Origin of the sequence: Caballeronia sp. LP006 (assembly GCF_031450995.1) — a bacterium.
GTDB lineage: Bacteria > Pseudomonadota > Gammaproteobacteria > Burkholderiales > Burkholderiaceae > Caballeronia.
On sequence record NZ_JARTVW010000005.1, the window covers coordinates 340,691 to 397,927 of the forward strand.

A 57,237-nucleotide genomic window follows, 5' to 3' on the forward strand; every position below is an offset into this window, starting at 1 on the left:
TGGCGAGCGAGCCGATTGCCACCCCAAAACCACCGACGCTCACGCCGAACGCAAGCGCGCGCCAGTCCTTCGAAAACTCGGCGAGCACGATGGCCGCCGGCACGTTACTGATGGCCTGCGACAGCACCGCGCCCGCAGCATAAGCACGCATCGGCGTGCCGATACCCAACTGCGCGATGAAGCCGTGGATGGCCGGCAACGCGGCCGCGCTGCGCAGCACAATGAACATCAGCATGAAGATGAGCAGAAGCAGCCAGTCGATCTTCAAGACGACTTCGCGGCGCCAAAGAAGGAACGCGACGGCAAGGACAGCGAGGCCGGGCCCGGCATGATGCGCGTCGGCCAGTGCGACGAAGCCAGCGAACGCAAGCACGCTCACACCGCATAACACACGGTCGACGCCGTGCTCTTCGGCATCGCCGGAAAGGTCGAGCGGCGCGTTGCGAAACATCGCGCAAGTCACGGCGCCGAGCATGAGCATGAGGACCGCGCAAAGCGGCAGCAACGCCCAGACGAACGCGCCGAAGGAGACGCCGCTCGTCTGCCAGAGGAAGAGGTTTTGTGGATTGCCGAGCGGCGTGAGGATCGATCCCGCGTTCACCGACAACGCGATCACGATGACGAGACGCTTGATGGGCAAGGGCGCGAGCCGATGCAGCGATAGCGCGAGCGGCACGACCGCGAACAACGCGACATCGTTGGTCAGCACCGTGGACAGCGCCGCCGCCAGCGCGACGAGCAGCAGCGCCAGGCCGCGTTCGCCGTGGATGTGATGCACCAGCCGATGCGCGGCCCACATCAGGAATCCTGACAATTCGATCGCTTTGGTCAGGATGAGCAGGCCGGCGAGCGTGAGCACGGTCTGCCAATCCACAAGACCTGGCAGCGAAGCCCACGAGCGCGGATGAACCACTTGCAACACGCCGAGCGCGAGCACGAGAATGGCGAGGACCGGCTCTTTACTGACGGTCCTCCAGACGCGCGTCAGGAGGTCGGACCGCGATTGCTTGACGTTGTATTCCGACAAGACTCACGCAGCCGAATTAGGCGCTTCAATGCTGCCGCGTAGTTTGCTCAGAATGCCTTCGAGCGCGTCGAGGTTGCCGAAATCGATCATCACCTTGCCGCGTCCTCGTCCGCCCAGCTTGATCTTCACGCTCGCCGCGAGCAGATCCGACAACTCTTCTTCGAGCCTGCGCGTGTCACGGCCGCCATCGTTCGCGGGACGCGCCTTGACTGCCGGCGCTTCCTTCGTCGTCGCGGCGACGAGGCGCTCCGTTTCACGCACCGACAAGCGGCGGTTCACCACGTGATTAGCCAATTGAATCTGCGTGGCGGCATCGACGGCGAGCAGCGCGCGTGCGTGGCCCATGTCGAGATCGCCTGCGAGCAGCATCGTCTGAACGGGCGTGGCGAGGTTCAAGAGACGCAGCAGATTCGATACCGCGCTACGCGATCGCCCGACCGCTTCGGCCGCCTGCTCGTGCGTGAACGTGAATTCGTCGAGCAGGCGCTGGATACCCTGCGCCTCTTCCAGCGGATTCAAATCCTCCCGCTGGATGTTTTCGATCAGCGCCATCGCGGCGGCGGCCTGATCGGGCACGTTCTTCACCAGCACCGGCACTTCGTCGAGCCCAGCCAGACGCGCCGCGCGAAAACGTCGCTCGCCCGCGATGATCTCGTACTGATCCGGGCCGACGGAGCGCACGAGAATCGGCTGCATGAGGCCTTGCGCGCGAATACTCGCGGCGAGCTCTTGCAACGCGCCCTCGTCCATTCGGGTACGCGGCTGATACTTGCCCGCCTGCAGCTTGTCGAGCGACAGGACTGACGGCGTGCCTTCGCCGCGTACGGCTTCGGTAATGTCGACGCTGCCGCCGAGCAATGCATCCAGGCCTCGGCCCAAACCCTTCTTCTTCATCACAGCGCTCATTTCGATTCCTCCGTTGGCGTCGTCCGCCAGATCGAATGGGTTTGCGTTACAGCGCGCGTACGCGCTCGATCATTTCCGTGCCGAACTGGATATACGCCTGCGCGCCACGCGACGACTTGTCGAACACCACGCCTGGCAGGCCGTAACTTGGCGCCTCGGCAAGGCGCACGTTGCGTGGAATGACGACATCGAAAACCTTGTCGCCAAAGTGTTCCTTCAACTGTTCGGACACTTGCTGCTGCAAGGTGATGCGCGGATCGAACATCACACGCAACAGTCCGATCACTTTCAGATCGCGGTTGAGGTTCGCGTGGATCTGCTTGATGGTGCTCACCAGATCCGACAAGCCTTCCAACGCGAAGTATTCACACTGCATTGGAATGACGACGCCATGCGCGGCGCACAACGCGTTCAATGTCAACAGCGACAATGCAGGCGGACAATCGATCAAGATGAAGTCATAGTCATCGACTATGCCAGCGATAGCCACGCGAAGAATGTGTTCGCGGTCGTCCATATCCACAAGCTCGACTTCCGCGCCAGCGAGTTCACGATTCGCAGGCAGAACGTGATATCCCACGCTCTCCGGTCGCACTACCGCCTCACGTAGCGTCACGCCATCGACTAGAACTTCGTAGATTGTCTTCTCGCATGCGCCTTTGTTGACGCCACTGCCCATCGTCGCGTTTCCCTGCGGGTCCAGATCGATCAGTAGAACGCGTTGATCAAGGCCCGCGAGACTTGCCGCGAGATTGACCGCCGTGGTGGTCTTTCCAACGCCGCCCTTCTGATTTGCGACGCAGAAGATTTTTGCCATCGTTTTATGTCCTCGTTTCTTCGCTGTCAGAAGATCAGCTGCCATTTACGGCCGTGACGAAAGCGCCCGCGACGTGTTACTGCGCGCCGACGGCTACATGGATCAAGTGGCGCTCGGCATCGAGCATCGGAACATTCAGACGCTCGATGCGCTCCACCGTCGCGCCATCTGGCAGACGCGCGATCTCGTCGTCCGGTTGCAAGCCCTTCATCGCGAGAATCCGGCCATCCTCCGCAACCAGATGACGCGCAAGTGTAACGAAATCCGCGAGGTCTGCGAACGCGCGCGAGACAATTACGTCGAATTTTCCCGGGACTTCGCAACCCGGCCGCAGATTCTCAACGCGTCCCGTCACGACGGAAAGATTCGCCAACCCCAACTGAACCTTCGCTTGCGACTGAAAGGCGGTCTTCTTGTGAACGATATCGTTCAGCGTTACTTTCACTTCGGGGAAGACGATTGCCAGCACGATGCCCGGCAGGCCGCCGCCCGAACCGACATCCAAAATTGATTTTGGTTGGCGCGCCACGAGCATCGGAACGATGGCAAGCGAATCGAGAATATGCTGAATGAGCATTTGCTTCGGGTCGCGGATCGCCGTCAGGTTGTAGACGGCGTTCCATTTGCCCAGCAGCGCAACGTAATCGAGTAGCTGCTGTTTCTGCGATGACGTCAGCGCAAGCTCGAGTTCAGCCGTACCTCGGTCGAGCAAGTTAGCCAGCGATTCGTTTTGGTCCTTCATTGAACCACCGGGTTGCTGCTGGCCTGATCCTGATCGCTGCCTGTGCCGCGTCCGCGCCGGCCGAGGCCGCGCTTGAGATGCACCATGAGCAGTGAGATGGCAGCCGGCGTGATGCCCTGAATACGCGAAGCCTGCCCGATCGTTTCTGGACGATGCTGCGTTAACTTTTGTCGCGCCTCAAAGGAAAGGCCGCGTACTTCGCGGTAGTCGATCGTGTCTGGTAAACGCGTGTTCTCTTGCGCTCCGTTGCGCACGATCTCGTCCGCTTGCCGGTCGATATAGCCTTGGTACTTCACGCCAATCTCGATCTGTTCTTTGATCTGCGCGAGCAGAACTGGATCATCGGCTAACGATTCGGCTGAACCGCATTCCCCGTTGCGCAGAGCGCAGACGCCATCGTACGAGACACCAGGGCGTCGTAGCAGGTCGGCCAAACTGTATTCGTGATCGATCGGCTTGCCGAGTAACGCGGTCGCCTCTTCAGCGGGAAGCGTCTTAGGGTTCACCCACGTGGAGCGCAACCGCTCTGTTTCACGTGAAACAGCGTCACGCTTGCGGCTGAAAGCATCCCAACGGCCGTCGTCTACGACTCCAAGCTCCCGCCCTGTTTCGGTCAGGCGCATATCCGCGTTATCTTCACGTAGAGACAGACGATATTCCGCACGGCTCGTGAACATTCGATACGGCTCAGAAACTCCGCGCGTCACCAAATCGTCGACCAATACACCCAAGTACGCTTGATCACGACGCGGTGTCCAGGCATCCCTACCCTGCACTTGAAGCCCTGCATTTATGCCGGCTAGTAGTCCTTGAGCGGCAGCTTCCTCATAACCCGTCGTGCCGTTGATCTGTCCGGCGAAGAAAAGCCCACCGATGGATTTCGTTTCCAGCGAAGCCTTCAGCGCACGCGGATCGAAGTAGTCGTATTCGATTGCATAGCCAGGACGCAAGATATGGGCGTGTTCGAGACCACGCATGGAACGCAAAAGATTTAATTGGACGTCGAAAGGCAGGCTCGTCGAAATTCCATTGGGATAGAACTCGTTCGTAGTCAGCCCTTCCGGCTCCAGAAAGATTTGATGTGCGTCCTTCGATGCAAACCGATGGATTTTGTCTTCAATCGACGGGCAGTAGCGCGGCCCAACGCCTTCAATTACCCCTGTGTACATCGGCGACCGATCCAAGCCCGATCGAATAATGTCGTGCGTTTGGGCGTTCGTGTGCGTCACCCAGCACGGCACCTGACGTGGATGCTGCTCGACGCGGCCAAGAAAAGAGAAAACCGGAACCGGATCCAGATCGCCCGGCTGCTCTTCAAGTTTTGAAAAATCGATCGTGCGGCCGTCGATGCGCGGTGGCGTTCCCGTCTTAAGTCGGCCCTGCGGCAAATTCAACTCTTTGAGACGTGCGGATAAAGATATCGCAGCAGGATCGCCCGCGCGGCCGCCCACGAAGTTGTTCAACCCCACGTGGATCTTTCCGTCGAGGAACGTCCCCGCTGTCAGAACCACGGCACGCGCCCGAAACCGTAAGCCAACTTGCGTAACGGCACCAACCACGTGGTCGCCTTCCACCATCAAATCATCGACGGCTTGCTGGAACAGCCAGAGATTCGGCTGATTTTCCAGCCGATGGCGTATTGCCTGCTTGTAAAGAATGCGGTCGGCTTGAGCGCGCGTGGCTCGCACTGCAGGACCCTTGGACGAATTGAGAATGCGAAACTGAATACCGGACTCGTCGGTGGCGGCAGCCATCACGCCGCCCAACGCATCGACTTCTTTGACGAGATGTCCTTTTCCGATGCCGCCGATCGACGGATTGCAGCTCATCTGGCCAAGCGTCTCGATGTTATGCGTCAGGAGCAGCGTCCGACAGCCCATTCGCGCCGATGCAAGCGCCGCTTCGGTGCCCGCGTGACCACCGCCAACGACGATCACATCAAATTCTGAGGGAAAAAGCATGAAGATCTCGCATCGAGCGATGCGAACCTGAAGAGAGAGTATCGACGAATTATATCGGGTTCTCGTCCGCCGATTTTCCAACGACCCGGAAAAGGCGAAAAAAATGGCGTGTTTCACGTGAAACACGCCTTCGAGATTTGACGCAACCCGTTAAACGGCCTTCTTTACCAACCCGAGGTAAGTCTCAATGACCTGGGGATTGTGTTGCAAATCTTGCGCGGGGCCTTTCAGGGCGAATTCGCCTGTCTCAAGAACGTAGCCGAAGTCAGATATCTGTAGTGCCGCGCGTGCGTTTTGCTCGATCAAAAGTATTGCGACGCCCGTCTCGCGAAGCGCGCTAACGATATGAAAAATTTCCTTCACGATCAAAGGTGCCAGACCCAGACTAGGCTCATCGAGCATCAACAATTTTGGCTTGGCCATCAACGCTCGACCCACAGCAAGCATTTGCCGCTCACCGCCGGATAGCGTTCCTGCCGCCTGCCTGCGGCGTTCCTTCAACCGGGGAAAAAGGCGAAAGACTGGTTCCAGCTGATCCAAAAAACTTCGCTCCCCCGCTCGCTTGCGCCGATACGCGCCTAGCACAAGATTGTCCTCAACCGACATCGAAGCAAACAGTTCCCGGCGCTCAGGGACAAGGCACATTCCACGTGAAACACGACGCTCGATAGGCAGCGCAGCGACATCCTCGTCCAGATACCGAATCACACCGTTAGACGATCCTGTCTGCGGCAAAGCTCCCATGATTGCATTCAACAGAGTGGATTTGCCCGCACCATTTGGACCGATCACCGACACGATTTGTCCAGCACCAACCGTGAGCGTCGCACTGTGCAGCGCCTCGACTTTCCCGTATCGGACGGATAAACCATCGACTTGAAGAATCGGTACACTTTTTTGCATTACTCCACTCCACCAAGATACGCTTCGAGCACAGTAGGATCTTTCTGAACTTCTGAAGGCAAGCCTTCCGCAATCTTCGTCCCGAACTCCATCACGACAAGGCGGTCGGTGAGATTCATCACGAAGTCCATATCGTGCTCGACCAGCAGGATGCTCATTCCCTCTGCGCGAAGCCTACGCAGCAGGTCGGCAAGCTGAAGCTTCTCCTGATACCGCAAACCAGCTGCTGGCTCATCGAGAAGCAAAAGCGTTGGATCGCAACACAGCGCGCGCGCAATTTCCATGATGCGTTGTTGCCCCAACGCCAAACTTCCGGCCTCACTGAATACATGCTTTTCCAGGCCGACGCGTTCGATCTGTCGCGCCGCCTCGGCCATCAGCCGACTTTCCTCCGCACCGTTCAAACGCGCGACGCTCCGCCAAACTCCGGTGTTTCCCCGCAGATGCGCGCCGATCGCGACATTTTCCAAGACGCTCATACCCGGAAGCATCTTCACGTGCTGGAAGGTTCGCCCGATGCCGCGCTTTACGATCTCCCGCGATGTCAGCTTCTCGATACGCTCGCCCCGAAAGCTGATCGCGCCGCTCGTAGCCTGAAGCACGCCGGTTACGAGATTGAAAGTGGTGGATTTTCCAGCGCCGTTCGGCCCGATCAGCCCGATGATCTCCCCTGCCTTTATATCGAAACTCACATCGTTTACTGCAACAAGCCCGCCGAACTGTTTGCGCGCGTTATCGACGACAAGAAGCGATTCGCCCGCCGCCGGCTTGCTGCGCTGCGGCAACGCTTCGCCGCGCTCTGGCACGCGCGCTCGCGGAGCGCTTGGAAACAAACGCGCCACAAACGGCCACACTCCCTGACGCGCGTATTGAAGCAGCAGCACCATCAACACGCCGAAGACAATAACCTCGAAGTTTCCGTTCGCACCGATCAACTTGGGTAGCAGCGTCTGTAGATAATCTTGCAGAACGGTGAGGATAGTCGCGCCCAGAATCGCACCCCAGACATGCGCCACTCCGCCAACCACAGCCATGAACAGAAACTCGATGCCATGATTAAGCCCGAACGGCGTCGGGTTCACCGCACGCTGCAAATGCGCGTAGAGAAAGCCGGAAATGGATGCAAGCACCGCCGCATAGACAAAAATAACGACGCGCATCCAGCCGGTATTGACGCCCATCGCCTCCGCCATCGTGCCGCCGCCGCGCAACGCGCGGATAGCGCGGCCCGGACGACTATTAAGCAGATTCTGAACAGATACGACGGCGAGCAGCACGACGACCCAAATCAGGTAGTAGATGCTGCGCCCAGACTCCAAGTGCCATCCAAAAAGGTTCAACACAGGAATTCCATTGATCCCGTCGTACTTGCCGAGCAACTCCATGTTTCCAAACAGATAAAACAACGACAGTCCCCACGCGATTGTGCCGAGCGGCAGAAAGTGCCCGGAAAGCCGCATCGTGATGAGGCCCAGAAACAGCGCGATGATCGCCGTCAACACCACGCCCGCGATCAACGCAAGCCACGGTGACACACCGTATTGGGTCGTCAGAAACGCCGTTGCATACGCGCCTACGCCGACGAACGCGGCCTGCCCGAAGCTCGTCATCCCGCCTATGCCCGTCAGCAAGACGAGCCCTATCGCGACAATCGAATACAAGCCGATGTAGTTGAGCAGCGTTATCCAGTACTCGGGCACGGCCACCGGTTTCGGCAACACGGGCAACGCAAAGACCACGACGAGGAACAGCCAGAAGAAGCGGTATCGATGAAGGAATGCCATTGCGTTACTCCTCGTCTTCATCGGAATGCGGGCTTGCCAGGCTTCGCCATAGCAGCACTGGAATAATCAGCGTGAAGACGATCACCTCTTTGTACGCGCTCGCCCAGAACGACGAATACGACTCCAGCAAGCCGACGAGCAGCGACCCCGCCGCCGCCAGCGGATAACTCACCAGACCGCCCACGATTGCCCCGACGAAGCCCTTCAAGCCGATCAGAAATCCCGAGTCGTAATAGATGGTCGTGATGGGTGCAACGAGTACGCCGCACAGCGCGCCGAGCCCCGCCGCCAGTGTGAACGCGAGCCGCCCCGCCTGCGTCGTGCCGATGCCGACCAGGCGCGCGCCCAAACGGTTCACAGACGTCGCCCGCAACGCCTTGCCGGAAATGGTCCGGTCGAAGTAGAAGTAGAGCGCCGCGATCAGCACGACCGCCGTGCCCACCACCCACACACTCTGCCCGGAGATCGACACGCTGCCGAGATTGAAGGTAGCGTCGGAGAACGCTGTCGTGCGCGATCCTTCCGCGCCGAACATGACGAGCCCGAGCCCGACCATCGCGAAGTGCACGGCCACCGCGACGATCAGCAGCAACAGCGTGCTTGCCTCCGCGATCGGCTCGTAGGCGAGTCGATACACGAACGGTCCCATCGGCACGACGATCAACAGCGTCAGCGCGATCTGCACGAACATCGGCAAGGGCTGCGCGAAGATTGCCTGCGTCAGTGCCCATACGGCGACGGGAAACAGCACATACTTTCCCGCGAGCGTTGCAAGCAGCCGTCCAATCTGCCGATACCGCGTCGGATGCCGCACGATCCCCGCAAGTTCGGCAACGAAGCAACCCGCGCCCATGACGATGAGCAAGTAACACGTCGCCGGCAGCTTTTGCGTCTGCAGCGCGGCAAGCGTGAGCGCGCCATAAGCGACGAACTCCCCTTGCGGGATGAAAATGACGCGAGTCACGGAAAACACGAGCACCAGGGCGAGCGCGAGCAATGCGTAAATCGCGCCCGTGGTGATCCCGTCTTGCGCGAGGATCGCCGCAATCGATAAGTCCATACTTCCTCTTCAGAGCTTCCGCAAAAAGGTCGGGCTGCCGGATCGGCCCGTGAACATGGGAAAAAGCGGCGCGCCGCATACATCGGCGCACCGCTTTGCTATCTTGAAAATCGGAGAAAAGAACGCGCCTTTAGCAGAGCGCGCGCTCAAGTCCGATCAGTCGTTGAGCAGCTTCCACTTGCCATCGGAGATTTGCACCATCACACGCGCGCGATCGTCGAAGCCGTTGTGATCGTTCGATGTCGTGTTCATGATGCCGTGCGCGACGGGCAAGTCCTTCAGATTCTCCAACGCGGCGCGCAGCGCTTCACGGAACTCGGGCGTACCTGGCTGCGCTTTCTTCAGCGCTTCGGGGATCGCACGCTGAAGCATCTGACCGGCGTCCCACGCGTGACCGCCGAAGGTGGAAAGCGTACCCGCCCCGTTGGCCTTCTCATAGGCGTTCTTGTACGCCGCCGAGGACTTCTTCACCGGATTGTTTTCCGGCAGTTGCTCGGTCACGAGAACCGGCCCGGCAGGCAGGATCTCTCCTTCGCAATCCTTGCCGCATACGCGCAGGAAGTCGTTGTTCGCCACCCCGTGCGTCTGATAAACCTTGCCCTTGTATCCGCGCTCCTTCAACGCCTTCGCCGGCAGCGCCGACGGCGTTCCCGCGCCTGCGATCAGCACGGCATCCGGATTGGCGCCCACCGTCTTGAGCACCTGACCGGTGACGGACGTGTCCGTGCGGTTATAGCGTTCGTTCGCGACGATCTTGAGCTTGTGCGCGCTCGCCGCTGCGTTGAAGACGTTGTACCAGCCGTCGCCGTAGGCATCCGCGAAGCCGATGAAGCCCACTGTCTTCACGCCGTGCTTCTCCATGTAACTGGCGATGGCGTCGGCCATGAGCGCGTCGTTCTGCGGCGTCTTGAAGACCCACGCTTTCTTGCCATCCATCGGTGCAATGATGGAAGCCGATGCCGCCATCGAGATCATCGGTGTCTTCGAAGCCGAAGCGGCATCGATCATCGCGAGCGAATTGGGCGTGACCGTTGAACCGACGACTGCATCGACATGATCCTCGTCTATCAGCTTGCGCGTGTTCTGCACGGCGCGGCTCGTGTCGGAGCCGTCATCCAGCACGATGTACTCGACGGACTTGCCGCCAATTTCCTTTGGCAACAACGCGATGGTATTTTTCTCGGGAATCCCGAGCGATGCCGCCGGTCCCGTGGCCGAGAGCGTCACGCCAATCTTCACTTGCGCGAAGGCCGCGCCTGAGCTTACGAGCGCGCCCCCCGCGATGGCGAGCGCGACGCTTGCCCTGATCCATGTGTGCTTCGTTTTCATTGCTTGTCTCCAAACGCGACCGGCTGTACGCGCCGCTGCGAGTTGTTATCGATGAAGCTTGCTTACTGCCGTCTGAACAGCCGCCCCAATCTATGTACCGCGAAACCACGTGCCTAGGCTGGTTTTCCCTGACCGTCGGCAGGCGCTGCATGGGGTTTTCGCGCCCTCTTCTCTTCCATTACGGCATGCAGAAAAAAAGGCGCGACCATGACAGACGCGCCTTCTTCGTTTGCGTGATTCCACATGCTCAGTTGCCCGAGAGCTTCCACTTGCCGCCGACGATCTCCACCATCACGCGAGCACGCTGATCAAGACCAGAGTGATCGTTCGCGCTCATGTTGAAGATGCCGTGCGATGCAGGCAAGTCCCTGGTGCCTTCGATAGCCGCGCGCAATGCCTCGCGAAACGCGGGCGTTCCTGGCTGACCCTTCTTCAAGGCAATGGGAATAGCGCGCTGGAGAATGAGGCCCGCGTCCCACGCATGACCGCCGAACGTCGAGACCGAACCCGGGCCGTACGCGCCTTCATAAGCCTTCTTGTAAGTGAGCGCGGCTTGCTTCACCGGATTGCTGTCCGGCAGTTGCTCGGCGACCAGCAACGGTCCGGCGGGCAGGAACGTGCCTTCGCAATCCTTGCCGCATACACGCAGGAAGTCGTTGTTGGCAACGCCGTGCGTCTGATAGATCTTGCCCTTGTAGCCGCGCTCCTTGAGCGTCTTCTGCGGCAGCGCGGCGGGTGTTCCAGCACCGGCGATGAGCACCGCATCCGCGTTCTGCGACATCATCTTGAGCACTTGCCCCGTGACCGATGCGTCGTTGCGCGCGAAGCGCTCGTTGGCCACGACGCGAATCTTCGCGAGCTCCGCCGCCTTCGTGAACTCCTTGAACCAGCTCTCGCCGTAGGCGTCCGCAAAGCCGATGAAGGCAACCGTCTTCACGCCATGATTCGACATGTGCTGCGCGATAGCGGTCGCCATGAGGATGTCGTTCTGCGGCGTCTTGAAGACCCACGCCTTCTTCGCATCCATGGGTTCGACGATGCTGGCCGCGGCCGCCATCGAGATCATGGGCGTGGTGGTCTCGGCGGCGATGTCGATCATCGCGAGGGAATTGGGAACGACCGTGGAACCGACGAGCGCATCGACGTGGTCTTCGCTCGTGAGCTTGCGCGCGTTCTTCACGGCTTGCGTGGAATCCGTGGCGTCATCCAGCACGATGTACTGCACCTTCTGCCCCGCCACTTCTTTTGGCAACAACGCGATGGTGTTCTTTTCCGGAATGCCGAGCGAAGCCGCCGGGCCCGTTGCCGAAACCGTCACGCCTATCTTTACGTCCGCGAAAACCTGAGTGCTGATTACCACCGATAAACCCGCGACAGCCATTGCAACCGTCTTAACGCGTAAAGCCCACTTCATTGATTTGCGCCCCGTCTTGATCGTGAAACGTCCAGTTTGAAGCCCGCGTCTTTTCACCGACCGATGGGTCGGGAAATGCAGTTTAGCGGAGGCGCGTCATGCACAGCAAGCGTTTTGCAGGGCTTATGACGGCTGTCGAACGTAAGCTGCGACCGGGTTTGAATGCGAGTTTTTTGAATCCGCCGATACGGTATGCGGATTATATTTCGGCGACGCGAAATATCGACGTAAAACAAAACAGCCAATAAAAAAGCGCTGTTGGAATCATCCAACAGCGCTTTCGGTCGGGCACTTGGTGCCTCATGTCTCCTCGTTCTCCACCTCAAAAATCTGGGTGCAACAGAACTAAGCAGAATGTTATCGACTGTATCGTTTCGCAACAACCTAGCATTTACCCTAGTGGTGCATAAAAGCACCTTAAGAGGGCGATTTCGAGGTCGTTAACCGTGCATTGCGCGCGTGTCGTTGCTTGAACAGCATTTGTTCGGATATCCAACTAAATGGTTAACCCTGTAGCGGTCTGACACGCGCCACGATTTCACCCACAATGCCACGTCGAAATGCCAGCACGCATGCGATAAAAATCAGGCCCGTCACGATAGTCACGGATTCACCCAGCGAATTGAACCAGTCCACGCCGGTGAGTCGCGCAAGTCCGCCGCCGATATCGCCGAGCCGGTCTTCCAGCGCAACGATGATCGCCGCGCCGAGCAACGGACCGAACATGGTGCTCATGCCGCCGACGAGCGTCATCAGCACAACCAGGCCGGACATGGTCCAGTAGGCATCGCCGAGAGTTTCGAAGCCGAGCACGAGCGTCTTCAGCGCACCGGCAAGCCCTGCGAGACCCGCCGACAACACGAACGCAAGCAGCTTGTAGCGCGCGGTATCGTAGCCGAGCGATACCGCGCGCGGCTCGTTCTCCTTGATCGCGATCAGCACTTGCCCGAACGGCGAATGCACGATACGCACGATCAACGCGAACGCCAGCAACATGACGACGAGCACGACGTAATAGAGCGTGATGTCACTGCCGAGGTTCAACGCGCCGAAGAGCTTGCCGCGCGGCACGCCTTGCAAGCCGTCTTCGCCATGCGTGAACGGCGCCTGCAGGAACACGAAGTAGACCATCTGCGCGAGCGCGAGCGTGACCATCGCGAAGTAGATGCCTTGGCGGCGAATCGCCAGAAGACCGACGATCAATCCAAGCACGGTTGCCACCGCCGTTCCCGCGATCACGCCGAGTTCTGGCGTCAACCCCAATGTCTGGATGGCATAGCCCGCGGTGTAGCCCGCGCTTGCCAGAAACATCGCGTGCCCGAAAGACAGCAAGCCCGTATAGCCGATCAACAGATTGAACGCCGCCGCGAACAACGCGAAGCACAGCACTTTCATCATGAAGACCGGATACACGCCCGCGAAGGGCGCGACGATCAAAGCGATCAGCAACAAGCCGTAAAGCGCTTTTCTCTGCATCATTTTTCCTTGCCGAAGAGTCCGGCGGGCCGCACCATCAGCACGAGCGCCATGATGACGAAGACAACCGTCGCGGACGCTTCCGGATAAAACACGCGTGTCAGGCCTTCGATGATGCCGAGCAAAAGACCCGTGAGAATCGAGCCCATGATCGAACCCATGCCGCCAATCACCACGACCGCGAACACGGTGATGATCATCGACTGGCCCATCAGCGGCGACACTTGAATCACCGGCGCGGCCAGCACTCCCGCAAAGGCCGCAAGCGCGACGCCGAAGCCATAGGTGAGCGTGATCATGAGCGGCACGTTGATGCCGAATGCCTCGACGAGCTTCGGATTCTCCGTGCCCGCGCGCAGATAAGCGCCGATGCGCGTCTTCTCGATCACGAACCATGTCGCGAAACACACCGCGAGCGATGCCACGACGACCCACGCGCGATAGTTCGGCAGGAACATGAAGCCGAGATTGGTCGCGCCCGTCAGAAGCGAGGGCACGTCGTAAGGCTGACCCGACGAACCATAGATGGAACGGAACACGCCTTCGATCACGAGCGTGAGGCCGAACGTAAGCAACAAGCCGTAGAGGTGATCGAGCTTGTACAGCCAACGCAGCATCGAGCGTTCGATAACCATGCCGAAGAGGCCGACGATAAGCGGCGCGAGCACGAGCATCGCCCAATACGGCACGTTGAGATACGAGGCGCCCATCCACGCGAGCATGGCGCCAAGCATGAACAACGCGCCGTGCGCGAAGTTGATGACGTTGAGCAAGCCGAAGATCACGGCGAGCCCGAGACTCAGGATCGCGTAGAACGAGCCGTTCACCAGTCCGAGGAGCAACTGGCTCATCATCGCGGCGAGCGGAATGCCGAAAATTTCCATTGAACCTGCCGTCAGGAATGGGTCGATTAAGTCATCGCGACAAGCGGCCGATGACAGCCGCTTGCCGCATCAACCGTGTGCGCTTACTTCCACGCCGCGCAGCGCGACTCCGCCTTCGTGCCGAATGCCTGATCGCCGGGAATCGTCGCCGTGATCTTGTAGTAGTCCCACGGCTCCTTCGACTCCGACGGCTTCTTCACTTCCATGAGATACATGTCGTGGATCATCGCGCCGTCCTGGCGGATGGTGCCCTTCGCGTAGAAGTCGTCGATCTTCGTCTGCTTCAACTGCGCCATGATCTTGTCGCTGTCGGTCGTGCCCGTGGCCTGCACGGCCTTCAGATACGTCGTGACAGCCGAATAGTCCGCGGCCTGCAGGCTCGTCGGCATCTTCTTCATCTTGTCGAAGTAGCGCTTGGCCCACGCGCGCGTCTTGTCGTCCTTGTTCCAGTACCAGCTATCCGTCGCCACGAGGCCTTGCGTGGTTTCGAGTCCCAGGCTGTGGATGTCCGTCAGGAAGATCAGCAACGCGGCGAGTTTCATCGACTTGTTGATGCCGAATTCCTTCGCTGCCTTGATCGAGTTGATGGTGTCGCCGCCCGCGTTCGCAAGACCGAGCACCTGCGCCTTCGATCCTTGCGCCTGCAACAGAAACGACGAGAAGTCCGACGCCGACAGCGGATGGCGTACATCGCCGAGCACTTGGCCGCCGTTGGCCTTCACCACGTCGGCCGTGTTCTTTTCTAGCGCCTTGCCGAACGCGTAGTCGGCGGTAAGGAAGTACCACGACTTGCCGCCCTGCTTCGTCACGGCGGAACCGGTGCCCTTGGCGAGCGCCATGGTGTCGTACGCATAGTGCACGGTGTACGGCGTGCACTGCTCGTTCGTGAGGTTGTCCGCGCCCGCGCCGATGTTGATGTACGGAACCTTCTTCTCGCCCGCCACCTGATTGGTGGAAAGCGCGGTAGCCGAGTTCGTGCCGCCGATGATCACGTTCACGCCATCGCGGTCGATCCACTCACGCGCGCGCGATGCCGCGATATCCGCCTTGTTCTGGTGATCCGCATACACGAGTTCGATTTGCTTGCCGTTCACCTTGCCGCCGAAGTCCGCAATCGCCATGCGAATGGCTTCGAGACCGCCCTGGCCGTCGATATCGGCGTAGAGTCCCGACAGGTCGGTAATGAAGCCGATCTTCACCGTGTTGCCGTCGGCCGCGTGAGCAGCGTTCATGGACGCCACACTCGCCGCCGCAGCCGCAAAGCAAAAAGTGGAAAGGCGCGCGAGGGTCTTCATTTTCATTGCAGTCTCCGTGAGTTTTTGGTTGTTGCGTGCTGCCTGAGCCGTGCCGCTTTACGTGCCGCTTCAACGTGCCGCGTTTGTCGATTTAAGAACGATTACACCCCGAGCAATTCGTGCAGCACCGGCATCTTCGCTTCGAGTTCCCCCGCGCCGAAATGCTCGACGATGTTTCCATGCTCCATCACATAGAAGCGGTCCGCGAGCGGCGCCGCGAAACGAAAATTCTGTTCGACCATGACGATGGTGTAGCCACGCGCCTTCAGCATGAGGATCATGCGCGCGAGTGTCTGCACGATGACGGGCGCAAGCCCTTCCGATATCTCATCGAGCAGCAGCAAATTGGCGCCGGTGCGCAGAATGCGCGCCACCGCGAGCATTTGCTGTTCGCCGCCCGAGAGCCGCGTGCCCTGACTCGCGCGCCGCTCCTTCAGATTCGGGAACATGGAATAGATCTCGTCCAGCGGCATCGCCTCTTTCGGATTGCCGGTCACCGGTGGCAGGAGAAGATTTTCTTCGCAGGACAAGCTCGAAAAAATGCCGCGCTCCTCCGGACAATAGCCGACCCCATGATGCGCGATCTTGTGTGTGGCAAGCCCAATGGTCTCGCGTCCGCCCACGCGGATAGAGCCCGTGCGCCGCCCGGTCAATCCCATGATGGCGCGCATCGTGGTCGTGCGCCCCGCGCCGTTACGGCCGAGCAGCGTGACCACTTCGCCGCGATTCACCTTCAGATCGACGCCATGCAGAATGTGCGATTCGCCGTACCACGCCTGCAAGCCTGCTATTTCCAGCGCGGGCACATGACCCGCTGCGCCGTTCGCCTCTTGCGAGCGGCGCGCTTCCACGATCGTGCTCATGCGTGCGCTCCGGTGAGCGCTGCATCGGCGCTGCCCATGTAGGCTTCCATCACGAGCGGATTCTTCGATACTTCCGCATAGCTGCCTTCCGCGAGCACTTCGCCGCGCTGAAGCACCGTGATGGTGTCGGAGATGCCCGCGATCACGTTCATGTTGTGCTCGACCATCAGAATGGTGCGTCCCGCCGAGACCTTCTTGATGAGCGCCGTCACGCGATCCACGTCCTCGTGCCCCATACCTTGCGTCGGTTCGTCGAGCAGCATGAGTTCGGGTTCCATCGAAAGCGTCGTGGCAATTTCCAGCGCGCGCTTGCGGCCGTATGAAAGCTCGACGGTTTTCGTATCGGCGAAATCGGTCAGGCCCACTTGCGTGAGCAAATCCATCGCGCGGTCGTTGAGGGCATCGAGCGAACGCTCGCTGCGCCAGAACTGGAACGACGTGCCGAGCTGCCGCTGCAGGCCGACGCGCACGTTCTGCAGCACGCTCAAGTGCGGAAACACAGCGGAAATCTGGAACGAACGAATGATGCCGCGCCGCGCGATATGCGCCGGGCGTTCGCGCGTGATGTCGGTGCCGTTGAAGACGATCTGGCCCGCGGTGGGTTCGAGGAACTTGGTGAGGAGGTTGAAACAGGTCGTCTTGCCCGCGCCGTTGGGACCGATCAGCGCGTGGATCGAACCGCGGCGCACGCGCAGGTTCACGCCATTCACGGCCGTGAAGCCTTTGAATTCCTTCGTGAGCCCTCGCGTTTCCAGAATGGTGTCGCCGAGAATCATGTCCCCTTCCATGCGAAGTGAAACGCTAAGCGGATGACTTCGCCTGCGCCTTATTTTTTATCCGCGCATACCGGACGCGGGTTTCGCGCCGATACCGCTTAGCCTCGTGCGCCGCTGTTGCGGTTGCACAAAAGTGTGCGCGCGATAAGCCGAGCATCACCTGATTCGAGGCCATTGTCGCCGCAATGATGCAGCGCAATCATTGGGATTTGCACTTACTTACGCCGTTGAAAGCTCGGGCTGTCGGACATGCGAAGGCCTCGCATGACGCCGTCTCGTGCGAGGCCGCAAAACGCGCTGTTCATCGTGCGGTCATGCAAGCGCGGTTGCGATGACCTCTTGCGCTTCCATGCCGCGCCGGTCTTCGCGAATCATGTCGCTTGCGCGTTCGGCGATCATCAGCGTGGGCGAATTCGTGTTGCCGGAGGTGATGACCGGCATCACCGATGCATCGACCACGCGCAATCCGCGCACGCCGATCACGCGCAGACGGCTATCGACCACGGCGGCGGGATCGTTGTCCGTACCCATGCGGCATGTGCCGACCGGATGAAAAATCGTCGTGCCGATATTGCCTGCCGCTTCGATCAGTTCTTCCTGCGTCTGGAACTGGATGCCGGGCAGAATCTCTTCGGGCGCATGTCGCGCCAGCGCGGGCGCGCTGACGATACGTCGCGTGAGCTTCAACGCGTTGACGGCAACTTCGCGGTCGTGTTCCGTGGAAAGATAATTCGGCGCGATGAGCGGTGCCGCGTGCGCATCCGGCGAGCCGATATGCACGCTGCCGCGCGACGTAGGCCGCAGATTGCATACGGACGCCGTGAACGCATTGAACGCGTGCAAGGGCTCGCCGAAGCGTTCGAGCGACAACGGCTGAACGTGATATTCGACATCGGAGCGCTTGATGGATGCGTCGTCGGGATTGGATTTGGCGAACGCGCCGAGTTGCGACGGCGCCATCGACATCGGGCCGCTGCGCAAGAGCGCGTATTGCATGCCGATGAAAAGCTTGCCCCACCATTTGGCCGACAACGTATTGAGCGTGCGCACGCCGTTCACTCTGTATGCCATGCGCAATTGCAGATGGTCCTGCAGATTCTCGCCGACGCCGCGCAGATCGCGCACGACATCGATGCCGAGCCGCTGCAGCCGCGCGCCATTGCCGATGCCCGAGAGCTCGAGAATCTGCGGCGAGTTGACCGCGCCCGCGCTGAGAATCACCTCGCAACGCGCCCGCGCGATGTAATCGACGTCGCCGCCGCGATATTCCACGCCCGAGCACCGCATGCCCTCGAACACGAGCCGTTGCGTGTGCGCGCCGGTGATGGTCGTGAGGTTCGGGCGCTTCATCGCTTCACGCAGGAAGGCTTTGGCCGCGTTCCAGCGAATGCCGCCGCGCTGGTTCACATCGAAATAACCGACGCCTGTGTTGTCGCCGCGATTGAAGTCATCGGTTGCGGGAATGCCGCTTTGCTGCGCGGCTTGCGAGAAGGTTTCGAGAATCTTCCACTTGAGACGCTGTTTTTCCACGCGCCATTCGCCGCCCGCGCCATGCCACTGATTCGCGCCGCCGTGATGATCCTCGCTGCGCTTGAAGATGGGCAGCACGGAGTCCCACGACCAGTTCGGGTCGCCGCTGATATGCGCCCAGTCGTCGTAGTCTTCGCGCTGGCCGCGCATGTAGATCATGCCGTTGATGGATGAACATCCGCCGAGCACGCGACCGCGCGGATAAGACAGCGCGCGCCCGTTCAGACCTGCTTCGGCTTGCGTCTTGTACAGCCAGTCCGTGCGCGGATTGCCAATGCAGTACAAGTAGCCGACGGGAATGTGTATCCAGTGATAGTCGTCCTTGCCGCCCGCTTCGAGCAGCAGCACGTTCACGTTGGGGTCTTCGCTGAGGCGATTGGCGAGCACGCATCCGGCCGTGCCCGCGCCGACGATGATGTAGTCGAATTCACCTTCCAGCTTGCGGGCGTCCTGTTTCATCGCTGTCTCCTGATGGCCGGCAATGCCGTCTGTCGCGGCATGGTCTGGCGAGAGTAACGCCGCAAGCCGCAGCAAATCCAATGAGATATGTTCATCGGCGATATAAGTCGCGCTAATATCAGCGCATGGACTACACACTTTTGCGCGCTTTCATCACCGTCGCTCGCGAAGGCAATCTCACGCGCGCGGCGGCGCAATTGCATGTCACTCAGCCAGCGGTCAGTCTGCAGATCAAGAATCTTCAGGAGATGCTCGGCGTCGTGCTGTTTTCGCGGACATCGCACGGACTTTTGCTGACGCGCGACGGCGAAGCGCTGCTGCCGCACGCGGAACGCGCGCTCGTCGCCGCCGCCGATGTCCAACGCGCCGCCGCCGCATTGCGCGACGAAGTGAGCGGCACGTTGCGCATCGGGACGATTCTCGACCCCGAATTTCTGCGCCTTGGCGGCTTTCTGCGGCAACTCGTGGAAGCGTATCCGCGCATTGAAACGGCGTTGCGGCATGGCATGTCGGGTTGGGTGCTCGAACGCGTGAAGTCGCGCGAGCTGGATGTCGGCTACTACATCGGCGACCCTGCGGCGGACGGCACGCGCGATGGCGAGCGCTTTCATGTCGTGCGGCTGACGCCCTTCGACTATCGCGTGCTCGCGCCCGCCGGCTGGCATAACCGCGTGAACAAGGGAAAGCGCAACTGGGCGACGCTCGCGCGGTTGCCGTGGATCTGGACGCCGCCGGAATCCGCGCACAACCGGCTGCTATCGCAGATTTTCCGCGATGCCAACGCGTCGCCGACCATCGTCGCCGAAGTGGATCAGGAGCCGTCGATGCTCGATCTCGTCAAATCGGGCGTGGGCCTTTCGCTCGCCCGCGATTCGATCGCGCTTCGGGAGGCGCACGCGCATGCGCTGACAATCGTCGAGGGCGTCACGGTATCGACACAACTGTCGTTCGTGACGCTCGCCGAACGCCGCGAGGAACCGGCGATTGCGGCGGCGCTGCGGCTCATCGACGCCCAATGGTCGATGTAAGGCGAAGTTCAAGCGGCCTTCATCGAAACTTTGCTAGGCTTGAGCGCAGATGCTTCATTCAAGGCAAACCGCTCAACCGGAGTCCTCCATGGCACGCAACATCGAAATCAAGGCACGCGCTCATCAGTTCGACCAATTGCGTGAGCGCGCCGCCGCGCTCGCCACCGACAGGCCGCTGGTGTTTCGCCAGCAGGACTTCTTCTACGACGTGCCCACCGGCCGTCTCAAGTTGCGCCAGTTCGACGACGGCACGCCATCGGAGCTGATCTTCTATCAGCGCGACGACCGCGACGGCCCGAAAGTCTCGTATTACTCGCGCAGTCCCGTGACGAATCCCGAAGCCATGCATACGCTGCTCGCGCAGGCGCTGACCACGCGCGGCATCGTCACGAAGGAAAGGCATGTCTATCTTGTCGGGCGCACGCGCATCCATCTGGATCGCGTGGATGGGCTTGGGGACTTCATCGAACTCGAAGTGCTGCTGGGTCAGGAAGACGACGAAGCCGGCGGCGAGGAAGAAGCGCACGCCATGTTCGCGCGTCTTGGCGTGGAACAGACGGATCTGGTGCCGGTTGCTTATGTCGACTTGCTGAATCCGACGCTTCAGGCGGAATCGGTCGACAAGTGACCTAGCGGAAGCGGACCGTTGCGCTTGAATGTCGTGAGCACGATGTTCGAGCGCACGCTATCGACGCCGGGAACGCGCATCAGCTTCTTCATCACGAAGGTGGACAGCGCGTTCAGATCGGGCGCGACGATCCGCAGAAGGTAATCCGCATCGCCGACGGTCGCGTGGCATTCGAGCACTTCGGGCAGCGTCTCGATCTGCTGCTGAAACTCCTCGATGATCGAATCGCCGTGATGCTTGAGCTTCAGGCTCGTGAACGCGGTCACACCGAGGCCGAGCTTTTCTGGCCGCAACACCACCCGATATCCTTCGATCACGCTGGTCGCTTCGAGCCGCTGCAGTCGACGGCCGATCTGCGACGGCGACAGCGGCACCTGCTCGCCCAATTGCTGATGCGTGGCGCGGCCGAAGCGTTGCAGCACATCGAGCAAAGCGAGATCGAAATGATCGAGTTCCAGCATGATTGGGCGCGCGCGAAAGCGAAAACGAAGATGCGACTTTAGCGCATGAAAGTGCCATCGCTCACATACCCGACGCGCCGAAGGGCCGTTTCGCGCGGAGCTTAACGCCTGCTTACGGCAACCGACAAGGTAACAGCCGTATTACCAACCGTGACATGATCGAAAGGATCGAAAAGCGCCTTTTGCCAGCTTCACGTCATGGATGGAAGCCGATGCGAAGCTTGGAGAAAGAAATCGTGCTGAAATCTTTCGGTCGTGAAGGCTGATTTATAAGCGCGTGTAATGTAGCCGCGTGACGCGCGCCCGTGGACCCGGCCGATCGACCGGCACTTCTGACTGACGCTGTACAATCAGCAGCGCAACTAGCCTGGGCAACGTTCAGGCAGAAAGTCATCCGGTGTACGGCCGCTCGCGGCTCGAGGTTACGTTCGCGCGACGCCGCATGAGAATCAACGGATTTGATCCGGCTCGAACCCGCGCCGCCGCGTCGTGCATGTCACCGGCTTGGGCGCCGGCTCGGGTTAAACCCATCGTACTTGAGCGAGTTCATGCGAATCCTTCTGATTGAAGACGACCGCCCCATTGCGCGCGGCATCCAGAGCAGCCTCGAACAGTCGGGCTTCACGGTCGATATGGTCCACGACGGCATCTTCGCCGAGCAAGCGCTCGCGCAGAACCGCCACGAACTGGTCATTCTCGATCTGGGCCTGCCGGGCATCGACGGCATGACGCTTCTGGCGCGCTTTCGCCAGAGCAACCGGCATACGCCGGTCATCATCCTCACCGCGCGCGACGAACTGCATGACCGCGTGCAGGGGCTGAACAGCGGCGCCGACGACTACATGCTCAAGCCCTTCGAGCCGCAGGAACTGGAAGCGCGCATTCGCGCCGTGATGCGCCGTAGCGGCCCGCACGGCGACGTGCCGCGCCCCGAAGTCACCTTGGGCGGCTTGCGTCTGTCGGGCGTGGATCGCCGCATCTTCAACGACGAGCGTCCGCTCGAACTGTCGCCGCGCGAATTCGCCGTGCTGGAAATGCTGCTGCTGCGTCATGGCCGCGTCGTCAGCAAGGCGCAATTGCAGGATCACCTGACACATTTCGGCGGCGATCTCGGCGATACGGCCATCGAAGTCTATGTGCATCGCGTGCGCAAAAAGCTCGAAAACACGCGCGTGGAAATCGTGACGGTGCGCGGCTTCGGCTATTTGCTTCAGGAGATCCGTCAGGCGACGTGACGTCCCGGCGGTAGAACGGTTTGCGACTTCCCACCCGGCGCGCGGGCGATCAGCGTTTCGCCCGCGAAGATTGGCTCGATCTGGCGCGATCTAAGGCCACCGAAGTTCCCGCGTCACCGAGCCTGCGGCGCACGCTGTTGCGCCGCCTGGCCGCGCCGCTGTCCCTGCTCGCGCTGATGAGCGGCCTGATGGCGTACTGGCTCGCGTGGCAGTACACGCAGCACGTGGTGGACCGTTCTCTCGCGGATCTCGCCACCGCCATCTCCAAGCAGATTCAGCTCGCGGGCGTCGATGCCCCCGTCACCGTTCCGCCGCTCGCCCAGGCGATGTTCTCCGATCCGGTGGAGCAGCTCGTCTATCGCATCAGCACGGGCGACCAGGAAATTGCCGGCGAGCCCGATCTGCCGCTGACCGGCACCGCCGTGCGGCGCATCCACTATGCATACGTTTTCGAAACGCACTATCAGGGCGTGAGCGTGCGCGCCGCGCAAGTGCGCGTGCCGCAGCCGACGGGCAATCCTATCGTCGTCGAAGTGGCGCAGCGCGTGGGCTCGCGCTACAGAATCGCGGTGGAGTTTCTCTTCGCGATCATGATGCCGCTGCTGCTTTTGCTGCTCGCAGGCTGGGTGATCGTATGGCGCGTGGTGAATCAGCAATTGAACCCGCTCACCGATCTCGCCGACACGCTCAACCAGCAGACCCACATCTCGCTCGAACCCGTCGACGAAACCTTCGTGCCAAGCGAAATCCGTCCGCTCACGAGCGCCATGAACGGCTTGCTCGTGCGTCTTCAGGCCGCGCTCGATGCACAACGCAAATTCATCGCCGATGCCGCGCACCAATTGCGCACGCCGCTTACCGCCGTCAAGCTGCACGCGGAGCAAGCGCTTAGTTCGCGCGATCCGGCGAAGGCCATCGAAGCGGTGAAGGAACTGCGCGCATCGGCGGATCGCGCGGTGCGTTTGTCGAATCAACTGCTTTCGCTCGCGCGCGCCGAACCGGGCGAGCAAGCCGCGCGTTTCACCGACTTCGATCTCGCCACGCTCGCGTTCGAAACCGGCGCGGAATGGGTGCCGCGCGCGTTGTCGGCGGGCGTGGATTTGGGCTTTCAGCGTCTCGACGACCCCGACAACGAACATCCGATGATGGCGCGCGGCAATATCGTGCTGGCGCGCGAGGTGATCGCGAATCTCATCGACAACGCGCTCAAGTATGTGCCGCCGTCGCGTCATGAAGGATCGCGCATCACGCTGACCATCGGCGACTGGCACGATGCGCAAGGCAAGCGTTTCGGCGAGGTGGTCATCGAGGACAACGGTCCCGGTGTGCCGCCGGATCAGCAACCCGATCTCTTCAAGCGCTTCTTCCGTGGCGACGGTCAGATGGTGGAAGGCGGCGCGGGACTCGGGCTCGCCATCGTTCACGACATCATCTCGCTGCACGGCGGCACGGTGCATTACGAAGACGCTCCGGAAGGCGGCGCGCGCTTCATCGTGCGTGTGCCGCTCAAGGACGGCGCGGCGCCAGCCGCCGCAAAATAAAAAGCCACGGCATGATTCCATGCAGTGGCTTCTTTACCATGGCGTTGCAAGCGCCTATTTCTTCAGCGCGAGCATGGTTCCGCGACACTTCTTCGCGCCGCAACGGCACTCGTATTCTTTCTTGAGCTTCTTGGTGATGCGGCCTTCGATCACGAGGCCGTAGTCGTAATTGAGCTCTTCTTCCGGCTCGATATCGCGCAGGGCGTGGATGAACACGCGCCCTTCCACTTCCTCGGCTTCGCAATTCGGCTTGCACGAATGATTGATGTACTTCGCGCTGTTGCCGTCGATCTTGCCGTCGATCACGCTGCCGTCGTCGAGCGCGAAGTAGAACGTGTGATTCGGCTCATCCGGATTGTGCGGATGCCGGCGCAGCGCTTCCTTCCACGAGATACGCTCGCCCTTGTATTCCATCACCTGCTCACCCGCCGCGATGTGCTTCACGGCGAATACGCCCTTGCCATGTACTCCCGAGCGGCGGACGGTGATCCTGCGTGAACTCATCGAACGAATCCTTAATAAACGAGGTGTGGGGTTGGCTTCATGTCCACTTCGTCTTGGATCGTCTCGACGAAAGCGGATAAAAAAAACGCGGTGGCCGCTGAGGCGCCGCGTTGGCATGGTTGAACGTGCTGTTCAACTCAATCGTTATCGTACACTCCCGGGCCGCTGTCGAACAACTGGCCCGTGAGTATCCGTGGGTATTGACTGATGATGTTGGTTAGCGCTGGCCGAACGCCACGTCGCCGAACAGGTTCTTCAGTTCGCGCGGCTGCGAGCGCCAGTATTGCGGCGGCGCCGTGACGGTCGCGCCGAGCTCGGCGGCGGCGTGCCACGCCCAGCGTGGATCGTACAGCGCGGCCCGCGCGATGGCGACGAAGTCCGCCTTGCCGCTACCAACGATCGCCTCGGCTTGCTGCGGCTCCGTGATGAGACCGACCGCGATGGTCGTCACGCCCGTGGCTTCCTTGACCGCCTGTGCGTACGGCACCTGATAGCCCGGCCCGAGCGTGATCTTCTGCAGCGGCGATACGCCGCCCGAAGAGACATCGATCCAGTCGACATCGCGCTTCTTCAGTTCCGCCGCGAACGCGATCGTGTCCTCGATGGTCCAGCCGCCCTCGACCCAATCCGTCGCGGACACGCGCACGCCGACGGGCTTGTCGGCGGGAAACGCGGCGCGCGCGGCCTCGAAAATCTCGAGCGGATAACGCATGCGATTTTCGAGCGAACCGCCGTATTCGTCGGTGCGCTGATTGGCGAGCGGCGACAGGAACTGATGCAGCAGATAACCATGCGCCGCATGCACTTCGATGCCGTCGATACCAAGCCGCGCCGCCCGTTTCGCCGATGCGACGAACGCTTCCTTCACGCGAATGAGGCCGGCCGCATCGAGCGCGAGCGGCGGCGTCTCGCCTTCCTTGTGCGGAATGGCCGAAGGTGCATGCGTCATCCAGCCGCCGTCGGCAACCGGGATCAGCTGGCCGCCATCCCACGGCTTGTTGCTCGACGCCTTGCGGCCCGCGTGCGCGAGCTGCATGGTCACGGCGATATCCGAATACTGGCGGATGGCCGCGAGGACCGGACGCAGCGCGGCTTCGGTCGCGTCGTCCCAGAGACCGAGATCGCCAGGCGTGATGCGGCCGTCGGGCTCGACCGCGGTCGCCTCGATGACGAGCATGCCCGCGCCCGAGAGCGCGAGTTGGCCCAGATGGATCATGTGCCACGCGGTGGCCTCGCCGCGTTCGGCGGAGTACTGGCACATCGGCGAAATGACGATGCGATTGGGAAGCTGAAGGCTGCGTAAGGTCTTGGGAGTGAAAAGCGCGCTCATGTCGAAGGCTCGGTGAGAAAAGATGCGATCGAGAATAGCATCGGGATTTCTTCCGTGCAGGATGCATGCGGTGCCACCCGCCGCAATCCGCGCCTTGACCTTCAGCCCTGACGTTCGGTGCAGGGAAACTTGTCGAGCCATTCGTGGAACATGGCGCGCGCCGCGCGTTCGAGGGCGGGACCGTGGCGCGCCGTCTCTTCACGCAGCGTGACGGCCGTGGCGCCGCTCCTGGCGATATCCGCGGGATAGGTGACGAGCCAGCTCTCGAACCGGTCTGGCAGCACTTCGGGATGGCACTGCAGCGCAAGCACATGCTCGCCCCACGAGAACGCCTGATGCGCGCAAGCTTCCGTCGATGCAAGCAAGCTCGCGCCTTGCGGCAGATCGAAGGTGTCGCCGTGCCAGTGAAATACGGGAATGGGTTTGCCGTCAGCTTCGAGATGACGCAGCGGCGACGCGCGCCCGGCGTCGGTCAGCGCAAGCGGCGACCAGCCGAGCTCCAGCTTTCCCGACGAATACACGCGCGCGCCGAGAGCACGCGCGATCAGCTGCGAGCCAAGACAGATGCCGATGGTCGGCAAGCCCGCCGCAATGCGCTTTTCGAGCATCGACAAAAGCGGAGCCAGATGGGGATACTGCGCATCGTCGTAGGCGCCGATCGGCCCGCCGAGCACGACCATGAGCGATGCGTCGAGCGGATCGGGCGCGTCTATGCGTCCGCGCCCCACGTCGAGATAACGCACGAGATGGCCGCGGTCGCCGACGACCAGTTCGAGGCTGCCCAGATCTTCGAAATAGACGTGGCGAATCGCCAGGACTTCATGTTTCATCGGCGGGTTTCCGTGGCTCGGACTGCGGAGTAGAGACGAGCCGCGCCTCGCCAGGAGGCGCGACGCGCACAGTCTAACCGACTCGACGCGGCCTCACAGCGTACCTTTGCACCGATCGACCCGGGTTGTCCCGGGCCGTTGCCGTTCAGGCGATTTGCGCGAAGACCTTCCAGCTCTTCTTCTGCGTGGCGACGTCGGCTTCTTCGTATACCGAACAGTCGAGACGCAGATTGGTATCCGCCATGTCGATCTGAAGCAGTGCGCAATGATGCAGCACCTTCTTCGGATTCTTGCTCGGCTGGAAATGCGCGCACGACAGACACATCCGATGCGCCGGAATCTGCTGTTGTGTTTCGAGCTGGCGGATGGTCTTGAGCAAGCTGCGGTAAAGCGCCGCTTGCTCTTCTTCACGCAATGTGCCGACCGCCTTCGCGAGGAAGTCCGGCCATTGCAGCGCGCGCTTGGCGGCCGTGCGGCCGCGTGCGGTTAGACGCACCGCCAGTGCGCGACCGTCGTCGAGTGCACGGCGCTTTTCGACGAGCCCCTTGCCTTCGAGCGTGCTCACGGCGTCGCTGGTGGTCGCGGCGGTCAGCGCGGTTTCCCGTGCAATCTCGCCGAGGCGCATGGGCCCCTTGCGCTGCATCAGCAGTACGAGAATTTCACCCTGGGTTGGCGTAAGCCCCGCGCCTTCCGCCCATTCCCAGGCCTGGCTGCGCATCGCTGTGCTCAGCCTCAGCAGGCCGTGGGTCACCCGCCCCGTCGCCTGCTCTCCGTATAAACCTTCACTCATGATCTTTCGCTTGTTGTTCCGCTTATGGGTTTTGACGGCATGTTCGCTAACCAACGAACACCACGTCCCCTAAGCCGCCCCAGGAACCTGCTGCCTGTGCACTGCTGTCAGTATTCCAAAGACCGCCTTCAGGTCGTGGTCCCCGCCGTCTCAAAATTCAGGCGTACCAAGCCAATTCGCTTTGCCTGACTGGGGGACATGCAACCCTCTTCGTTATGCGCCATCTTGTCACCAGCCACTTCGCCACCCTGCTCGACAATCTTGCTTTGCGTCCAAAGTGACCGGTTGCGGCGCTATGTTTTTGCCGACTATAACGCGCCGTCGGCAACGTCGCCATTCTAAGCGACCTAGAACAAACGTACACCTTAATTATTCACGCAAAACTGTGGATAACCCGTGGAAAAACGTAGCGTTTGGTTGTGAGCGAACTCTCGATAAGCCAAGGCATCTTTCGACCACCCTTTGTCTTATCCTTGGCCGCGCGCATCCATTCAACTTTGATTCACCGCCTTATCGTTTTTCCAATTCGTTGACCTTGCAGCGCTTTTTAACGTTTTCCATAGCGTCGCGCAGTCCTCGTTACCTTCTATTACGTAGGTATACGGACTTCTCACGGGAAACCTTAGAGATGCCGTAACGATTCACGTAACGTTCAGGCAACGAGCTTATTCCTAAGTTCCGCATGCACGCGTTTCATACACAACATAGCGAGACCGAAGTTTCAAAGCACGAAGGCCGTTTCGACTTTCATCGAAACGGCCTTTCGTCTTGATTCTCACTTCAACGCGTGTGTAAGGGCAGCGTCATGCGCGCCATTGCAGGCATTGCTGACGTACGGCTTCGTGTAGCGACTTCTCTTTGTCGAACACACCGCGCAACCAAGTGGCGTCATTCATGCCGCCGCGTGCAATGTCCGCGATTTGCGCGAGCGCCGCTTGCGAACCCAATGCTTCGGCATGCGGTGCAAGTACATCCAGCGTTGCGAGAATATCTTCGCCGATGGTGTGCCGCTCACCCGACTGCGGATGCACGCAAGTGCCTTCCAGACCGAAGCGGCAAGCTTCGAAACGATTGAATGTGTAGACGAGGTAATCGTCTTCTTGCGGCGTAAGCGGTTTATCGAGCAGCAAATACCGCGACAACGTTTGTATATAGCAAGCAATCGCCGCAGCGCGATCGACAGAAAGTGGCGTATCCATCACGCGAACCTCGATGGTGCCGAAACCCGGCTTCGGCCGAATATCCCAGTAGAAGTCCTTCATGCTGTTCACGACGCCCGTGTGCACCATCTTCGAAAAGTATTCCTCGAAGCTGTCCCACGTGAGGACAAACGGCGCGCGTCCGGAAAGCGGGAACGCGAATACCGAATTAAGCCGTGCCGAATGGAAGCCGGTATCGACACCCTGGATATACGGCGACGATGCCGAAAGCGCTATGAAGTGCGGAATATAGCGCGACATCGAATGCAACAGGAACAGCGCGCTATTCGGGTCCGGACAGCCGATATGCACGTGCTGGCCGAACACCGTGAATTGCTTGGCCAGGTAGCCATAGAGTTCGGAGATGTACTGGAAGCGCGGCGCGTCGTAGATTTGCCGGTCGCTCCATTGCTGAAAAGCATGCGTGCCGCCGCCGGCAAGGCCGACATTGAGTTGATCCGCCGCCGCGACCAGCGTATCGCGAATCTTGCGCAGATCGGTGACGGCCTGTTCATGCGTCGTGCAGATGCCAGTCGAAAGCTCGATCATGCTTTCGGTGATTTCCGGCGTGATGTTGCCCGGAATCTCTTCGTCCTTGATGAGACGCATGAGGTCCGACGCGGCGCGGGTCAGATCGTAGTCGTGCGTATTGACGACCTGGATCTCAAGCTCCACGCCGAAGGTGAACGGCTCGGAGTCGATAAATGGTTCGAGTGCCATGACGCCTCTAAAAAATTCAATGCCCGTGCGGTGCGGTGCGGCGCCTATTCGCGCCGCTCGCCCACCGCCGACAGGCTACGGTACACCAGGAACGGCGACACGATTTGCAGCACGACGATCGAGCACATGACGATCGCACGAAGCGTCGGGTCGTAGCTCGGATAAAGCACGTACATGTCGTCGACGAGCAGGTAGGCAAGCGCGGACATCGGCGTGAGCGCGACGCCCAACGCCGCGCCCTGCTTCCAGTCGAGGCCGCTCGGCTTTGCAAAAATCATCACGCCGGCCAGCTTGCCGATGAAGCGCGCGACGATCAGCGCGAGCGCCGCTACACCGCCAAGCGCGATATCGCGCCATTCGAATGACGTCAGTGTCAGCGCAAAAAGAATGACGGTCAGCAGCCATCCAGCGGAACCGAAATGCGTAGGCCAGAGTTGCGGCTTTTCATCAGCGTTCTTAACGATGATGCCTGCTGCAAGCAGCGCAAGAATGATCGACAGTTTGAAGATATGCGCGATCGCGATAGCCAGCAGCACGAGACCGAACAACGCGACGAAGGAGTGCTCGTCGTTCGCATTCAGACGCCGATACAGCAGGTTGCATGCACGCGCGAGCAGGAAGGCCAGCACGAGCGAACCGATCAGCAGATAAAGCGGCTGCAGAATGGTTGCAAACGCATTGCCGTAAATTTCCTGATGCAACACGCCGGCCGCGAGTTTTTCGACAATTACCGCGTACATGCTGTTCAACGCGGTCAACGTGAGAAGACGCTGCGTGACCTGTCCTTCGGCGCGCAATTCGGTCTTCAATTGGATGACCATTGCGGGCGACGTCGCCATGGCGATGGCCGCGATGACGATCGAAGGCATTGTCGGCACGTTGCATAACATCAACGCAATCAGCACGAAGCCGAAGGTAAGCGTGGCTTCGGCGATGCTCGACAGAATCAGATACGGATTGCGGCGGATCCAGCGCAAATCGAGCCGGCCGCCGAGTTCGAAGAGCAATAGCCCGAGCGCGACATCCAGCAGAGGCCGTGAGATGGCGCCTGCGCTTACGTCGATCACACCGAGTCCCGCGTTACCGGCGATCAGCCCGATGACCGCATAGCCCGTGATACGCGGCAGACGCCATGCGCGCCAGAGCAATTCTCCGGCGAGGCCGGCGGTGACGAGCGCAAGACCTGCCCAAAGAATGGCATTGGGTTCGAGCGGCCAGGCGGGCAAAAACGAAAAGGCCGAATTCATCGTGTTTGCTTCTCCTTCGTTGCAGCAGAGGATGCACGTTCTGTTGCGTGACTTTGCGCGCGCGGCGCATCCGAGCGGCTCGCCTGTTCAGGCGAATGAGTTCATTCAAATGAAACGAAAGCGAACGAACACGGCGTCACGGAACCAGCCGTGCACGAATTAGACGACGCATCCGGCTCCATCGCGCGGCTTACGACTCGCGCGCATTGAGATGGTGACGGATGCGGGCAAGACAAGCGGCGCTTGCCCGGAGGCGGGCCGACGGCCAGACGACAGCGCGGCCCTGGTTGATCAGATTCGTGGCGCGCGCTCATCGTTCCGTTGAAGCGGTCGCCGTCTGAACGGCGCGACGCGGGAAGAAGCGCGATTGTGCCATACCTCGATGACCGTGACAGGGAAGTCCAGGCTCATGATTTTTATAAAGTAAAAGCGACAGCCGCGCACGCGCGAAGGCGGCAAGGCTGACCGGCCGGCGGTTTGCGGATTCGTTTTCCCTCTTCCGATAGCCTCTGTGTCAGGTGTTTACAGGTTTACTGTATATACATGTAGTAGTAGTTAACAAGCACCTGCCTCACCTGTGGATAAGACCAATTTCTCCTTTCCAAACAAGCAATTGTGAAAAGCAGAACGCAGCGGTAAACATGTTCAGGCATGGCGGTCAACTTTGAACAACTTTCGGGACGCTCGGGCACTTGCGCGGGTTGTCCCGTTTACGTGCACAACGAGTCCACAACTCGTTCTTCGGTAAACCCGGGTCTTATCCACAACCCGGCTTGGATAACTACGTTGCGTCGAATTGACCGTGACGCAGCGCTCGCAATAAAAAGCGCGCGGGATCGATCGACTCGGCGAGTTCGCGTTCGATGACCCAAGGTTCGCCTTCGATCTGCGAGACGATGAGTTCCGCGGCGAGCGTCGCCCAGACGAGCCCGCGCGAACCGAAGGCAAACGCGCCATACAAACCCGGCATGCGCGGCAGGTCGAGCGGCCACGCGCCTTTGAGGCGGGCGGCGTCGGCGCGCGCGGCGGCTTCATCGGCGAACTGGCCGATCATCGGCATGCGGTCGCTCGTCACGCAACGGAACGCGACGCGGCCTTGCTTCACATGCGCCGTCGCTTGCAGTGCCGGAAGCATGGCTCCAACGCGCTCGATGTTTTCCCGATGCCCTGCGTCACGAACTTCGATATCGGGATCGTCGATGTCATAGGTCGCGCCGATCAGCGTGCCTCGTTCGCCCAAAGGCACCGCATAACCTTCGCCGATGACGGGAACGCGCAATCCATCGAGCGTGGTGCTGTCCAGGACGCTGAGTTGTCCGCGAACGCTGCTCGTCGTTGCATCATCGAGATGTGCGAGTCGCGCAGCTTCATGCGCGTTCGCCAGCACGAGAATCGGCGCTCGCGCGACCTCCGCGTCGTGCGTGTCGAAGACGCGCCAGTTGTCACCATCACGTTCGATGCGCGCCACTTCCGTGTTCATTCGCGTCGTCTGCGCGGCGCCGGCATCTGCAAGCTGCGCCGCGCAGACCGATGCCGGCGAGATCGCGCCGCCGTGCGGGAAGAACCATCCGCCGCGCGCGATATCCACGCCTGCGATACGCGATGAATCGGCGCTGGATACCGAACTCACGTAGTCGCGCGGATACGCGAAACGGGCGATGGCGTCGGCGATCGCGGCGGCGTCTTCGGGCGTGTCCGCGATTTGCAGCAAGCCATCGCGGCTACGTTGCAAGTCGTAAGAGCGCGCTTCGAGCGCTTGCCACTGACTCAGCGCGAACAAAAAGCCCGCACGGGTGAGCCGCGCGGCGACGCTGTCATCGCGCCAGACGATGGGATGAAACACGCCAGCCGGATTGCCCGACGCGTCGCGCGCGGGCAGCGCGTGCCGGTCGATGAGCGTGACATGCCAGCCGCGCGCCGCGAGACGCGATGTCATTGCAGAGCCCGCGAGTCCCGCGCCGATCACGATGGCTTCGCGCGACTGGACAGCGGACGCGCGCGGCGGTTCGTGACGACGCACGCGCCAGCGCGGGGCGAAGCGCGCGCTTCGGTCGTCGGCACACGTGAAACCCGATGCCTCCAATGCGCGTCGCAGCGAGGCGGCGTCCGCGATGTTCGTCGCCGATACGGTTGCGTCGTCGCCCGCGAGCCGCGCGATGCCCTTGCACAACCATTGCGGCTTGTCGAAGGCGGCGGCGTCGAGATGGAAGGCATCGGCGCGCAGCCACAGTCTCGACAGCATGTCGTTCGCATCGCCGATGGCGAGCGTCAGCACCACGCGCCCTGCATCGAATTCGAGCCGATGCATGCCGGAGACGCGCATCGGCCAGGCGTTTATCAGTGCGTCCGCGAGCGGGTCGCCGTTCTTCGACGGCGCTGCATCGAGCGCATGCAACGGCGCGATGACGACTACATGCAGACGTTCGCAACGCGCGTTGTCATCACGCCAACGTCGCCAGATGTCGAGAAAGCGGTTGGCGTGCGCGAATTGCGTATCGACGAAAGTAAAGACGCGCCGATGCCGCCAGCGCGCGGGAAGATCGTGCAGCTCGAAAAGCTTGTCCGTAGGCAACGATGATTCGGTCATGCGAAAAAGGGAAGGGAAGCGAAGGCGTCCGCTATACCGGACGAAGACGGCAAGACATCGAGCATGTACTAGACAGACGGCGCTTTGGCCGCATGCAAGGCGTTGGGCATCGTGCCTTCGAGCGCAATCGGTTCGACCGCGTGACCGGCGGCGCGCCATGCTTCGAGACCGCCGAAGAGCGGCGCGACATCGTCGAAACCATGCGCGATCAGGTCTTTTGCCGCCAACGCCGCGGATACTTCGTTCGGACAATCGCAGTAGGTCACGATCTTGAGATCGCGCTCGATGCCCGCAAGCTGCGCCGCGATGCCGCCGTGATCGAGCAGCAGCGCGCCCGGAATGGCATACGGGTCCATCGCGCGACGCTCGCCGCGACGAACATCGATGACGAGCGGCCGTGGTTCACTCGCAAGCAACGCGCGCAACTCCGCAACCTCGATGCGCGCCATGCGCAGGCGTCGCAACAACGTGACGCGCCGCCACCAGCGCGCGCCGAGATATAGCGCGAGCACGACGACCGCGAATGCCAGGACGCCGCGACCGAGCCAGTCGAGCAGGGCGAGCGCCTTATCGACGAGATCGGCGAACATCGCGCCGAACGTCACGCCGAGTCCCGACCAAAGAATCGCGCCGAGTGCGTCATAAAACAGAAAGGTGCCGAAGCCGACACCGGTCGCGCCCGCCACGGGAATGGCCAGCGTGGAAAGGCCGGGGATGAACTTGGATACCGCGAGAATACGCACGCCGAAGCGGCCGAAGAAGTCGAGACTGCGGTTCACGCACGTGTCGCGCGAGATGGAAAGCTTGCACAGAACGCCCAGCACGCGGCTGCCATAACGGCGTCCGAGCCAGAACCAGAGTGTGTCGCCGAGCAACGCGGCGGTGCTTGCGACCACCACGATAGCGACGAGCGGCGCGAATGCGGAGGCGGGAAACATGGCCGTGAGACCGCTTCTTCCGAGGCTCGCGGTGACTGCGATGGCGCCCGTCAGAACCAATGTGGGCAAGGCTGGCAGCGGCAAACCGAGGCATTCCAGCAGAACGTTGGCAAAAACCAACGGCAGCCCGTATTCGATGATCAGCTCGCGTAGCATGGACCGCACCCCGGAGTTCTATGCTCAAAAAAACCGCCCGCAAGCCCGGAAAATATAAGGGTAAATCTTTGAAACCCTTGTCCTGATTGGGTTTGCGCTGCGCTATCATACCAAGCGCCGCGTATAGAGGCGGCGCGAGGGCAATGAAGCGAAGCATGGCCGTAGAAGTGGCGCGAAAGAACGCCAGTTCGTCGCAAAGGCGCGCCGGAAGGCCGTCCCTACTCGACTGCACGGCCCGCGCACGTATAATCGGCGCGTTCGCGCTGTTCGTGTCAACCTAAACTGATAAAGGAACCTTAATGAACAAACAGGAATTGATCGACGCCGTAGCCGCTCAGACCGGCGCAAGCAAAGCTCAAACCGGCGAAACGCTGGACACCCTGCTCGAAGTGATCAAGAAGGCTGTCTCGAAAGGTGACGCAGTGCAGTTGATCGGCTTCGGCAGCTTCGGTTCGGGCAAGCGCGCAGCGCGCACCGGCCGTAATCCGAAGACGGGCGAGTCCATCAAGATTCCGGCCGCAAAGACGGTGAAGTTCACGGCTGGCAAGGCATTCAAGGACGCAGTGAACAAGCGGTAAGTTTCTTGCCGATTGTGGCGCTACGCGCTCTTAGCGCGGCGCCTCGGAATCAGGTTAATCCGCGTGCGCGCAGACAGACCGCAGCAACACATAAACCCGCCTTCGGCGGGTTTTTTTTCGCGCGCTCGACTCGTGCGGTTTGGCTTAGTGCGTGTGGCCGTCGCAGCCGCAATCCGGACCGTGCTCGTGATCGTGATCGCCGTGTTCATGCTCGTGATCGTCGATATCCCATGCAGGAAACGGATCGTTCAGATGCCGCCAGCCGTCCGAGCCGAGCAGCCATTCCTCGTCGGTGAGCAGGCATGCATCGAAGTTGGCGTCCCATGCCGCCACGTCGAGATCGAGGCCGATCAGCACCAGCTCTTGCCTGCGATCGCCAACGCTGTTGTCATCCGGGTCACCGAACCATTCCGCGACGATATCCGCTTCGAGCTCGGGATCGTCCGTTGGCCATTCGCTGCGATCCTGCGCCGCCCACCACACGCCCGCCGGACCATGCCGCAGCGTCCCGCCCGCTTGCGACAACGCCCCGCCCACTTCGCTTCTCGTGGCGAGCCAGAAGAATCCCTTGGCGCGCAACACGTCCGTCCATTCGCGATGCAGCAGTTCCCACAGTCTTTGCGGATGAAAAGGCCGGCGCGCGCAATAGACGAGATGCCCGACACCCGACGCATCCGGCTCGCCGTTCGACGGATGCTCGTCGTTGAGAATCGCGAGCCAGCCAGGCGCGCTTGCCGTGTTGTCGAAATCGAAGCGGTTCGTATCGAGCACGTCGGCTATGGGCGCCTTGCCTGACTGCGTCTGCACCTGAAGCGCGCGCGGATTGAGCGCATGAAGAATGCTCGCGAGCGTTTCGAGCGCCTCTTCGTCGACGAGGTCGATCTTGTTGATCACGATGACATCGCAGAATTCGATCTGCTCGATGAGCGACTCGACCACCGTCCTGCCTTCGTCGTGCGCGTCATCGTGCGATGCAAGGCCGCGTCGCGCGAGCGAATCCGTCGATGCGTAATCGCGCAGGAAGCTCGCCGCATCGATCACGGTGACGAAGGTATCGAGCACGGCCTGACCGCCGAGCGTCGCTTGCTCGTCGTCGCCGAAAGCAAGTTGCTCCGCGATATCGAGCGGGTTCACGAACGGCGGCAGCTCGACGACGATCGCATCGAATCGCTGCTGTTCGGCAAGCGCTGCGATGTCTCGCTCGATTGCTTCGACCGGGTCCGCTTCGTGAGCGACGCTAACGGCGCCAACGCGCACGCCTTCATCGTTGGCGAGCATGGCATTGACGAGCGCGGACTTTCCCGCGCCGGTGAATCCGGAAATCACGGTGACTGGGAGTGGCGTTGAGTTCATTGCATGATGACCGGCGAGCGGCATTTGAGAGGCAGGCGGACACGCGGCAAACGGCAAGCCCGCGCACAGGCGAAGCGACACGCCGGACAATGGTCAACGGCGCGCGCTGTCGGAGAAGGGATTTTGCATCAAATGCAGATGAAAGGCGCAAGGACGCAAGCGCCTGAGCGCCGGGCCGAACTTACTTGGAAGCCTGAAGCAACTTCCAGCGACGCAGGATATCGATGATCTGCGAGGAATACTTGTCGCGCAATGCGGGTGTTTCGGAATGGTAAGCACCGACGGCCTGCCACGAATTGCCATACTTGTTCATCTTCTGGCGCAGATGCCATGCGGCCACGTACACGGCCTTGCAGGGTTCCATCAGCGTGCCGCTGGAGATACCGTATTGAGCCAGCGTGTTGAGATGAATCGAGTTGATCTGCATCAGACCGTAGTCGGTCGAGCCGTTGGCGTTCTTGTTGATGGCGTCGGGTTTGTTGTGCGATTCCTGCCAGGCGATGGCGCGCAAGATGAGCGGATTGACCTTTTGATACTTCGCCGCCTCGTCGAAGCAGTCGGCGTGTGCGGAAGCAGCCGCGAGCATCACGCCGCTGGCCATCGCAAGTAATCGCAGGAATCTCTTCATCTTCTTTCTACTCCATCCGCCCACGCGGAAAAGCGTCACGCCGCCAGTTCGGCGACCGGGCGCCTAACGTCATTCATCCGCGTCGGCGCCAGTCAAAGCACGCTCGCAGCCGTATGGCATCGGGAAAACCCACCCCCGATGTCGCCGCCCGGAATGCGGAACCGCCCGTATCATACCCGCTGAAGTTTGACGCCATAAGTTAGCCACCAGACATACACCCCGGCGAGGGCGCGCCATAGGTCAGCCGTTTTCCGCCAGCCGCGCGGCGGAAGGCGCTCTTAAACGTCTGAATAATAAGACTTCGAGTCGGGTTACAATTCGTCTCCCGCGCGCATGGGCCAGCCTGTGAAGGCTTCACAGACGGTTTATCGGCAAGTTCGTTGAAAGCTTGAGAGCGGCGGAATTCAGTAAGCGAAGGCGGCTAGGGAAAATTCTGGTCTTGAACGATTTTTTGAATAATTTCGTTACGCGTTGCTGCTATCGTCACAATTTTTTGAAATGATCGTCGCCCGGGCAAGCTAGCCCGGAAACGATCGGCGGCGCCTCTGCTTGACGAGCGGTGCTGCCTTAGCGGGCTTTACCCGAGAAGTTCGCTTAGACAACACATTCATGAGAAGACAACCTATCGCACTGCGTCGCATCGCGACGGCACTGCTGGCGGCGGGACTTATCGTCGCGCAAGCCGCGCACGCGCAAGTGACATTGAATTTCGTCAACGCCGATATCGACCAGGTCGCAAAGGCGATCGGCGCCGCCACTGGCAAGACAATCATCGTCGATCCCCGGGTGAAGGGGCAGTTGAACCTCGTCTCGGAAAATCCGGTACCCGAGGATCAGGCGCTGAAGACATTGCAAGCCTCACTGCGCATGCAGGGTTTTGCGCTGGTGCAGGATCACGGTGTATTGAAAGTCGTGCCCGAGGCCGACGCCAAGCTGCAGGGCGTGCCGACCTATGTCGGCAACTCGCCTGCCGCGCGAGGCGATCAGGTCATCACGCAGGTGTTCCAGTTACGCAATGAATCGGCCAATAACATTTTGCCGGTGTTGCGCCCGCTGATCTCGCCGAACAACACCATCGCGGCCTATCCCGGCAACAACACGCTCGTGGTCACCGACTACGCCGACAACGTGCGGCGGATCGCCGGAATCATCGCGGGTATCGATACCGCCGCCGGGCGCGAGGTGGACTTGGTCCAGCTGAAGAACGCGAACGCGATCGACGTGGCCGACCAGATGAACAAGCTGCTCGACCCCGGCACGATCGGCAGCACGGACGCCACGCTCAAGGTCGTCGTCACCGCCGACCCGCGCACCAACTCGCTCATGTTCCGCGCTTCCAGCAGCGCGCGGCTCGAAGCCGCGAAAACGTTAGCGAAGAAGCTGGACTCGCCGACTTCGCAGCCGGGCAACATGCACGTCGTGGCGTTGCGCAACGCCGACGCCACGCGTCTTGCCAAAACCCTGCGCGGCATGATGGGCAAGGGCAACGGCAGCAGCAACGACAACTCGTCGAGCAATTCGAACTCGAACTCGTCGAATTCGTTCGGCCAGAGCGGCGGGCTCGGCAATTCGTCGAACTCCACCGGCACGTCGGGCGTGCCGCCGTTGCCAGGCGGTTTTGGCGGCAACAGCAGTTCGGGCAGCGGCAGTAACCCGATGTCGGGTTCGGGCGGCAATCGCGACAGCGGTTTCTCGTCGAACAAGGACAGCGACAACGGCAACGACTCGGGCGGCGGCATGATCCAGGCGGATTCGGCGACGAATTCGCTCATCATCACGGCGGCGGACCCGGTCTATCGGAACCTGCGCGCCGTGATCGACCAGCTCGACGCGCGCCGCGCGCAGGTCTATATCGAAGCGCTGATCGTCGAGCTCTCGGCCACCACCGGGGCCAATCTCGGCATTCAATGGCAGGGTCTGCTGCTTTCGAACGGCGGCAACAACGCGGTGTACGGCAGCACGAGCTTCGGCTCGGGCAATACCAACATCTTCGATTTGACCGTGCAGGGCGCAGCCGTCGCGCAAAACACGTCGGCGATCACCGCTTCGACGGGTCTTTTGGCGAACGGCCTGAACATTGGCTTGCTGCACCGCTTCGGCAATCTGTTCGGTCTCGGCGGTCTCTTGCAGGCGTTGTCCACGTCCGCCGACGCCAACATCCTCTCCACGCCAAACCTGATCACGCTCGACAACGAGGAAGCGAAAATCGTCGTCGGCCAGAACGTGCCGGTGGTGACGGGCTCCTACGCCACGCCGACCGCCAACGCCGCGACGTCGGTGACGGCGTTCAACACGTTCGACCGCCGCGACGTCGGCGTGACCTTGCACGTCAAGCCGCAGATCACCGACGGCGGCGTGCTCAAGATGCAGATCTATCAGGAAGATTCGAGCGTCGATGCCACGACCAAGACCGATCCGGGCGGCGTGACCATCAACACGCGCTCCGTGCAGTCGACCATTCTCGCGGACGATGGCGAAATCGTCGTGCTGGGCGGCTTGATGCAGGATCAGTACAACAATAACAACAGCAAGATTCCGCTTCTGGGCGACATCCCGTTCATCGGCAGCCTGTTCCGCAGCGAAAGCAAGACGCGCACGAAGACCAACCTGATGGTGTTCCTGCGCCCAGTGATCGTGCGCGATCAGGCGACGGCTTCGCAGATCGCCAACACGCGCTACGACTACATGCGCCAGCAACAATACGGCTCGACCACGGACAACCGCCTGATTCGCGATCAGAACGTACCGGTCATGCCGCCGAAGCCGCTTGGACCGAGCGAAGGCGGTGGCGCCCCGGCCCAGAATCTGCTGGACTGGAGCAACCTGACGCGCGGTACGCCGAGCACGACGCTGCCCCAGGACCCGAACGCGGGTCCCGCGCCGCAGCCGTATCAGCAAGCACCGCAGCGTTCGGAGTTGCCGCAGCCGCAGCAGCCGCCGTACGGCAATGCGCCAACCAATTACGCGGTGCCCAACAATCAGCCGAGCACCACGCCGCTGGATAACAGTTCGAGCAATTCGAACAGTTCGTCAGGAGCACGGCCGTGAATACGCTGAACGCCGAAGCCGATCGCACGAATCTCGCCCACAACGCTGAAGCGCCGGCCGCAGCGTCGCCGCTCGCGGCCAGGCTCGTGCCTTACAGCTTCGCGCGAACCGGGCAGATACTGCTCGCGCATCAGCATGCGGACAACATCGAGGTTTGGATCAGCGAGCGCACGTCCGACGCCGCGCTCGCGGAGGTCGCGCGCAATTTCGGCGCGCTGTCCATCCAGCGCAAATCCGCCGATGAACTGGCCGCCGCCATCAATTCCGCCTATGCGCGCAACGACGGCAGCGCGGCGCAGGTTGTCGGCGAAGTGGAGGGCGAAGTCGATCTCTCGCGCCTGATGCAGGACATTCCGGAAGTCGAGGACCTGCTGGAATCGGAAGACGACGCGCCGATCATCCGCATGATCAACGCGCTTCTGACGCAGGCGGCGCGCGAACAGGCGTCGGACATACATATAGAGCCGTTCGAGAACGCGTCGGTCGTGCGTTTTCGCGTGGACGGTACGTTGCGCGACGTCGTGCGCCCGAAGAAAGCGCTGCACGGCGCGCTGATCTCGCGGATCAAGATCATGGCGCAGCTCGATATCGCCGAGAAACGTCTGCCGCAGGACGGGCGTATTACCTTGCGCGTCGGTGGGCGTCCGGTCGATGTGCGCGTGTCGACGCTGCCGACCGGACACGGCGAACGCGCGGTGCTGCGTCTGCTCGAAAAAGACGCGCAACGCCTGAACCTCGAAAAGCTCGGCATGGCGCGCGACACGCTCGTCAACTTCGACAAGCTGATCGGCCGTCCGCACGGCATCGTGCTCGTCACCGGGCCGACGGGCTCGGGCAAGACCACGACGCTTTATGCGGCCATGTCGCGGCTTGAGACCACCACCACCAACATCATGACGGTGGAAGATCCGATCGAATACGACTTGTCGGGTATTGGCCAGACGCAGGTGAACGAGCGCATCGGCATGACCTTCGCGCGCGCGCTGCGTTCCATTTTGCGGCAGGACCCGGACATCATCATGATCGGGGAAATTCGCGACCTGGAGACGGCGCAGATCGCGGTGCAGGCGTCGCTCACGGGTCACCTGGTGCTTGCGACCTTGCACACGAACGACGCCGCTTCGGCCGTCACGCGTCTCACCGATATGGGCGTGGAGCCGTATCTGCTCGCATCGTCGCTGCTCGGCGTGCTGGCGCAGCGGCTCGTGCGGCAACTGTGTCCGGTGTGCAAGGAAGAGCGCGTCGAGGAAGACGGCGTGACGCATTGGCATCCGGTGGGCTGCGACCGCTGCGGCCAGTCGGGTTACGCAGGACGCCGCGGCGTCTACGAACTTCTGCTGATGGACGATGAAATCCGTCCGCTGATCCACCGCAACGCCGCCGATGCCGAAATTCTCGCGGCGGGCCGCAAGCAAGGCATGCGCACGCTGCGCGAGGACGGCAACCGCTGGCTCGCGACCGGCGTGACGTCGCTCGAAGAAGTGCTGCGCGTGACGGGCGGAGATTAACGCGTATGCCGGCTTTCCGTTTCGAAGCGATCGACCACGCGGGCAAGACGCAAAAGGGCGTGCTCGATGCCGACAGCGCCCGCGCCGCGCGCAGCCAGTTGCGCACGCAAGGTCTGACGCCGCTTATCGTCGAGGCGGCGGGTACGCGGACGCGCGGCGAACGGCAGCAACGCCTTTCGCTCGGGCGGCGTCTGTCGCAGCGCGAGCAGGCCATTCTCACGCGTCAGCTCGCGAGCCTCTTGATCGCGGGTTTGCCGCTCGGCGAAACGCTCGCGGTTCTGACCGAGCAGTCCGAGCGCGATTACATCCGCGAACTCATGGCCGCGATCCGCGCCGAAGTGCTCGGCGGGCATTCGTTCGCCAATGCGCTGGCGCAGCATCCGAAAGACTTCCCCGAGATCTATCGCGCGCTCGTCGCGGCGGGCGAGCATACCGGCAAGCTGGGTCTCGTGCTCTCCCGTCTCGCGGACTACATCGAGCAACGCAATGCGCTGAAACAGAAGATCATTCTGGCGTTTACGTATCCGGGTATCGTGACGATCATCGCGCTTGGCATCGTCACGTTTCTTTTGAGTTATGTCGTGCCGCAGGTCGTGAACGTGTTCGCCAGCACCAAGCAGGCGCTGCCCGTTCTCACCGTGATGATGATGGCGCTCTCCGCGTTCGTGCGAAATTACTGGTGGGCCATGCTGATCGGCGTCGCGCTTTTCGCGTGGATCGTCAAGAGCATTCTCGCGCGGCCCGGGCCGCGCATGGCGTTCGACCGCTGGCTGCTCACCGCGCCGCTCATCGGCAAATTGGTGCGCGGCTATAACACCGTGCGCTTTGCCAGCACGCTCGCCATTCTGACGGCCGCCGGCGTGCCGATCCTGCGCGCGCTGCAGGCCGCGGGCGAAACCCTGAGCAACCGGGCAATGAGCAATAACGTCGACGACGCCATCGTGCGCGTGCGCGAAGGTTCGTCGCTGTCGCGCGCGCTCGGCAACACGAAGACGTTTCCGCCCGTGCTGGTGCATCTGATCCGCTCCGGCGAAGCCACCGGCGACGTCACCACCATGCTCGACCGCGCCTCCGAAGGCGAAGCGCGCGAACTCGAACGTCGCACGATGTTCCTGACGAGTCTGCTCGAACCGCTGCTCATTCTGGCGATGGGCGGCGTCGTGCTGGTGATCGTGCTCGCGGTGATGCTGCCGATCATCGAACTGAACAATCTGGTGCAGTAATGAACAGCCTGCAAATTCGCCTGATATCGCTCGCCGCCCTCGCGCTCTTTTGCGTGACCGTGACGTACTGGGTCGTCACGCTGACTTCGCGGCAGACCGCGCCCTTGCCCGCTGCCGCCGCCACGCGCACGCCGTCGGTGGAACAGGCCGCGACTATTTTCGGCGGACAACTGGAACGGCAAGCGAATCAGGATGTGCATCTGTTCGGCATCCTGGCCCTGCAGCACGGCGCGGCGGCTATCGTCAGTTATGGCGGCGAGCCGGCCCGCGCGATCTCGCTCGGCGGTCCGCTCACGCAAGGCGTGAAGCTTTCGGAAGTGCGCGCGCGTTCGATCATCATCGATCGTAACGGCTCGAAGTCGGAGATCTTCCTGCCGCAGATGCCGCCGGGACCGACGATCTACGTGCGCTAAAGCGCCGCGCGGCGGGTTCGTTCGCGTGTTCATGCGAACGCGCTCGCTAGAATGCTCGGCGGGAATTTTCAATAACAGCGGGCGCAAGCCCCGGATTCATATCAAGAGGTAGTAGTCATGCAATTGTGGACACAACGCCGCATGAACGTTGCAAAGGCGCGCCGTCAGGGCGGTTTCACGCTGATCGAAATCATGGTGGTGATCGCCATTCTCGGTATTCTCGCCGCGCTCATCGTGCCGAAGATCATGAGTCGTCCGGACGAGGCGCGCCGCGTCGCCGCGAAACAGGACATCGGCACCATCATGCAGGCGATGAAGCTGTATCGCCTGGACAACGGCCGTTATCCGACGCAAGAGCAGGGTTTGCGCGCGCTGATCGAGAAGCCGACCACGGAACCGGCGCCGAACAACTGGAAGGACGGCGGCTATCTGGAACGTCTGCCGGCCGACCCGTGGGGCGCGCAGTATCAATATCTGAATCCGGGCGTGCACGGCGAAATCGACGTGTTCAGCTACGGCGCGGACAACAAGGCGGGCGGCGACGGCAACGACGCCGACGTCGGTTCGTGGCAGTAATCTCATCGAAGGAATGATCGTGGGCAGGCGCGATATGCATAGAGGCCGTGAAGCAGGCTTCACGCTGCTGGAAATGCTCGTCGTGCTGGTGATCGCGGGTCTGCTCGTGTCGCTGGCTTCGTTGCAGCTCACGCGCAATCCGCGCACCGACCTCAACGAGGAAGCGCAGCGTCTCGCGCTCCTGTTCGAATCCGCGGGCGACGAAGCGCAAGTGCGCGCGCGGCCCATCGCGTGGCAGCCTTACGACGGCGGTTTTCGCTTCGATATCCGCACCGAGGACGGCTGGCGTCCGCTGCGCGACGATCTGCTGCGGCCGCGTCCGTGGGAAGGCGGCGTGACGAGCGCGACGATCCAGTTTCTCGATTCCGACAAGTCGGCGAGCCGCCTCGTCTTCGGCACCGAGGCCATCGACACGCCCATGGAAGTCACGCTCGTTTCGCCGGCAGGGCGCGCGACCATCGTCGGCAGCGGCAATGGCCGCTTTCAGGTGCGGTGATGCACACCCGGCGGAAGGAACGCGGCTTCACGATGATCGAAGTGCTGGTTGCGCTGGCGATCATCGCGGTGGCGCTTGCCGCGTCGCTGAGGGCGGTCGGCGCGATTGCCAACGGCGAGGCGGATTTGCATCGGCGTCTGCTTGCCGGCTGGAGCGCGGACAACGAACTCGCGCAGATTCGGCTGGCGCACACGTTCCCGGAGATCGGCTCGCGCACCTTCGAATGTTCGCAGGGCAACCTGAAGCTGGTCTGCACGCAGCGCGTCACCGCGACGCCCAACCCGATTTTCCGGCGCGTCGAGATGTTCGTCACGACGCCGGGCCGTTCGGGCTATCTCGCGCAAATGGTCACGGTGGTGGCGAATGAAACGAACCGCTCCCTCTGACGCCGCGAGGCAGCGCGGCTTTACGCTGCTGGAAATGCTGATCGCCATCGCCATTCTGGCGGTGATCGCGGTGCTGTCGTGGCGCGGGCTCGACTCCATCATCCGCGCCCGTGCGACCATCACCAATTCGATGGAAGACGAGCGCGTGGTCGCGCAGTTGTTCGACCAGATGCGTATCGACGCGCGTCAGGCCGCCACCGACGACGAAGCGGGTCAACCCGCGGTCTCGATCGACAACGGCTCGCTGCAGATCGTGCGCGGCATGTTCGCGGTCGGTGCGCCGCCACGCTTGCAGGTGGTGCGTTACCGTTTGTCGGACGGACGCATCGTGCGCTTCGCGTCGCCGCCGCTCGCAAATGTGGGCGAAGTGCGGCGCGCGTTGTCATCGAGCGATACGGCGGACGGCTGGAACGCGGTGCAGTTGATGGGCGGCGTGGCTTCGCTCGCCTCGCGCCTCTATATTCCGCAGAAAGGCTGGACCACGAGGATGAACGACGTGTTCTCGCAGATCAACGAGAACGACAACAACCTGAAGGTGCCGCAGCTCGGCAACGCGCCGCTGCCGCGCGCGGTTTCGGGAATTCAGGTGGCGGTCGGCGCGCGCAATCTCGCCGTGCCGATCACGCGTGTATTCATGGTCGGAGAATGACGATGCGCGCCAGAAGCCAGAAAGAACGCGGAGTCGCGATCATCAGCGCGTTGCTGGTGGTCGCGCTGTCGGCCATTCTGGTGTCGGGCATGTTGTGGCGTCAGCAGGTGCAGGTGCGTCGTATCGAAAATCAGCGGCTGCTCGCGCAGGCGCAGTGGATTTCGCGTAGCGCGCTCGACTGGACGCGCCTCATTTTGCGCTCGGAAGCCGATACTTCACCGACCGTCACGTATCTCGGCGGCGTGTGGGGTGTGCCCATCGCGAAGACGAAGCTGTCGGACTTTCTCGGGCAGATCGGTGAAGTGCGTTCGCAGGAAGGCGCGCAGACGTTTCTGTCCGGATCGATTGAAGACGCGCAGGCGAAGTTCAATCTGCGCAACCTCGTGTCGACGCCAACGCCGGGCGTACTGACCATCAACGTCGAACAGATTCAGGCGTTCCAGCGGCTGCTTACGCTTCTCGGCATCAACGGGTCGCTCGCGAAAACGGTGGCGCTGCAGATACGCGCGGGTCTCGCGCGGTCCGCGACGCGTTTTCAGACGCAAACGGGCAACAGCACCACGACGAGCACGACCACGCCGGAAGCGACCATCGCGGCGATTGCGCAGGGCGGCGGTACGGGCGGCGGCAATTTCACCGACGATCCCGGCCTGAAGGACGCGGATACCGACGCGCCCGTCGCGCCCTTGCAGATGATCAGCGTGGACTCGCTGCTCGACGTGCAGGGTTTCTCGCCGGAAGCCGTCGCGAAGCTCAGGCCGTTCGTCACCGTTCTGCCGACGACGACCGCCGTGAACATGAACACCGCGCCCGCCGAAGTGGTCGCGGCCGTGGTGCCGGGAATGAATCTCTCGCAGGCGCAGGCGTTCGTCGCGCGCCGCGAGACGGTGTTCTTTCACGATACCGGCAACGTGCAGCTCGCGCTCACCGGCGCGGGCGTGAAGACCGCGACATCGATCGATCCCAGCGAGCTCGATGTCACCACACGCTATTTCGTGATCCGTGGGCGCGTCGAACATGAGCGCGCGCAGCTGGAGCGCTCGACGCTCGTGTACCGCGATCCGACCACGCATACGACGCGCATCGTCTATACGCGCGACGCGCTTTAAATGAGAGGAAGTGGCCTTTGAGCACACTGATCGTTCTACTACCGCCGCGCGATCCGGCGGTGCGCTCGGAAGAGTGGCATCTGCCCGACCTGCCGTTCGTGCTGCTCGACAAGCGCGGCGAAACTCAGCGCGCTGGCCGCGCATCGCTCGGCTTGCTGCCGCGTGCGAACGCGACCGTGCTGATCGTCGCCGCGCGCGACACGCTGCTGCTCGCCGCGCAAGTGCCGCCGCTGAAGGGGCCGCGCTTGCGTCAGGCGCTGCCGAACGTGATCGAGGATCAGGTGATCCAGGACGCGCAGACTTGCCATATCGCCGTCGATCCCGTCGCGCTCGCCGATGGCCGGCGCGTGCTCGCGGTCATCGATCGCGGCTGGTTCCGCTTCGTGCGCGAGGCATTCTCTGGCGCGGGGCATCGCAATGTGAAGGCGGTGCCCGCCATGCGTTGCCTGCCGATTCCGTCCCGCGAAGCCGATGAAGCACTTGCCGCGCCGCCGTTCGTCGCCGGACTGCTCGGGCATGTGGTTTCGACCGCGCCCGCGCTGATCGGCGAAGTGGCCGCGCCGGCCGCGCTTGTCACGCCGCGCATGGAAGTGGCGATTGCGCGCGGCGAACACGCGGCGCTCGGCGAGGGACTCGCCTTGCCGTCCGACTCCATAGCCGCAACGCTCGACGCTCTCGCGGGCGATCAGCCGGTCACCGTGTATTCGCTTCTCGATCTTCCGGGCGACGAGCCGCGTCTCGCATCGTCGCGGGCGGCGGCGAGCATCGTCGGCGCAGAGCCGCTCGCGTTCGAGTCGCTCGCACGCAATGCGCTCGCGAGCCGCTTCGATCTGTGCCAGTTCGAGTTCGCCGCGCAGCCGTGGCGGCTCGACCGCACGACGATGCGCCGTCTGCGCGTGCCGATCGCGCTCGTGGTGGCGTCGATCGTCGTATCGATCATCGGGATCAACGTGCAGTGGATTCAGCTTGCGCGTCAGCGCGACGCGATCAGCGCGCAGATGACGGAGTTGCTGCTCAACGCCTTCCCGAAAACCACCGTCGTGCTCGACGCGCCCGATCAGATGACGCGCAATCTCGATCGTCTGCGCGTGGCGTCGGGCGAGCTGTCGCCATCGGATTTTCTGACACTCGCCGATGGCCTCGCGCGTTCGCTCGGGCCGGTGCCAGTGAACGGCATCGCGGGGCTGGATTATCGCGATCGGCATCTCGAAGTGACGTTCAAACCGGAGACGAAGGTCGATGGCGATCTTTCCCGGCGTCTTTCGGCCAACGGGCTGAACGGTGCAATCGACAGCAACACGGGTAAGTGGACGATCAGGAGCGGTCAATGAAAGCGGAACTCGGACGTTCGCTCGGGGAGTTTTGGGAGGCGCGCACGGCACGCGAAAAGGCGCTGCTGTTTTGGGGCGGACTGGTTCTCGGCCTCGCGCTCGTGTATCTGGTGCTGTGGGCGCCTGCCTTCGAAGGACGCGGCCGCTTGCGCGACACGCTGCCCGCCATGCAACGCCAGCTCGCGACGATGACCGCGCAAGCCAACGAGGCGCGCTCGCTCGCGGGCAATTCGGATAGCGTGACGCCGACGGGCGGCGCCTTGCGCGATGCGCTCACCAAGTCGCTGGCGGACAGCGGCATGCAGGCGACGCAGGTGCAGGTGATCGGCGCGGCGGTGCAGATTCAGTTGAAGAACACGTCGTTTCCGAACTGGACGCTGTGGCTCGACGACGCCCGCAAGCAGTTCAAGGTGCAAGTGTCGGAGGCGCATGTCACGGCGCTTCAGCCGGATGGCCAGGTGGATCTGACGGCATCGCTGCAACCGGCGAGCGTGAAGTGACATGAGCTATTGGACTCGCCGAATCCGGTACGCGCTGCCGGCTTTTTTTGTGATGATCTTGTCGGTCGCCGGCACGCTGCTCGTAATGCTGCCCGCCGCCTGGATCACGCCGCAATTCGCGCGCGTAACGGGCGGCCGCGTGAATCTCGTCGATCCGGCGGGTTCGCTCTGGCGCGGTTCAGCCACGCTCATGCTCGCGACGGGTGGCGACGTTTCCGGCGCGACGCTGCTGCCGGGGCGTATCGAGTGGACGACGGCGTTTTGGCCGCTTTTCACGGGCCGCGTTCACATGAGCATGCGCCAGAGCGAAGCGATGCCCGACGCCGTGATCGTCGATGCCACGCCGCGCGGCGCGTTTCTTTCGGCTGGCGGGATCGCCGTGCCGGCCACGTTGCTTTCCGGACTCGGCGCGCCGTTCAACACGCTGAACTTCGATGGTTCGGTGCGGCTCACATGGACCGAGTTCCGCGTGCTTGGCAGGAATGCGTATGGTCAGGTGGTCGTCACGCTGGACGACATGTCGTCGAGAGTATCGCGGGTGAAGCCGCTCGGGTCGTATCGGGTGGCGTTGCAGGCGCAGGGTGAATCGGCGGAAATCGATCTCACGACTACGCGTGGCCCGCTCCTGCTGAAGGGAAACGGCACGGTGTCGCAGGGATCGACGGCGTTCAACGGCACCGCGACGGCGGCGCCCGAGCAGCGCGAGAATCTGGCGGGACTGTTGAATCTGCTAGGCCGGCATACGGATCAGGATACGGTGGCGCTGACCTTGGTGCGGTGAGGCGGTGCTGGCTTTCGGATGTCGTTAGTGCCGGTGCGGTTGTGCAAGTTGTCTTTCCAACGGCGCTTCGGATTGAGCGGTTCGTGCGCGCACGTTGAACAACGAAGGCGCACTGAGCGCACCGCTTGCGCTCGCGAGATTTTTTGCTCAGCTGGCTTGTGCTTGCTTGCCCGCAACGCGGCGCACCAGGCAACACGCATGCGTTCGAGCTTGCACGGGCGTTTTAGTCGGCTGACGCGCGCTTGTCGCTAGCCGATAGCGTCTGACTGACGATATCGGAAGCCGAAGCCGAAGCCGAAGCCGAAGCCGAAGCCGAAGCCGAAGCCGAAGCCGAAGCCGAAGCCGAAGCCGAAGCCGAAGCCGAAGCCGAAGCCGAAGCCGAAGCCGAAGCCGAAGCCGAAGCCGAAGCCGAAGCCGAAGCTGGCGGCTGCGCCGCCCCCGTTTCCAGATCCATCTGCGCGACATCCCACCCGCCGCCTAGCGCCTTCACCAATCCCACCGACGAGACCATCCGCTGTCCCGCGATATTCGCCAGCTTCTGCTGCGCCGTGAACGCCGTGGTTTGCGCGGTCAGCACGTTGATGAACGCGACCGTCCCCGCCTTGTACTGATTGTTGATGATCGCGAGCGCCTGCTGCGCCGACTCCACCGCCTGCTGCTGCACGACGACTTCCTTCTCGAGAATGCGCAGCGAAGCGAGATTGTCTTCGACATCCTGAAACGCCGTCAGCACCGTCTGCCGATACGTCGCGACATTCTGGTCGTAAGCGGCACGCGCGGCGTCCGTGCGGGCGGCGCGCAAACCGCCATCGAAAATGGTTGCGGCGATGTCCGGGCCGAGCGTCCAGAAACGCGACGGCGCGCGCAGCAATTGCGACAACACCGAGCTTTCGAAGCCGCCCTGCGCGGAGAGCGTGAGCGTGGGAAAGTACGCCGCAATTTCCACGCCGATCTGTTCGTTCGCCGCCGCAGCCTTCCGTTCGGCCGATGCGATATCCGGCCGCCGTTCGAGAATCGCGGATGGCATCTGCGCGGGCACGGTCGGCGGCGTGGCATCGAGCGGCATCTGCGTCAGCGAGAAGGTCGAAGCCGCCTCGCCGATAAGCACGGCGATGGCATGCTCGTACTGCGCGCGCGCGACGCCGTTATCGATTGCCGATGCCTGCGCCGACTGCAACTGCGTCTGCGCCTGAATCACGTCCGAGCGCGCGACGATTCCTTGCCCATACTGATTCTGCGTGAGCTTGAGCGACTGCTGATAAGCGGCGACGGTATCGTCCAGAAGCCGTTGTTGCGCGTCGAGCGAGCGCAACTGGAAGTAGGTCTGCGCGAGGGTGCCTTGCGCGGACAGACGCGCGTTCGCGAGATCGGCTGCCGCGCCCTGCTGGCCGGCCTTCTGCGCCGATACCGTGCGGCTCACGCTGCCCCAGAGATCAGGCTCCCAAGTGGCATCGAGCGATGCGCTGAAGCTGTTGCCGACGGTGCTGGAACTGTTGCCGAACGTAGAGGTGCTCGTGGAACGCGTGCCGGCACCTTGCCCAGAGCGCGACCCCGAAGCCGACGCACCGATGGTCGGGAAATATGCCGCGCGCGCCTCGCCGACGAGCGCCCGCGCCTGCCGATAAGCCGCCGCATATTGCGCAACCGTCTGGTTCGACTGATTCAGCCGCGCTTCGAGGTCGTTGAGCGTTGCGTCGTCGTAAATGGTCCACCACGTTCCGCGATCGGTTTGATCGGCGGGCTGCGCGACTTTCCAGCCTTCGGGCGCTTCCTTATAGGACGCGGGCATTGCCGTGGACGGGCGCTGATAGTCGGGGCCGACCGCGCAACCGGCGAAGGACAACGCCAGCGTGGCCGCAAGCGCAGTGGCGGAAAGGCGCAGCGAGGATGAAACAGCGAGGCGAGACGGCATCTGCTTTCGAAATTCCTGTCGGCGGCGCTTCGTCCGATACGACGAATGCGACTGCCGAGATGGTAATGGAACGCTCGCGAAGCAGGTCGTGGGACTTGCGCGCGAGCGTCAGGCAGACGTTAGGGTAACGGCTTCGGCGTAAGGTGGGTGTTACGCGGCAGCGGAAATCGGTTACGACGCGTTACGCGCTTCAGGCGCCGCCTGCTCCGCCGCTACTGGAGCAAGCGCACGGCGCGGGAAGCAAGGTGCGGTTGGATGCACGCGCGGGCTTTTTAGTCTTGCGCCGCTGCCGATTCTCGAACCATCCCATGGCCAGCACGATGAACGAACCGCCCGGCATCAGGAACACGATCAGATACAACGCGAATTTCCACGAGTTCAGATTCGGCGGGACGAACTGACGGGATGCGTTGGCGATCGAGCTGCTGACTTGGCCGAAACGTCGGCCGGCGGTGCGGGCAAAGCGGGTCATCGAAGGGTCCTTGGGGCGTCGCGAACGACGCATCGGGCGATCAGAACATGGTCTCGGGTGGCGCATGTCGCGCGTAACTCGGTGCCTTAAATAATATTGACTATGCAAGTAGTTTTCAAGATACTACCGATTGCTTTTTTCGGAATGTTGCTTTTCCGGGACGTTGCATAGCTTTGCGCGTCGTCCCACGGACCGTCGAATGACCAGCGAACCGCTTTACGATCCGGCCACGATTCAACTCGACACCAGCCTCGGCTACTACCTTGCGAAGGCTCGCAACGTGTTGATCGCGCGAACTGACGAAGCGCTGCGGCCGCTCGATCTGACGTCGCAACAAATCGGCGTGCTGCTTTTCCTGGCAGCGGGTCGAGCGCGCACGCCGCTGGAACTGTCGCGCGAGATGTCTTACGACAGCGGTTCCATGACGCGCATGCTGGATCGGCTGGAGAAGAAGGGTTTCATCGGCCGCACGCGTAGCGACGCGGACCGGCGCATCGTCGAACTGAATCTGACGGACCGTGGCCGCGCCGCCGCCGCGCAACTGCCCGCGCTTGGCGCTGCGGTGCTGAACGAGCAGTTGGAAGGCTTCAGCCGCGCCGAACTCGATCTTCTGACGTCGATGCTAGCGCGCATCATCGGCAATTCGCCTGGTGCTGGCCGCGCAGGTTGCGTCGGATGCGTGGAAGACGCCGAGGAGTGACGAAGCAGCGGCAACGTAGCCGCCAAAAGCCGCGTATTTCGCTGTCTGGGCAGAGAATGCCGCGGCACGGACTTTCGAACGCATAAGAGAACAGATATGTCGACGACCGCGACTGCCGAACCCGCCACGCCCGCGCCGCGTCCGCTCACGGGCGGCATCCTCGCCTTGCTGACAATGGGCTTGGCGCTCGGCACCTTCATGGAAGTGCTCGACACATCCATCGCCAATGTCGCCGTGCCGACCATTTCAGGAAGTCTGGGCGTCGCGACGAGCGAAGGCACGTGGGTAATTTCCTCGTACTCGGTTGCATCCGCGATCGCCGTGCCGCTCACCGGCTGGCTCGCGCGCCGCGTCGGCGAAGTGAAACTGTTCACTATCTCCGTGCTGCTGTTTTCCGTGGCGTCGGCGCTTTGCGGCTTCGCGCATAACTTCGAATCGCTCATCGGTTTCCGGCTGCTGCAAGGCCTCGTATCCGGCCCCATGGTGCCGCTGTCGCAAACCATCCTCATGCGCAGCTATCCGCCGGAAAAACGCGGACTCGCGCTCGGTTTGTGGGCAATGACCGTCATCGTCGCGCCAATTTTCGGTCCCGTGATGGGCGGCTACATCACCGACAACTACACGTGGCCGTGGATCTTCTATATCAATGTGCCGATCGGCATCTTTTCGGCGGCGATTGCGTACTTTCTCCTGCGCGGACATGAGACCAAGACGACGCGACAGCGCATCGACGCCGTCGGGCTCAGTTTGCTCGTGATCGGCGTCGCGAGCCTGCAGATGATGCTCGATCTCGGCAAGGACCGCGACTGGTTCAACTCGACGTTCATCGTCACGCTGGCGCTCGTCGCGGCGGTATCGCTCGCGTTCATGTTCGCGTGGGAGGTGACGGAAAAAGAACCGGTGATCGACCTGTTGCTGTTCCGCGACCGCAATTTCGCAATGGGCGTGATGATCACTTCGCTGGGCTTTCTCGCGTTCTTCGGCTCGGTCGTGGTATTGCCGCTGTGGCTGCAAACCGTGCTTGGCTATACGCCGTGGCTCGCGGGTCTTGCAACCGCGCCGGTCGGCATACTCGCGCTCGTGCTCTCGCCGATGATCGGGCAAAACATGCATCGCATGAATCTGCGCGTGGTCGCGAGCTTCGCGTTTATCGTGTTTGCGTTCGTGTCGTACTGGAACTCGACCTTCACGCTCGATACGCCCTTTAGCCACATCATCTTTCCTCGTCTGATTCAGGGCATTGGCGTCGCGTGCTTCTTCGTACCGATGACGACCATCACGCTATCGAGCGTCTCCGACGAACGGCTCGCGGGCGCGGCGGGGCTGTCGAACTTTCTGCGGACCTTGTCGGGCGCGATAGGCACGGCGGTCAGCACGACCTTCTGGGAGAACGACATGATCCGCCATCATTCGGTGCTCACGGAGTCGGTGAGCGCCTATTCGCAAGGCACGACCGCTTATTCGGACCTTCTCTCGGGACTGGGGCTTTCAGGGCAGGCACTGACGGCGCAACTGGACCGCGTGGTGTCGGCGCAGGCGTACATGATGTCGACCAACGACTTCTTCCGCATTTCCTTCTATGCGTTTCTCGTGCTCGCCGCGATGGTCTGGCTGACGCGCCCGAGGAAAGGCGCGTCGGCGACGACGGGACACTGACGCCTATTGCGGCGTGAGCGGTTCGCCCGACTGGCCCGGCTGGCTGTCGAGATTGAGCGGTACAGGCTGCGGATTCGTCTGCACGGCTTGCGGCGTTGCGCTCACGGGGCGCGTCGCGCCATTGCGCACGAACTGCTTGAAGTCCGCGCCCGCTTGCCACGGACCCGGCTGGCAGCCGAGCGGACTGTCGCAATGCGCGGCGAAACCGATCGTGGCCGTGCCTTCGTTGCTCGGCGTCTTGGTGATCTGGTAAGCAAGCGCACGCTTGCCGCTCGACGGTCCTGCCGTCTGGATGATCGAATCCGTGATCGCCTGAAGCTTGTACTCCGAATGATTCGTCACCCAGACTTGCGCGCGCGCCCACCAGGCGTCGCATTCCAGCTTGCTCATGCAGGTGAGCGGCGCGGTGGCCTGCTCCATCGTCTGACTGCTGACCTGGCCTTCGCTCGTGCAGCTCGCGAGCAGAACCAGCGCTGCCGTCGCCGATGCGGCCTTCAGTAATTTGGTGCTCATTGCATCCCCGCTAGTCGATAAGTCCTTGATCATTTTGACTGATCCCGCCGGGCGGCGTGTCTGCGCGTTTCGGGTTGTTTCAAACACGCGTAACGCTTGCCGCGCGCACGAGGCGCGGGCAAGGTAAAACTACGCGCCGGTTCAGCGCGCGCCCGCCTTGTAGTCGCGATACGCGGTGACGAATTCGTCGAACGTTTCGGTTTGATTGCGTTCGATGTCGGCTTGCTCTTCCAGCGACTTCGCGGCAAGCGCGGCCATCTCGCCTGCTTCTTCGGGCGAAAGCGGACGCTCGCGGAAGAACTCCGCATGCTGGCGGCTCAAGTCGAGCGCGAAGGCATCGAACGATTGCTGCTTGTCGCGCATCGTCTGAAGCACGCGTGCCGAAGGCGTCAGCGATGCATCGCGAATGCGCGGCCGCAGTGCTTCGAGCACGCGCGTGGTGTCGTTCGTGCCGTCGAGTTGATCGAGGATCTTCGCAACCGGCGCAATGGCGTCGAACAATTCCTCGGCCCATTGCTGCATCGACACGGACGCGCCGTCGCGCGTGAGCGTCAGTCCTGGCTTGCGTCCTTCCTTCGATACCTTGGTGAAGTTGCCGTTCGCTTCGAGATTCGCTTCGCGCGAGAGCAGCGGGCTGTCTTCGAGCGCGCAGTAAAGCAGATAGGCGTCGAGAAAGCGCGAAGTGGCGAGGGAAATGCCGGTCGGCTCGAACGGATCGATATCCAGACAACGCACTTCGATGTACTGCACGCCGCGATCGGCCAGCGCATGCAGCGGACGCTCGCCCGAACGCGTGACGCGCTTAGGCCGAATGGTCGAGTAGAACTCGTTTTCGATCTGCAATACGTTGGTGTTGATCTGCACCCACTCGCCGTTACGCTGCGTGCCGATGGCCTGATAAAGCGCATATGGCTGGCTCACGGCGTTCGCGAGCACGTCGACATACGCGGCGAGATTGTCGTAACTCGGCAATAAATCCGCCTGCGCGGGGTTGTTCGTGTAGCCCAGATCGCTCATGCGCAGACTGGTGGCGTGCGGCAGATAGAACGTGTCCGCGTCGAGCGCTTCCAGGCTATGCGCCTTGCCTTCGATAAAGCGCCGGTTCAGCACGGGCGATGCGCCGAACAAATACATCAGCAGCCAGTTCGTGCGCCTGAAATTGCGGATGAGCGCGAAATAACGCTCCGACTGGAAGTCTTTCGCCGAGAGCGTGCTCGACGGATCGAGCGCTTGCCACGCGCGCCAGACGTTTTCGTCGAGCGAATAGTTGTAGTGGATGCCCGCGATACATTGCATCGTGCGGCCGTAGCGCAGCGCCAGCCCGCGCCGGTACACGTGCTTGAGCGTACCGATGTTCGACGTGCCGTAAAACCCGAGCGGAATGTCGTCTTCTGGCGGCAGCGAACAGGGCATCGAATCGTTCCACAGCAACTCGTCGCCGAGATGCGCGTAGGCGAAACGATGCAGCAGATCGAGACGATCGAGCGTCAGCGTGATATCCGTTTCCGCCGGCGTGATGAGTTCGACGAGCGCTTCCGAATAGTCGGTCGTGATGAGCGGATGCGTCAGCGCCGAGCCGAACGAACGCGGATGTGGCGTCGTCGCGAGCTTGCCTTCGGGCGTCACGCGCAGGCTTTCTTTCTCGATGCCGCGCAAGCCTTGACGCAACGCGTTGGCGTGCGGTCCGGACGCGAGCGCGGCGAGCCGGCGCTGATAGGCGCCGGCCTTGGGGTGAGCGGATTGCTGGTTTGCCATTGAAGCCGTTGAGCGAGGAGCGCAGGTGTTTCGCGCCCGGTCTTATTTTCGGGTAGCGGGCACTTTAACATCTCGGTGTTCGACGTGCTTGGGCCCAATGGCGGCGGGCGTTAGCGGGGATTTCCGGGGTTTGCGAGGGCCGCGCTCAGGACTTCGCGTCCCTTTGCGCGCGTTCGGTATCGAGCAAGGCCTCCTTGCGCGTCACGCCCCAGCGATACCCCGTGATCGCGCCGTCCTTGCCAATCACGCGATGGCAGGGAATCGCGAGCGCCACCGGATTCGACGCGCACGCGTTCGCCACCGCCCGCACCGCGCGCGGCGCGCCGAGCGCTTCGGCGATCTCGGAATAGGTGCGCGTCTGCCCGTAGGGAATGTTGCGCAACGCTTCCCAGACGCGCCCTTGAAACGCCGTCGCGCCGATGTCGAGCGGCAAATCGAAACGTTCGCGCGTGCCCTGCACGTAGGCCAGAACTTGCGCGACGAACGGCTCCAGTCGCGTGGCATCCTCGATTCGCTCGGCCATGGCGAATTCCACCGCCAATTGATCGATGAGTGCGCGGCCATCGTCGCCGAAAGCGATCTTGCAGATGCCCTTGTCGGTTGCCGCGACCAACACGACGCCGAGCGGCGTGTCGGCCGTCGTATAGCGCACGGTCGAGCCCGCGCCACGGCGCTTGTAGGCCGATGGCGTCATACCGAGTTCGGCGGGAACGGCGTCGTACAGACGCGAAGGCGAGCCGAAACCGGCGTCGTTGGTCGCACGGGTGACGTCCTGGCCGTGTTGCAACGCTTCACGCAGCACGCCCGCGCGCCTCGCCGCCTGATACTGCCGCGGCGATACGCCGACGATGCGCGAAAACAAGCGCTGCAAATGAAACGGGCTGACGTGCACGGCGTCGCTCAGTTGCGCGAGCGTCAGGCGCCGCTGCGGATCGGCGTCGAGTACCTTGCACGCGCGCTCGACAATCGCGAGTTCGCGCGGCAGGCCGGTCGGCTGGCAACGCTTGCATGGCCGATAACCCGCCTCGGCGGCGGCATCCGTCGTCTGGAAGAACTCGACGTTCTCCCGTCGCGGCGCCCGCGACGCGCACGACGGACGGCAGAATACGCCCGTGGTGCGCACCGCGAAGAAAAATGCGCCGTCAGCGCGCGCGTCGCGATCGACCACGGCTTGCCAGCGGCCGGCGTCGGTATCGAAATCAGGGACGATATGAAAGGTTTCCGCGATGT

General features: G+C 61.9%; 52 protein-coding genes (2 of these 52 only partly in view). 20 read left to right on the forward strand and 32 right to left on the reverse strand.

Annotated elements, in window-relative coordinates:
- From P9250_RS18260 to P9250_RS18335, 16 genes are all read right to left on the reverse strand, one after another.
- Positions 1-1,027, reverse strand: the 5' portion of a protein-coding gene (locus P9250_RS18260) for an SLC13 family permease (protein ID WP_244826611.1). 110 nt of this gene lie to the left of the window's left edge; 1,027 of the gene's 1,137 nt are visible here — the first part of the coding sequence; it begins with the start codon at positions 1,025-1,027; its stop codon lies off the left edge, out of view.
- A 3-nt stretch (positions 1,028-1,030) separates the two neighbouring features.
- The gene (locus P9250_RS18265) at positions 1,031-1,933 is read right to left on the reverse strand and encodes a ParB/RepB/Spo0J family partition protein (RefSeq protein WP_244826612.1); all 903 of its coding nucleotides are present in this window, start codon (positions 1,931-1,933) and stop codon (positions 1,031-1,033) included.
- Positions 1,934-1,979: 46 nt separating this feature from the next.
- Positions 1,980-2,750: a ParA family protein gene (locus P9250_RS18270; RefSeq protein ID WP_310394459.1), complete on the reverse strand. Its 771-nt coding sequence runs from the start codon at positions 2,748-2,750 to the stop codon at positions 1,980-1,982.
- A 76-nt stretch (positions 2,751-2,826) separates the two neighbouring features.
- Positions 2,827-3,492 (reverse strand): 16S rRNA (guanine(527)-N(7))-methyltransferase RsmG, encoded by a 666-nt coding sequence (gene rsmG / locus P9250_RS18275; protein WP_310394461.1) that lies wholly within the window; start codon positions 3,490-3,492, stop codon positions 2,827-2,829.
- The gene (mnmG, locus tag P9250_RS18280) at positions 3,489-5,453 is read right to left on the reverse strand and encodes a tRNA uridine-5-carboxymethylaminomethyl(34) synthesis enzyme MnmG (RefSeq protein ID WP_310396786.1); all 1,965 of its coding nucleotides are present in this window, start codon (positions 5,451-5,453) and stop codon (positions 3,489-3,491) included. The genes rsmG and mnmG overlap by 4 nt, the downstream gene beginning before the upstream one ends.
- A 150-nt stretch (positions 5,454-5,603) precedes the next feature.
- Complete coding sequence (locus tag P9250_RS18285) at positions 5,604-6,356, reverse strand: ABC transporter ATP-binding protein (protein ID WP_310394464.1); 753 nt, start codon at positions 6,354-6,356, stop codon at positions 5,604-5,606.
- Complete coding sequence (locus P9250_RS18290) at positions 6,356-8,140, reverse strand: branched-chain amino acid ABC transporter ATP-binding protein/permease (protein ID WP_310394466.1); 1,785 nt, start codon at positions 8,138-8,140, stop codon at positions 6,356-6,358. Before P9250_RS18290 ends, P9250_RS18285 begins: the two co-directional genes overlap by 1 nt.
- Positions 8,141-8,144: 4 nt before the next feature.
- Positions 8,145-9,200: a branched-chain amino acid ABC transporter permease gene (locus P9250_RS18295; RefSeq protein ID WP_244826617.1), complete on the reverse strand. Its 1,056-nt coding sequence runs from the start codon at positions 9,198-9,200 to the stop codon at positions 8,145-8,147.
- Between the two features lie 156 nt (positions 9,201-9,356).
- The gene (locus P9250_RS18300; RefSeq protein ID WP_250466197.1) at positions 9,357-10,529 is read right to left on the reverse strand and encodes an ABC transporter substrate-binding protein; all 1,173 of its coding nucleotides are present in this window, start codon (positions 10,527-10,529) and stop codon (positions 9,357-9,359) included.
- Positions 10,530-10,776: 247 nt separating this feature from the next.
- Complete coding sequence (locus P9250_RS18305) at positions 10,777-11,943, reverse strand: ABC transporter substrate-binding protein (protein ID WP_310394468.1); 1,167 nt, start codon at positions 11,941-11,943, stop codon at positions 10,777-10,779.
- A 504-nt stretch (positions 11,944-12,447) separates the two neighbouring features.
- Positions 12,448-13,419, reverse strand: coding sequence for a branched-chain amino acid ABC transporter permease (locus tag P9250_RS18310; protein ID WP_244828141.1), 972 nt, complete (start codon positions 13,417-13,419; stop codon positions 12,448-12,450).
- Positions 13,419-14,303: a branched-chain amino acid ABC transporter permease gene (locus P9250_RS18315; protein ID WP_244826620.1), complete on the reverse strand. Its 885-nt coding sequence runs from the start codon at positions 14,301-14,303 to the stop codon at positions 13,419-13,421. Before P9250_RS18315 ends, P9250_RS18310 begins: the two co-directional genes overlap by 1 nt.
- 83 nt (positions 14,304-14,386) lie before the next feature.
- Entirely contained in the window at positions 14,387-15,604 is a 1,218-nt protein-coding gene (locus P9250_RS18320) for an ABC transporter substrate-binding protein (protein ID WP_244826621.1), read from the reverse strand.
- 95 nt (positions 15,605-15,699) lie between these two features.
- Positions 15,700-16,461 (reverse strand): ABC transporter ATP-binding protein, encoded by a 762-nt coding sequence (locus P9250_RS18325; RefSeq protein WP_244826622.1) that lies wholly within the window; start codon positions 16,459-16,461, stop codon positions 15,700-15,702.
- Entirely contained in the window at positions 16,458-17,237 is a 780-nt protein-coding gene (locus P9250_RS18330; RefSeq protein WP_244826623.1) for an ABC transporter ATP-binding protein, read from the reverse strand. The genes P9250_RS18325 and P9250_RS18330 overlap by 4 nt, the downstream gene beginning before the upstream one ends.
- A gap of 312 nt (positions 17,238-17,549) precedes the next feature.
- Entirely contained in the window at positions 17,550-19,226 is a 1,677-nt protein-coding gene (locus P9250_RS18335) for a GMC family oxidoreductase (protein WP_250466205.1), read from the reverse strand.
- 125 nt (positions 19,227-19,351) lie between these two features.
- On the opposite strand from P9250_RS18335, the gene P9250_RS18340 reads away from it, so the two are divergent.
- Together P9250_RS18340 and P9250_RS18345 are read left to right on the forward strand one after the other, a co-directional pair.
- On the forward strand, positions 19,352-20,254 hold the full coding sequence (locus P9250_RS18340; RefSeq protein WP_250526417.1) for a LysR family transcriptional regulator: 903 nt from the start codon (positions 19,352-19,354) through the stop codon (positions 20,252-20,254).
- 88 nt (positions 20,255-20,342) lie between these two features.
- The gene (locus P9250_RS18345; protein ID WP_244826626.1) at positions 20,343-20,882 is read left to right on the forward strand and encodes a class IV adenylate cyclase; all 540 of its coding nucleotides are present in this window, start codon (positions 20,343-20,345) and stop codon (positions 20,880-20,882) included.
- Here the strand turns inward: P9250_RS18345 and P9250_RS18350 are convergent.
- Positions 20,858-21,343: an Lrp/AsnC family transcriptional regulator gene (locus P9250_RS18350; protein WP_310394473.1), complete on the reverse strand. Its 486-nt coding sequence runs from the start codon at positions 21,341-21,343 to the stop codon at positions 20,858-20,860. The genes P9250_RS18345 and P9250_RS18350 overlap by 25 nt on opposite strands.
- A gap of 2 nt (positions 21,344-21,345) precedes the next feature.
- Between P9250_RS18350 and P9250_RS18355 the strand changes: the two genes are divergently transcribed.
- The 3 genes from P9250_RS18355 (at position 21,346) to P9250_RS18365 (ending at position 24,119) form a co-directional block, all read left to right on the forward strand.
- Complete coding sequence (locus P9250_RS18355) at positions 21,346-21,609, forward strand: hypothetical protein (protein ID WP_310394475.1); 264 nt, start codon at positions 21,346-21,348, stop codon at positions 21,607-21,609.
- Between the two features lie 282 nt (positions 21,610-21,891).
- Positions 21,892-22,578, forward strand: coding sequence for a response regulator transcription factor (locus P9250_RS18360; RefSeq protein WP_244826629.1), 687 nt, complete (start codon positions 21,892-21,894; stop codon positions 22,576-22,578).
- A 20-nt stretch (positions 22,579-22,598) separates the two neighbouring features.
- Positions 22,599-24,119, forward strand: a complete 1,521-nt coding sequence (locus P9250_RS18365) for a sensor histidine kinase (protein WP_409014911.1) — start codon at positions 22,599-22,601, stop codon at positions 24,117-24,119.
- A gap of 54 nt (positions 24,120-24,173) precedes the next feature.
- Here the strand turns inward: P9250_RS18365 and P9250_RS18370 are convergent, their stop codons facing one another.
- The 8 genes from P9250_RS18370 to P9250_RS18405 all read right to left on the reverse strand — a co-directional run bounded on the left by P9250_RS18370 (position 24,174) and on the right by P9250_RS18405 (position 34,420).
- Positions 24,174-24,623: an SET domain-containing protein gene (locus P9250_RS18370; protein WP_244826630.1), complete on the reverse strand. Its 450-nt coding sequence runs from the start codon at positions 24,621-24,623 to the stop codon at positions 24,174-24,176.
- A gap of 217 nt (positions 24,624-24,840) precedes the next feature.
- The gene (locus P9250_RS18375; RefSeq protein ID WP_310394477.1) at positions 24,841-25,953 is read right to left on the reverse strand and encodes an NADH:flavin oxidoreductase/NADH oxidase; all 1,113 of its coding nucleotides are present in this window, start codon (positions 25,951-25,953) and stop codon (positions 24,841-24,843) included.
- 101 nt (positions 25,954-26,054) lie between these two features.
- Positions 26,055-26,783 (reverse strand): glutamine amidotransferase, encoded by a 729-nt coding sequence (locus P9250_RS18380; protein WP_310394479.1) that lies wholly within the window; start codon positions 26,781-26,783, stop codon positions 26,055-26,057.
- Positions 26,784-26,928: 145 nt separating this feature from the next.
- A complete protein-coding gene (locus P9250_RS18385) occupies positions 26,929-27,573 on the reverse strand; it encodes a MarR family winged helix-turn-helix transcriptional regulator (RefSeq protein WP_244826633.1) in 645 nt (214 codons plus the stop codon).
- 803 nt (positions 27,574-28,376) lie between these two features.
- On the reverse strand, positions 28,377-29,492 hold the full coding sequence (locus P9250_RS18390; protein WP_244826634.1) for a YbdK family carboxylate-amine ligase: 1,116 nt from the start codon (positions 29,490-29,492) through the stop codon (positions 28,377-28,379).
- A 44-nt stretch (positions 29,493-29,536) separates the two neighbouring features.
- The gene (locus tag P9250_RS18395) at positions 29,537-30,739 is read right to left on the reverse strand and encodes a cation:proton antiporter (RefSeq protein ID WP_250466215.1); all 1,203 of its coding nucleotides are present in this window, start codon (positions 30,737-30,739) and stop codon (positions 29,537-29,539) included.
- 781 nt (positions 30,740-31,520) lie between these two features.
- Entirely contained in the window at positions 31,521-33,311 is a 1,791-nt protein-coding gene (mnmC, locus tag P9250_RS18400; RefSeq protein ID WP_409014913.1) for a bifunctional tRNA (5-methylaminomethyl-2-thiouridine)(34)-methyltransferase MnmD/FAD-dependent 5-carboxymethylaminomethyl-2-thiouridine(34) oxidoreductase MnmC, read from the reverse strand.
- Positions 33,312-33,394: 83 nt separating this feature from the next.
- Positions 33,395-34,420: a DedA family protein/thiosulfate sulfurtransferase GlpE gene (locus P9250_RS18405; RefSeq protein WP_309962008.1), complete on the reverse strand. Its 1,026-nt coding sequence runs from the start codon at positions 34,418-34,420 to the stop codon at positions 33,395-33,397.
- Positions 34,421-34,719: 299 nt separating this feature from the next.
- Between P9250_RS18405 and P9250_RS18410 the strand changes: the two genes are divergently transcribed.
- Entirely contained in the window at positions 34,720-34,998 is a 279-nt protein-coding gene (locus P9250_RS18410) for an HU family DNA-binding protein (RefSeq protein ID WP_008352404.1), read from the forward strand.
- A gap of 144 nt (positions 34,999-35,142) precedes the next feature.
- On the opposite strand, the gene P9250_RS18415 is transcribed toward P9250_RS18410, so the two are convergent.
- Positions 35,143-36,351 carry a GTP-binding protein gene (locus tag P9250_RS18415; RefSeq protein ID WP_310394485.1) on the reverse strand — a complete coding sequence of 403 codons (1,209 nt, stop codon included), beginning with the start codon at positions 36,349-36,351 and terminating at the stop codon, positions 35,143-35,145.
- Between the two features lie 181 nt (positions 36,352-36,532).
- Positions 36,533-36,979 (reverse strand): lytic transglycosylase domain-containing protein, encoded by a 447-nt coding sequence (locus P9250_RS18420; protein ID WP_244826639.1) that lies wholly within the window; start codon positions 36,977-36,979, stop codon positions 36,533-36,535.
- Between the two features lie 624 nt (positions 36,980-37,603).
- On the opposite strand from P9250_RS18420, the gene gspD reads away from it, so the two are divergent.
- The 12 genes from gspD to P9250_RS18480 all read left to right on the forward strand — a co-directional run bounded on the left by gspD (position 37,604) and on the right by P9250_RS18480 (position 48,999).
- Positions 37,604-40,027: a type II secretion system secretin GspD gene (gene gspD, locus P9250_RS18425; protein ID WP_310396790.1), complete on the forward strand. Its 2,424-nt coding sequence runs from the start codon at positions 37,604-37,606 to the stop codon at positions 40,025-40,027.
- Positions 40,024-41,535, forward strand: coding sequence for a type II secretion system ATPase GspE (gene gspE / locus P9250_RS18430; RefSeq protein ID WP_370652050.1), 1,512 nt, complete (start codon positions 40,024-40,026; stop codon positions 41,533-41,535). Before gspD ends, gspE begins: the two co-directional genes overlap by 4 nt.
- A 5-nt stretch (positions 41,536-41,540) precedes the next feature.
- Positions 41,541-42,758, forward strand: a complete 1,218-nt coding sequence (gene gspF / locus P9250_RS18435; protein WP_244826640.1) for a type II secretion system inner membrane protein GspF — start codon at positions 41,541-41,543, stop codon at positions 42,756-42,758.
- The gene (locus P9250_RS18440; RefSeq protein WP_244826641.1) at positions 42,758-43,171 is read left to right on the forward strand and encodes a type II secretion system protein N; all 414 of its coding nucleotides are present in this window, start codon (positions 42,758-42,760) and stop codon (positions 43,169-43,171) included. The genes gspF and P9250_RS18440 overlap by 1 nt, the downstream gene beginning before the upstream one ends.
- A 117-nt stretch (positions 43,172-43,288) precedes the next feature.
- On the forward strand, positions 43,289-43,747 hold the full coding sequence (gspG, locus tag P9250_RS18445) for a type II secretion system major pseudopilin GspG (protein ID WP_244826642.1): 459 nt from the start codon (positions 43,289-43,291) through the stop codon (positions 43,745-43,747).
- Positions 43,748-43,760: 13 nt separating this feature from the next.
- Positions 43,761-44,243, forward strand: a complete 483-nt coding sequence (locus P9250_RS18450) for a GspH/FimT family pseudopilin (protein ID WP_244826643.1) — start codon at positions 43,761-43,763, stop codon at positions 44,241-44,243.
- Entirely contained in the window at positions 44,243-44,629 is a 387-nt protein-coding gene (gene gspI, locus P9250_RS18455; protein WP_310394489.1) for a type II secretion system minor pseudopilin GspI, read from the forward strand. Before P9250_RS18450 ends, gspI begins: the two co-directional genes overlap by 1 nt.
- Entirely contained in the window at positions 44,607-45,278 is a 672-nt protein-coding gene (locus tag P9250_RS18460; RefSeq protein ID WP_250526422.1) for a type II secretion system protein J, read from the forward strand. Before gspI ends, P9250_RS18460 begins: the two co-directional genes overlap by 23 nt.
- On the forward strand, positions 45,275-46,387 hold the full coding sequence (gene gspK / locus P9250_RS18465; RefSeq protein ID WP_310394491.1) for a type II secretion system minor pseudopilin GspK: 1,113 nt from the start codon (positions 45,275-45,277) through the stop codon (positions 46,385-46,387). Before P9250_RS18460 ends, gspK begins: the two co-directional genes overlap by 4 nt.
- Before the next feature lie 17 nt (positions 46,388-46,404).
- Positions 46,405-47,718, forward strand: coding sequence for a type II secretion system protein GspL (gene gspL, locus P9250_RS18470; RefSeq protein WP_250492854.1), 1,314 nt, complete (start codon positions 46,405-46,407; stop codon positions 47,716-47,718).
- Positions 47,715-48,218 (forward strand): type II secretion system protein GspM, encoded by a 504-nt coding sequence (gene gspM / locus P9250_RS18475; RefSeq protein ID WP_244826648.1) that lies wholly within the window; start codon positions 47,715-47,717, stop codon positions 48,216-48,218. The genes gspL and gspM overlap by 4 nt, the downstream gene beginning before the upstream one ends.
- 1 nt (position 48,219) lies before the next feature.
- Positions 48,220-48,999 carry a type II secretion system protein N gene (locus tag P9250_RS18480; protein ID WP_250492855.1) on the forward strand — a complete coding sequence of 260 codons (780 nt, stop codon included), beginning with the start codon at positions 48,220-48,222 and terminating at the stop codon, positions 48,997-48,999.
- Positions 49,000-49,222: 223 nt separating this feature from the next.
- Here the strand turns inward: P9250_RS18480 and P9250_RS18485 are convergent, their stop codons facing one another.
- Positions 49,223-50,911 (reverse strand): efflux transporter outer membrane subunit, encoded by a 1,689-nt coding sequence (locus P9250_RS18485; protein ID WP_310394494.1) that lies wholly within the window; start codon positions 50,909-50,911, stop codon positions 49,223-49,225.
- Positions 50,912-51,101: 190 nt separating this feature from the next.
- The gene (locus tag P9250_RS18490) at positions 51,102-51,383 is read right to left on the reverse strand and encodes a hypothetical protein (RefSeq protein ID WP_310394496.1); all 282 of its coding nucleotides are present in this window, start codon (positions 51,381-51,383) and stop codon (positions 51,102-51,104) included.
- A gap of 199 nt (positions 51,384-51,582) precedes the next feature.
- Between P9250_RS18490 and P9250_RS18495 the strand changes: the two genes are divergently transcribed.
- Together P9250_RS18495 and P9250_RS18500 are read left to right on the forward strand one after the other, a co-directional pair.
- On the forward strand, positions 51,583-52,083 hold the full coding sequence (locus tag P9250_RS18495; RefSeq protein WP_310394498.1) for a MarR family transcriptional regulator: 501 nt from the start codon (positions 51,583-51,585) through the stop codon (positions 52,081-52,083).
- 96 nt (positions 52,084-52,179) lie between these two features.
- On the forward strand, positions 52,180-53,739 hold the full coding sequence (locus P9250_RS18500) for a DHA2 family efflux MFS transporter permease subunit (RefSeq protein ID WP_310394500.1): 1,560 nt from the start codon (positions 52,180-52,182) through the stop codon (positions 53,737-53,739).
- A gap of 3 nt (positions 53,740-53,742) precedes the next feature.
- On the opposite strand, the gene P9250_RS18505 is transcribed toward P9250_RS18500, so the two are convergent.
- From P9250_RS18505 to ada, 3 genes are all read right to left on the reverse strand, one after another.
- Positions 53,743-54,252, reverse strand: a complete 510-nt coding sequence (locus P9250_RS18505; RefSeq protein ID WP_244826654.1) for a hypothetical protein — start codon at positions 54,250-54,252, stop codon at positions 53,743-53,745.
- 141 nt (positions 54,253-54,393) lie between these two features.
- A complete protein-coding gene (gshA, locus tag P9250_RS18510) occupies positions 54,394-56,007 on the reverse strand; it encodes a glutamate--cysteine ligase (RefSeq protein WP_310394502.1) in 1,614 nt (537 codons plus the stop codon).
- Positions 56,008-56,152: 145 nt separating this feature from the next.
- On the reverse strand, positions 56,153-57,237 hold the 3' portion of the coding sequence (ada, locus tag P9250_RS18515; protein WP_250466237.1) for a bifunctional DNA-binding transcriptional regulator/O6-methylguanine-DNA methyltransferase Ada. It continues 4 nt past the right edge of the window; the window shows 1,085 of its 1,089 coding nt (coding positions 5-1,089); its start codon lies off the right edge, out of view — the gene reads right to left on this strand; the stop codon is at positions 56,153-56,155.

What these genes read in the sequence shown, in the direction of transcription:
- P9250_RS18285 (WP_310394464.1), bottom strand. Translation starts at nt 6,356, where the DNA reads ATGCAAAAAAGTGTACCGATTCTTCAAGTCGATGGTTTATCCGTCCGA.
- P9250_RS18485 (WP_310394494.1), bottom strand. Translation starts at nt 50,911, where the DNA reads ATGCCGTCTCGCCTCGCTGTTTCATCCTCGCTGCGCCTTTCCGCCACT.
- P9250_RS18295 (WP_244826617.1), bottom strand. Translation starts at nt 9,200, where the DNA reads ATGGACTTATCGATTGCGGCGATCCTCGCGCAAGACGGGATCACCACG.
- P9250_RS18305 (WP_310394468.1), bottom strand. Translation starts at nt 11,943, where the DNA reads ATGAAGTGGGCTTTACGCGTTAAGACGGTTGCAATGGCTGTCGCGGGT.
- rsmG (WP_310394461.1), bottom strand. Translation starts at nt 3,492, where the DNA reads ATGAAGGACCAAAACGAATCGCTGGCTAACTTGCTCGACCGAGGTACG.
- P9250_RS18480 (WP_250492855.1), top strand. Translation starts at nt 48,220, where the DNA reads ATGAGCTATTGGACTCGCCGAATCCGGTACGCGCTGCCGGCTTTTTTT.
- P9250_RS18350 (WP_310394473.1), bottom strand. Translation starts at nt 21,343, where the DNA reads ATGCTGGAACTCGATCATTTCGATCTCGCTTTGCTCGATGTGCTGCAA.
- P9250_RS18495 (WP_310394498.1), top strand. Translation starts at nt 51,583, where the DNA reads ATGACCAGCGAACCGCTTTACGATCCGGCCACGATTCAACTCGACACC.
- P9250_RS18500 (WP_310394500.1), top strand. Translation starts at nt 52,180, where the DNA reads ATGTCGACGACCGCGACTGCCGAACCCGCCACGCCCGCGCCGCGTCCG.
- P9250_RS18380 (WP_310394479.1), bottom strand. Translation starts at nt 26,783, where the DNA reads ATGAAACATGAAGTCCTGGCGATTCGCCACGTCTATTTCGAAGATCTG.
- P9250_RS18325 (WP_244826622.1), bottom strand. Translation starts at nt 16,461, where the DNA reads ATGAGCACGATCGTGGAAGCGCGCCGCTCGCAAGAGGCGAACGGCGCA.
- gspM (WP_244826648.1), top strand. Translation starts at nt 47,715, where the DNA reads ATGAAAGCGGAACTCGGACGTTCGCTCGGGGAGTTTTGGGAGGCGCGC.
- P9250_RS18385 (WP_244826633.1), bottom strand. Translation starts at nt 27,573, where the DNA reads ATGAGTGAAGGTTTATACGGAGAGCAGGCGACGGGGCGGGTGACCCAC.
- P9250_RS18440 (WP_244826641.1), top strand. Translation starts at nt 42,758, where the DNA reads ATGAACAGCCTGCAAATTCGCCTGATATCGCTCGCCGCCCTCGCGCTC.
- gspF (WP_244826640.1), top strand. Translation starts at nt 41,541, where the DNA reads ATGCCGGCTTTCCGTTTCGAAGCGATCGACCACGCGGGCAAGACGCAA.
- P9250_RS18310 (WP_244828141.1), bottom strand. Translation starts at nt 13,419, where the DNA reads ATGCAGAGAAAAGCGCTTTACGGCTTGTTGCTGATCGCTTTGATCGTC.
- P9250_RS18370 (WP_244826630.1), bottom strand. Translation starts at nt 24,623, where the DNA reads ATGAGTTCACGCAGGATCACCGTCCGCCGCTCGGGAGTACATGGCAAG.
- mnmG (WP_310396786.1), bottom strand. Translation starts at nt 5,453, where the DNA reads ATGCTTTTTCCCTCAGAATTTGATGTGATCGTCGTTGGCGGTGGTCAC.
- P9250_RS18300 (WP_250466197.1), bottom strand. Translation starts at nt 10,529, where the DNA reads ATGAAAACGAAGCACACATGGATCAGGGCAAGCGTCGCGCTCGCCATC.
- P9250_RS18405 (WP_309962008.1), bottom strand. Translation starts at nt 34,420, where the DNA reads ATGCTACGCGAGCTGATCATCGAATACGGGCTGCCGTTGGTTTTTGCC.
- gspI (WP_310394489.1), top strand. Translation starts at nt 44,243, where the DNA reads ATGCACACCCGGCGGAAGGAACGCGGCTTCACGATGATCGAAGTGCTG.
- P9250_RS18270 (WP_310394459.1), bottom strand. Translation starts at nt 2,750, where the DNA reads ATGGCAAAAATCTTCTGCGTCGCAAATCAGAAGGGCGGCGTTGGAAAG.
- P9250_RS18415 (WP_310394485.1), bottom strand. Translation starts at nt 36,351, where the DNA reads ATGAACTCAACGCCACTCCCAGTCACCGTGATTTCCGGATTCACCGGC.
- P9250_RS18340 (WP_250526417.1), top strand. Translation starts at nt 19,352, where the DNA reads ATGGACTACACACTTTTGCGCGCTTTCATCACCGTCGCTCGCGAAGGC.
- P9250_RS18460 (WP_250526422.1), top strand. Translation starts at nt 44,607, where the DNA reads ATGAAACGAACCGCTCCCTCTGACGCCGCGAGGCAGCGCGGCTTTACG.
- P9250_RS18490 (WP_310394496.1), bottom strand. Translation starts at nt 51,383, where the DNA reads ATGACCCGCTTTGCCCGCACCGCCGGCCGACGTTTCGGCCAAGTCAGC.
- P9250_RS18450 (WP_244826643.1), top strand. Translation starts at nt 43,761, where the DNA reads ATGATCGTGGGCAGGCGCGATATGCATAGAGGCCGTGAAGCAGGCTTC.
- P9250_RS18390 (WP_244826634.1), bottom strand. Translation starts at nt 29,492, where the DNA reads ATGGCACTCGAACCATTTATCGACTCCGAGCCGTTCACCTTCGGCGTG.
- P9250_RS18290 (WP_310394466.1), bottom strand. Translation starts at nt 8,140, where the DNA reads ATGGCATTCCTTCATCGATACCGCTTCTTCTGGCTGTTCCTCGTCGTG.
- P9250_RS18505 (WP_244826654.1), bottom strand. Translation starts at nt 54,252, where the DNA reads ATGAGCACCAAATTACTGAAGGCCGCATCGGCGACGGCAGCGCTGGTT.
- P9250_RS18420 (WP_244826639.1), bottom strand. Translation starts at nt 36,979, where the DNA reads ATGAAGAGATTCCTGCGATTACTTGCGATGGCCAGCGGCGTGATGCTC.
- P9250_RS18315 (WP_244826620.1), bottom strand. Translation starts at nt 14,303, where the DNA reads ATGGAAATTTTCGGCATTCCGCTCGCCGCGATGATGAGCCAGTTGCTC.
- P9250_RS18410 (WP_008352404.1), top strand. Translation starts at nt 34,720, where the DNA reads ATGAACAAACAGGAATTGATCGACGCCGTAGCCGCTCAGACCGGCGCA.
- P9250_RS18265 (WP_244826612.1), bottom strand. Translation starts at nt 1,933, where the DNA reads ATGAGCGCTGTGATGAAGAAGAAGGGTTTGGGCCGAGGCCTGGATGCA.
- gspG (WP_244826642.1), top strand. Translation starts at nt 43,289, where the DNA reads ATGCAATTGTGGACACAACGCCGCATGAACGTTGCAAAGGCGCGCCGT.
- gspK (WP_310394491.1), top strand. Translation starts at nt 45,275, where the DNA reads ATGACGATGCGCGCCAGAAGCCAGAAAGAACGCGGAGTCGCGATCATC.
- P9250_RS18360 (WP_244826629.1), top strand. Translation starts at nt 21,892, where the DNA reads ATGCGAATCCTTCTGATTGAAGACGACCGCCCCATTGCGCGCGGCATC.
- P9250_RS18335 (WP_250466205.1), bottom strand. Translation starts at nt 19,226, where the DNA reads ATGAAACAGGACGCCCGCAAGCTGGAAGGTGAATTCGACTACATCATC.
- P9250_RS18345 (WP_244826626.1), top strand. Translation starts at nt 20,343, where the DNA reads ATGGCACGCAACATCGAAATCAAGGCACGCGCTCATCAGTTCGACCAA.
- P9250_RS18375 (WP_310394477.1), bottom strand. Translation starts at nt 25,953, where the DNA reads ATGAGCGCGCTTTTCACTCCCAAGACCTTACGCAGCCTTCAGCTTCCC.
- P9250_RS18330 (WP_244826623.1), bottom strand. Translation starts at nt 17,237, where the DNA reads ATGATTCTCGGCGACACCATTCTGGAAACGCGAGGGCTCACGAAGGAA.
- P9250_RS18320 (WP_244826621.1), bottom strand. Translation starts at nt 15,604, where the DNA reads ATGAAAATGAAGACCCTCGCGCGCCTTTCCACTTTTTGCTTTGCGGCT.
- P9250_RS18395 (WP_250466215.1), bottom strand. Translation starts at nt 30,739, where the DNA reads ATGAATTCGGCCTTTTCGTTTTTGCCCGCCTGGCCGCTCGAACCCAAT.
- gshA (WP_310394502.1), bottom strand. Translation starts at nt 56,007, where the DNA reads ATGGCAAACCAGCAATCCGCTCACCCCAAGGCCGGCGCCTATCAGCGC.